Raw genomic sequence first — 55179 nt, forward strand, 5'->3', positions numbered from 1 at the left:
CGCCGACGGCAAGATCACCTCGTACGACGGGGTGCTCGGCATGCCGGTCGCCGAGGCGCTGGAGGGCAAGGAGCTGTGGGCCACCGCGCAGTGCCGCCCGCACCCCACCGAGCCGCTGGACGACGCCGGGCACGGTGACGCCTTCGTCTCGATCTCGTTCTGCGCGATGCGCGCGGTGGTGGACGTGGACATCGAGCTGGGCGCCGTGCGGGTGGTCGAGATGACCGTCGCCCAGGACGTCGGCCGGGCGCTGAACCCGCGGCAGATCGAGGACCGGATCGAGGCGGGCGTGGCCCAGGGCGTCGGCCTGGCGCTGCTGGAGGACCTGCGCACCGAGAACGGCGTGCTGCAGAACCCCTCGCTGACCGGCTACCGGCTGCCCACCGCGTTGGACACCCCGGAGGTGCGGATCGCCGCGCTGCTGGAGGAGCGCGACGTGGTCGCGCCGTTCGGTGCCAAGGCGGTCGGCGCCGCACCCGCGGTGGTCGCCCCGGCGGCGGTCGCCGCGGCCGTCCGCGCCGCCACGGGCCTGCCGGTCGGCCGGCTGCCGATCCGGGCGGAGGACGCCGTCACGGCCTGAGCGGGGAAATACCGAAAGGGAATTGCCGGTCGACTTCCGAGTCGACCGGCAATTCCCTTTTCGCCGAGGCCGTGGCGGGAATTGAACCCGCGTACACCGCTTTGCAGACGGTCCCCTCAGCCACTCGGGCACACGGCCAGTGAATTCATGGTGGCGGATCCCGGGGAGAGGGGTCAATGACGTTGTGTAAATTCTGTATGGCAATGTGTGCTACGGTCGAAGAGCGGTGGCGGCATTCTCGCCACCCCGGACGAGCGCGTCGTACCCGGTCACGACAAGACGGCGCAGTTCAGCGGCAATCCGGCCGCTGTGGACTGCGGAGGTACGTCGTCGTGGCCTGGCTCGTTCTGATCGTCTCGGGTCTCCTGGAGACCGTCTGGGCGGTCGCCCTGGAATCGTCCAAGGGCTTCTCCCGTCTCGTTCCCACCCTCGTCTTCGGCGTCGCGCTGCTGTTCAGCATGGGCGGACTGGCGTACGCGATGCGCACCATTCCGATCGGCACCGGGTACGCGGTCTGGGTCGGCATCGGCGCGGTCGGCACCGCGCTCTACGGCATGGCCGTCCTGGGCGACGCGGTGACCGTGGCGCGGATCGCCTGCCTGCTGCTGATCGTCTCCGGGGTGGTGGGCCTCAAGGTGCTGCACTGAGTCCTGGTCGACGCGTCCCCTCGTCGCCTGGTGGCCTGGCCCGTGGTCGCCTGGTCCCGTGGTCCTAGGTCCTCGGACCGGCGTGATCACCGCCTCCGGTCAGGGGCCATCGAAGCTGACGGCCCTTACGATGGCCGGTATGACCACTGCCTCCTCCACCCCGGTCGACTCCGTAGCGATACCCGGCGACGACGACCCCGGCGGTGGGGTGCTCGGCGGCCGCTACCGCGCGCTGACGCTGGGGATCGTCTCGGTGGTCCTGGTGATCGCCTTCGAGGCGACGGCCGTCAACACCGCGATGCCGACGGCGGCCCGCCAGCTGGACGGCCTCGGGCTGTACGCCTTCGCCTTCTCCGGCTACTTCACCACCACGCTGTTCGCGCTGGTCGTCGCCGGCCAGTGGTGCGATCGGCGCGGACCGCTCCAGCCGCTGTTCACCGGGATCGCGGTGTTCGGCGTCGGCCTGCTGGTGGCCGGGACGGCGCCCGGGATGTGGGTGTTCGTCGCCGGGCGGGCGGTCCAGGGCCTGGGCGGCGGGCTGGTGATCGTCGCGCTGTACGTGGTGGTCGGCCGGGTCTACCCGGAGCGGCTGCGGCCGGCGGTGTTCGCGGCGTTCTCCTCGGCCTGGGTGCTGCCCTCGATCGTCGGCCCGCTGGTCGCCGGGGCGGTCACCCAGCACCTCGGCTGGCGCTGGGTGTTCCTGTCCGTCCCGGTGCTGATCCTGCTGCCGCTGGCGGTGATGGGCCCGGCGCTGGCCCGGTCCGAGCGGGAGCACCCGGTGGCCAGGGGCGCGGACTTCGACCGCCGGCGCACCCGGCTGGCCGCGATGGCCGCGCTCGGTGCCGGACTGCTGCAGTACGCGGGCCAGCGCCGCGACCTGGTCGGGCTGCTCCCGGGGGCGGTCGGCGCGGCGCTGCTGGTGCCGGCCGTCCTCGGGCTGCTGCCGAAGGGGACCCTGCGGGCGGGGCGCGGGCTGCCGACGGTGATCCTGCTGCGCGGGCTGGCGGCGGGGGCGTTCTTCGCGGCCGAGGCCTTCATCCCGCTGATGATGACCACCCAGCGCGGCCTCTCGCCGACCCTGGCGGGGCTCACCCTGACCAGCGGCGGGCTCTCCTGGGCGCTGGGGTCCTGGCTGCAGGGCCGGCCGGGGGCCGAGCGCCACCGCGAGGCGATGATCCGGGGCGGCTTCCTGCTGACCGCCCTGGCGATCGCGGGCGCCGCGCTGGTGCTGGTCCCGGGGGTGCCGGCCTGGACGGCCTCGGTGGCCTGGGGGATCGGCGGCGTCGGAATGGGGCTGGCCATCGCGAGCGTCAGCGTGCTGATGATGAAGCTCTCCGCGCCGGAGGACGCCGGGGCGAACTCGGCCGCGCTGCAGATGAGCGACGCGCTGGGCAACGTGCTGCTCACGGGCCTGGCCGGGGTGCTGTTCGCGGCGCTGGGCGGCGGCGCCCTGGCGGCGGGGCACGGACAGGCCGAAGGCGCCGGGTCGCCCGGCGCCTTCGCGGTGATCCTCGTGGTGATGGCCGGGGTCGCGCTGCTGGGAGCGCTGGTGTCCGGACGGGTCCGCGGCCGGGCCTGACGGTCAGCCGGCGGTGGCCCCGGCGGGGGAGGGGGCGGGCGGCGCCGCCGGGGTGCCGAGGAAGGACTCCCAGCCGCCCGCCGGGGACTGGCCCGGGGCGAGGGTCTGCAGCTTGCGCAGCACCGCCGGGTCCTGGGCGTCCAGCCAGTCGACCAGCTGGCGGAAGGACACCAGCCGGACCTCCGGCTTGCCGGCGATGGCCTTGAGGACGTCCTCGACGGCGTTCATGTAGATGCCGCCGTTCCACTCCTCGAAGTGGTTGCCGATGATGTACGGCGCCCGGTTGCCGTGGTAGGTGCGGTCGAAGCCCATCAGGTACGCGTCGCGGGCCTGGGCCTGGAAGCCCGGGTAGAGCGCCGGGTCGGCCTTGGTGTTGGGGCCGCACTGGTTGTACATGATGTTGTAGTCCATCGAGAGCACCTGGAAGGTGTGCCCGGGGAAGGGGATGGACTGCAGCGGGAGGTCCCAGAGCGCGCCGCCCTGGATCTTCTGCGGCCACACCTGGGTGCCGTTGCCGCTGCTGTCGTAGCGCCAGCCGCGCTTGACCGCGGTGGGCAGCAGGTTGCGCTGGCCCTCCAGGCAGGGGGTGCGGCTGCCGATCAGCTCCTTGCGGTAGTCGAAGGGCAGCGAGGGCAGGTCGGTGAAGCCGGTGTTGGTGCGCCAGTTCGTCACGAAGTCGATCGCCTGCTGGATCTCGCTGTCCCACTCCTCCGGGGACCACCTGCCGACGCCGGTGGCGCCGCAGAAGTGGCCGTTGAAGTGGGTGCCGATCTCGTGACCCTCCAGCCAGGCCGCGTGCAGGTTGGACAGGGTGTCGCGGATGTGCTGGTCGTTCAGGTAGCCGATGTCGGAGGCGCCGACCTTGTGCTGCGGCGGGCGGTAGAGGTCCTTCTTGGACTCGGGCAGCAGGTAGAGGCCGCTGAGGAAGAAGGTCATCTTCGCGTCGTGCTCCTGGGCCAGCCGGCGGAACCGGGCGAACAGGCCGTTGTCGAGTTCGCCGGCGCCGTCCCAGGAGAAGACCACGAACTGCGGCGGGCGCTGGCCGGGCTGCAGCCGCTCGGGGACGGGCTGGTGCGGCTGGGCGCCGGTGTCCGAGGTGGAGCCGTCGCCGATCAGGACGGCCTGCGGCTTGGGGACCGGGGCGGGGGTGGGGGTGACGCTCTGCCCGGCGTCCGCGCCGCTGGTGGGTTCGGCGGAGCCGGTCGCGCGCTCCCCGCCGGTGGCGTGGTTGCTGCCGCAGCCGGCCGTGAGCGAGGCGGCGGCGGCGGCGCCGGCCGCCAGCAGGGTGCGGCGGGAGAGAGCGTCCATGGTCACTCCGTTCATCAGGCGTTCAACGGCGTCCGGCAGCGTGCGGGGGAGCGGGTCCGGTCGGACATCCGGATGGTCGAACCCGTGACCGCGTCAGCATGGCATGTGGGCGGAGACGGTCGAAGAGGCACAGCGAACGGTCGTAAGTGATCGCCCGAACGACGCAACCGAACCCGTCCGTCAAACCGTCGGTAGGTCGTGTCGGGCGTGGGTCCCGCGGTGACCGCCGACGGGGGGAGGCCGTCGCGTTCCGCGACCGGGCGCGCACCCGGTGCAGGGAAACCGCCGGTAGCCCTGCCGATCGGCGGGTGTCAGTACGACCATCGTATGGACGTGCCTTACAGTCCGATCCGGTTGAATTGTTCCCAGGAAACTCCCAGGAATCGGGATTCCGTCGGCAGAGGGGAGCGCCCGTGGGCGTCCAGCAGAGCAGGGGCCCCTGGCCGGGCACCCTGGCGGCCGGTGCCGCGCTGGTGCTCGGTGCCTGGCTGCTGCACGACGGGGGCTCGCCCGTGCTGCCGCCGGCGCCCGGCGCCGGCCAGGCCCAGGCCGGCATCGCGCCGGTCTCCGTCGTCCCCCCGCTGGGGCCGTCCGCGCCGACCCGGATCCGCATCCCGGCCGTCCGGCTGGACGCCCCGGTCGCCGCGCTGGGGCTGGACGGCGAGGGCCACCTGCAGGCCCCGCCCGAGGCGGACCGCAACCTGGCGGGCTGGTACCGCGGCGGCGCGAGCCCCGGCCAGCGCGGCACCGCGATCCTCGCGGGGCACGTCGACAACAAGGCCGGTCCGGCCGTCTTCTACCATCTGGGAGCGCTCCGTCGGGGGGACCGGATCGAGATCGCCCGGGTAGACGGCGCCACCGCCGTCTACCAGCTGTACGCCATCGAAGTGCACGACCGAAAGGACTTCCCGGACGATCGGGTCTACCGTCAGGCCACGGACGCGCAGCTGCGGGTGATCACCTGCGGCGGCGCCTACAGCGCGGAACACGGCTACGAGGGCAACGTCGTCGCCTACGGGTTCCTGGCCGACACCACCCTGCCGGGCAAAGCCGCATGACCACGCTCACCCTCGCCACCCGCTGGAACCCGATCGACTGGCCGCTCACCGAGGGCCCGATCCCGCACGCCGTCCTGCTGGCCGGATGGGCGGCACTGTTCGCGCTCGCCGTCGGCCGCGGCCGCAGCTGGTGGCGGTTCCGCCTGCCCGCCGCGCTGGTCACCGCCGCCGCGCTCAGCCTCCTCCTGGAGGTCGTCGTCGACGGCTGGTGGCACCCCTTCCCGGAGGGCACCCCCGAGTACGTCACCTGGTGGATAGCCATAGCCCTGCTCGGGTTCTGCCTGGTCGGCTGGCGGATCCGCCGGCTCACCTGGCGGCGGCGCGGCCTCGCGCTCGGCCTGAGCGGGCTGGTGCTGCTGATGGCCGCCTCCGAGGTCAACATCGGCTTCGGGCAGTTCCCGAGCGGGCGCGTGATGCTCGCGCCGTGGCTGACCAAGACCGACGGACTGGTCCCGATGGCCGACCGGACCGTGGCCGCCCCGCCGGACAAGGTGCTGGACGAGGTCTGGCAGCCGCCGGCGGACCTGCCCGCCAAGGGCACCGTCTCGGTGGTGCCGATCCCCGGCCTCCGCTCGGGCTTCAAGGCCCGGGACGCCTACGTCTACCTCCCGCCCGCATACCAGGCCAACCCGCGGCCGCTGCTCCCGGTCGTCGTGATGCTCCCCGGCCAGCCCGGGACGCCGGGGGACTGGGTGCTCGCCGGGCAGATCAACGAGGCGCTGGACGCGTTCGCCGCCGAGCACGGCGGCCTCGCGCCCATCGTGGTGATGCCCGACCAGCTCGGCTCCACCTGGAACAACACGCTCTGCCTGGACTCGAAGATCGCCAAGGTGCAGACCTACCTGGCGTCCGACGTCCCGTTCTGGATCCACCAGAACCTGCAGACCGCCTCCGGCCGCAAGGCCTGGGCGATCGGCGGCGCCTCGATGGGCGGCACCTGCGCGCTCCAGCTCGGCGTCAACGCGCCCGACGTGTACGGCACCGTCCTGGACATGTCCGGGCAGGAGGAGCCGACCCTCGGCACGCGGGACCAGACCGTCAAGGCCGCGTTCAACGGCGACGGCAAGAGGTTCGACGCCGTCGACCCGGTGCAGGTGATGGCCCGCAAGAAGTTCCCGGACACCAGCGTCGCGTTCGTCGTCGGCGAGACCGACGAGGAGTTCAAGCCGCAGATGGACAAGGTCTACCGGGCCGCACAGGGGGCTGGGATGAAGACGAAGTTCGAACTGATGCCGGGCGGTCACGGCTGGGTCGTGTTCCGCCCCGGCATCGTCCAGCAGATCCCCTGGCTCGCCCAGCAGACCGGGCTGACCCGGTGACCGGGGCGGGCACCGCCGTCGCCGTCGGCGAGAGCCGGCCGAAGTCGGAGCGGGTCGCCGCCCAGCGCGGCGCCCAGCGCGGCGCCGAGCCGGGCGCGGACCGCGCGCCCGTCACCCGGACACCGGAGCCGCGCCCGCAGCGGGCGCGGCGGGCGGCCCGGGCGCTCGGCACCCGGCTGCGCGCGGCGCCGCTGACGCTGGCCCTGCTGGCCGGGCTCTGGATCCTCGGCGCGGCCACCGGCAGCCTGCGCCACGGACCGTCCGAGCGCCTGCTGGGGCGGGTCGGGGTCGGCCTGCCCACGCTCGGCGAGGGCCACTGGTGGACGCCGTTCACCTCCTCGTTCTGGTGCTCCGGCATCGGCTCGTACGTGTTCACCACCCTGCTGCTGCTCCTGGTCGGCCCGGCCGCCGAGCACCGGCTCGGCCGGGTGCGCACCCTCGCGGTGCTGGTCGGCGGGCAGATCGCCGGCACCCTGCTGGGCGCCGGGCTGATCGCCTTCGGCTCCTCGGCCGGGGAGCCGTGGACCGCCTCGGTGGCCGACCAGATCTCGGTCGGCCCCGGCGTCGGCCTGTTCGCCCTGGCCGGGGTGCTCGGCTACCGGCTCACCGTGCTCTGGCGCCGGCGGCTGCACCTGCTGGTGCTGCTCGTCCCCCTGGTGATGACGCTGTACGTCGGCCACCTGCAGAGCGTCCAGCGCTGCGCCGCCGCGGTGGCCGGGCTCGGCGTGGGCGCGCTGCTCAGCCGCGGCCGGCCGTCCCTGCGCTCGCACCGCTCCTCGCACTCCGAGACCCGGGTGCTGGTCGCGCTCTGCCTCGTCGCCGCCGCCTTCGGACCGTTGATCGCCTCGCTGTACGACAACGCCAGCGGGCCGTTCAACACCTTCTCCGAGCTCTACTTCTCCCACCGGCTCGGCCCGGACGAGGTCGCCGACCTCTGCGCGCTCTCGGCGCACGACTGCGCCCGCGCGCACGCCGTGGTGCGGATCTTCGACACCCCCGGCCGGCTGATGGCCGCGCTGTTCCCGGCGCTGCTGCTGGTGCTCGCCGAGGGGCTGCGCCGGGGCCTGCGGTTCGCCTGGCTGGTCACCGTCGCCACCGAGCTGCTCTGGGTGGCCCTGCTGGGCTGGCTGTACCTGGACGCCGGGCCGGTCAGCCGGGACGTCGTGCAGTACTTCGTCGAGGCGATGCTGCTGCCGTTCCTGACCACCTGCCTGCTGCTGGCCACCCGCCAGCGGTTCCGGCTGCGGCTGTCCGGCCGGTCGGTGCGCCGGCTGGCCGTGGTGGTCGGCGGCGCCCTGCTGCTCACCTCGGCCGCGTACGTGGGGCTCGGCCGGCTGGTGGCCGGCCAGTTCGAGCCGGGGGCGACCGTCCGCCGGCTGCTGCACGGGCTGCCCGCCCAGTTCCTGCCCCCGGCGTACAACGACCTGACCCCGGACTACCCGATCGCGGTCGGGCCGCTGGCCCGCTTCCTGGAGACCTACTGCGGGCTGGCGTTCTGGCTGGTGGCGCTGGCCGCACTGCTGTCGGCCTTCCGCCGGCCGGTGCTGCACACCGACGCCGAGGCGGTGGCCAGGGCCCGGGCCCTGCTGACCGAGCACGGTGGCGGGACGCTGTCGTTCATCACCACCTGGGACGGCAACCACTACTGGTTCGACGAGCAGGGCCGGGCGGCCGTCGCCTACCGGGTGGTCGGCACGGTCGCGCTGACCACCGGCGACCCGTTCGGCGCGCCGGAGGACCGGGCCGGGGCGGTGGCCGGGTTCGCCCGGTACTGCGACGCGCGCGGCTGGACGCCGTGCTTCTACAGCGTCTGCGCGCAGACCAGGGAGGCCGCCGCGCAGCTCGGCTGGCGCTCGGTGCAGGTCGCCGAGGACACCGTGGTCGCGCTGCCCGAGCTGGCCTTCACCGGCCGCAAGTGGCAGGACATCCGCACCGCGCTCAACAAGGCCGCCAAGCAGGGCATCACCGCCGAGTGGTGGGCGTACCACGAGGCGCCGCTCACGCTGCGGGACCAGATCCGGGCGATCTCCGAGGAATGGGTCTCCGAGAAGGGCCTGCCCGAGATGGGCTTCACGCTCGGCGGCCTCGAGGAGCTGGACGACCCCGACGTCCGGGTGCTGGTCGCGGTCGACGAGCAGGGGGTCGTGCACGGCCTGACCAGCTGGATGCCGGTGTACGAGGACGGCGTGCCGGTCGGCTGGACGCTGGACTTCATGCGCCGGCGCTCCGACGGCTTCCGCGGCGTCAACGAGTTCCTGATCGCCTCGGCCGCGCTCGGCTTCAAGGAGGAGGGCGCGCGCTTCCTCTCCCTGTCGGGTGCCCCGCTGGCCCGCACCGGGCAGAACGAGGAGCCCACCGGGCTGCAGCGGATGCTGGACTGGATGGGCAAGGTGCTGGAGCCGGTGTACGGCTTCCGCTCGCTGCTCGCGTTCAAGGCGAAGTTCCAGCCGGAGTACCGGCCGATGTACATGGCCTACCCCGACCCGGCCGCGCTGCCCGGCATCACCCGGGCGATCGGCAAGGCGTACCTGCCGCACCTGACGGCGGCGCAGGGCGTCCGGCTGATGCGCAAGCTGTCGGGCTGAGGAGGCCGGGGGCTGCCGCGGCCCGCGCCCCGGGCCCCCTCGGGTCGGCGAGCGGGCGGGCCCCCGCCCCGGGCTCCGTCGGGTCGGCGAGCGGGCGGACAGCCGTCAGCCCAGGAGCTGGGCGAGGGCGCGGTCGGCGTCCAGGTGCAGGTGCTCCTCGCCCTCGGGGACGAGCAGTCGGCTGCGCCACAGGAAGCGACGGAGGTCTCCGGTCTCGAACCTGAGCAGCGCGGTGCCCTCCGGGGCCCGGAGCTCGACCATGGTGCTCCGGGCGGGCGAGGGCCGCACATGGACGTCGCCGACGCCGGTCGGCAGCTCGACGCCCTCGGAGAGCAGTCGGCGCGCGAAGACCCAGACGACGTCCTCGGCGTCCCGGCCCTCCTCCGTCCCGTCCAGGGAGAACTCGGCGGGGAAGGCCATCCGGACGGCCAGCGGGTCCTCCGGCAGGTAGGACAGCACCACCCGCAGACGGGCGGAACGGTGGGGGGAGAGGATCAGGCGGGCCTGGACGGTCTCTTCGACGGTGCGCACGGGAGTCCCTTCGGGTCGGTGCGGGGCCGCGCTCACGGTGGTGGGGTCGGCGCGGCCCCACCTGGTGGGAGTCCTGTCGACCGCCGTGATTACCGGGTTCCGGGAGCAGGGGGGCGTGATCCGCGTCACACCGATTTCCGGCCGTACGGTCCCGGCGCGGAGCGTCTCCTGGAGGCTCCAGCGGTGTCGGGCCGGTAGGCTGGGCGGGTTGTCCGATCGCCGCCCGACCGCGGGACAGGGCCGAAAAACCGCCTCTGACCTGCGATGATCCCCCTCGGAGACCGTGAGTACTGCCGCCGCCTCCTCGATGCCGCTGTTCTCCGACGCCCCGGAGCCGCAGGCGCCCGCCCGGCCCGTGGGCCATGCCGCCCCCGCCGGCTCGCACCACCTCTCCCCGGCCTTCCCCGGCCGTGCCCCCTGGGGCACCGCGGGCAAGCTCCGGGCCTGGCAGCAGGGTGCGCTGGACAAGTACATCGAGACGCAGCCGCGCGACTTCCTCGCGGTCGCCACCCCGGGCGCGGGAAAGACCACCTTCGCGCTCACCCTGGCCTCGTACCTGCTGCACAACCACCTGGTGCAGCAGGTGACCGTGGTCGCGCCGACCGAGCACCTGAAGAAGCAGTGGGCCGAGGCCGCCGCGCGGATAGGCATCAAGCTGGACCCGGCGTACTCCTCCGGGCCGCTGTCCCGGGAGTACCACGGCATCGCGATCACCTACGCGGGCGTCGGGGTCAACCCGATGCTGCACCGCAACCGGACCGAGGCCCGCAAGACCCTCGTGATCATGGACGAGATCCACCACGCCGGTGACTCCAAGTCCTGGGGCGAGGCCTGCTTCGAGGCCTTCGAGCCGGCCACCCGCCGCCTGGCGCTGACCGGGACGCCGTTCCGCTCGGACACCAACCCGATCCCGTTCGTCCAGTACGAGGCCGGCAGCGACGGCATCCGCAAGTCGGTGGCCGACTACACCTACGGCTACGGCAACGCGCTCGCCGACCACGTCGTCCGCCCGGTGATCTTCCTCAGCTACAGCGGCAACATGCGCTGGCGCACCAAGGCCGGCGACGAGCTGGAGGCCCGGCTCGGCGAGCCGATGACCAAGGACCTGATCGCCCAGGCCTGGCGCACCGCGCTGTCCCCGCAGGGCGAGTGGATCCCGGCCGTGCTGCAGGCCGCCGACCGGCGGCTGAGCGAGGTTCGCAAGGCCATCCCGGACGCCGGCGGGTTGGTGATCGCCACCGACCAGACCGTGGCCCGCGCGTACGCCAAGATGCTGCGCGAGATCTGCGGCGAGAAGGTCACCCTGGTGCTCTCGGACGAGGCCGAGGCGTCCAAGCGGATCTCCGACTACGCGGCCGGGACCTCGCGCTGGATGGTCGCGGTCCGCATGGTGTCCGAGGGCGTCGACGTCCCCCGGCTGGCCGTCGGGGTGTACGCGACCTCGATCTCCACCCCGCTGTTCTTCGCCCAGGCCGTCGGCCGCTTCGTGCGCGCCCGCAAGCGCGGCGAGACCGCCTCGGTGTTCCTGCCGACCATCCCGATGCTGCTCGGCTTCGCCAACGAGATGGAGGTCCAGCGCGACCACGTGCTGGACCGGCCGAAGAAGGAGGGCGACGGTCTCTTCGACGAGGAGGACCGGCTGCTCGCCGAGGCCGAGCGGGTCAACGACGGGCCGGACGGCGCGGGCGGCGAGGAGTTCTCGTACGAGGCGCTGGGCTCCGACGCGGTCTTCGACCGGGTGCTGTACAACGCCATGGAGTTCGGCATGCAGGCCCACCCGGGGAGCGAGGAGGAGGAGGACTACCTCGGCATCCCCGGCCTGCTGGAGCCGGACCAGGTGCAGATGCTGCTGCAGAAGCGCCAGCACCGGCAGATCCAGCGCTCCAAGGCCAAGCCCGCCGAGGAGGCCGACCTGCTGGAGCTCCCGGCCGAGGAGCGGCCGGTCGTCACCCACCAGGAGCTGCGGGAGCTGCGCAAGGAGCTGAACGCGCTGGTGGCCGCCTGGCACCACCGCACCAATCAGCCGCACGGCACCATCCACAACGAGCTGCGCCGCCAGTGCGGCGGGCCGCTCACGGCGCAGGCCACCGCCAACCAGCTGAAGGCGCGGATCGCCAAGATCCGGGAGTGGGCGAAGTAACGGTCCGGCAGGCGGCCCCGGGAGGGCCGTCTGCCCCGGTGTGTCCGGACTTCGGACCGAGGTCGAACTTGTGCGCTGATGTGCCGGTGAATTCGTGAGGGTTTGTCCGGTTTCTTCGGCGTCGTTGCCGTCGATCACGCCCGAATTTTGGACAACCACTTCCGCCGCGACATTTACTTCACTACCTTTCCCCCACGCTCTACCGCCGGGCCACCCCCGCGGGACGGCGCCGCAGGGCCGCACCGGCGTCAAGGAGGACGCCGCGCACGGCCCGAGCGCGGCCACCCCCACCTGCGCGCGACACCGACCTTGGACCGGCGCCGCCCGCCCCGCGAGCGCCGCGGAAAGGATTGCCCGTCGTGACAGCCGAGACCTCCCAGACCCTGGACCGCGGCGTCCGGGTCCTCAAGCTCCTCGCCGACTCCGAGCGTGGGCTCACCGTCACCGAACTGGCCGCCCGGCTGGCCGTCAACCGCACCGTCGTCTACCGGCTGCTGGCCACCCTGGAGCAGCACGGTCTGGTCCGCCGGGACATCGGCGGCCGCGCCCGGGTGGGCCTCGGCGTGCTGCGGCTCGCCCACCGCGTGCACCCGCTGCTGCGCGAGGCCGCGCTGCCCGCCCTGCGCAGCCTCGCCGAGGACCTCGGCGCCACCGCCCACCTGACCCTGGTGGACGGCAACGAGGCGCTGGCCGTCGCCGTGGTCGAGCCGAGCTGGACCGACTTCCACGTCGCCTACCGGACCGGGCTGCGCCACCCGCTCGGCGAGAGCGCGGCCGGCCGGGCGATCCTGGAGGCCCGCACCTTCCCCAGCCAGCGCCGGCCCGAGCAGGGCTTCGTCATCACCCGCGCGGAGGAGCAGTCCGGGGCGTGCGGGGCCGCCGCCGCGCTGCTCGGACTGAGCGGCATCGAGGGCAGCGTCGGGGTGGTGATGCTCAACGGGATGGTGCCCGAGCGGGTCGGCCCCCGGGTCGTGGAGGCGGCGACCGAGGTGGCCGACGCCCTGCGGTAGCGCCGGGGGCGGGTGACGGCGCGCCCCGGGGGCGAGCGGGCGGGTGACGGAGCGCCGCCGAGGCGAGCGGGTGGGTGACGGAGCGCCGCCGAGGCGAGCGGCCGGCCGGCAGGGTGTGTTTGGATTCCCCTTGTGTCCGACACCAAGCTCTCCAAGGCCCTCACCGCCCCGCGGACCCGCGCGCTCGCGCTGTGCGGGGTGCTGGTCGCCGCGCTCTTCGGCGTGGCCGCCTTCGTCCCGCTGCCGTACACCCTCACCTGGCCGGGCCTGACCGCGGACACCCTGGGCACGTACCAGGACAAGCCGGTGCTCACCATCACCGGGGCGCCGCTGCGCACCACCGAGGGCCAGCTGCGGATGGTCACCATCTCGGCGACCAACCCGGACCAGCGGAACACCTTCCTGCGCTCGATGCAGGCCTGGTTCGACCCCGAGGAGGCGGTGCGCCCGACCGACACCGTGTACCCGCAGGGCAACCCGGCGAAGGCGGAGGAGGTGACGGCCCAGCAGATGGCCGAGTCGCAGGACAGCGCCACCGCGGCCGCGCTGGACTACCTCCACCTGTCGCCGGACCAGGTCAAGGTCAAGGTCGACCTGGGTGACGTCGGCGGCCCGAGCGCCGGCCAGATGCTGGCGCTGGGCATCGTCGACAAGATCGCCGGAGACGGCAAGGGCGGCGACCTCACGGGTGGGCTGAACATCGCGGGCACCGGGACCATCGACAAGGACGGCACCGTCGGCCCGGTGGGCGGCGTCCCGCTGAAGACGCGGGCGGCCGCCCGGGACGGTGCGACGGTGTTCCTGCTGCCCAGGGACGAGTGCGCGGACGCGAAGGTCAACACGCCGACGTCGCTGCGGCTGGTGCCGGTCGGCACGCTCGCCGAGGCGGTGTCGGCGCTGCAGGCGCTGAAGAGCGGCGGCAGTGTCCCCGCCTGCTGACCGGCGGGTCCCCGTCGCCGCCCGCCCTACTCGGCGGCGGCCTGGTCGACCAGCGGCAGGATCCGGTACGGCACCGGGTTCTCCAGCACGATCGCGGTGGACGAGCGGACGATCCCGTCGAAGCCCACGACCCGGTCGATCACCCGCTGCAGATCGGCGTTGGAGCGGGCCACGATCCGCACCATCATGTCCCCGATCCCGGTGATGGTGTGCAGCTCCAGCACCTCCGGCACGGCCGCGAGGTGCGCCCGCACGTCGGTGCCCTGGCCCTGGGAGATCTCCAGGGTGGCGAAGGCCGTCACCGGGTAGCCGATCGCCGCCGGGTCCACCTCGGGGCCGAAGCCGCCGATCACCCCCTTGGCCTGCAGCCGGTCCAGCCGGGCCTGCACGGTGCCGCGGGCGACCTGCAGCCGGCGCGAGCACTCCAGCACCCCGATCCGCGGCTCCTCGGCGAGCAGCCGGATCAGCCGGCCGTCCAGCGCGTCGATGGTGTCGTTCGTGCTGCCCACGATCGAAGTGCCGTGCGGGGCAGCGGGGTTGGGCGAGCCGGGGGAGCTCGGGGAATGGGCGGGGGGCATCGCGGCACCGTCCTCCGGTGGGCATTCTGTACAGCGGTGCGGCCGATTCTCCCGCTCCGGGGCGCAGCTTGGCCAGGAGGAAACGGAACAGTTGCGCGGAGGTCGTCTCGGCGCCACCCTCCAGCCACGACCCCCGTGCCCGGGCCCCCACCCCGGCGCCGGGGCCCCAGCGTGGTCCGTACGCCTACCGGGAGGCCGTCATGACCGACACCGCCGCCGACACCGCCCCGCTCGGGGCAGGACTCCTTCCGGGCGCCGCTCCGGGCTCGGCTCCGGGCACCGCACTCGGCCCGGCCGGCCCGGGGGCGCCGACCGCGGGCCACGCGGACGCGGTGGTCTTCGCGGTCGGCGACGCCGAGCTGGCCGCCCGCCGCTACCGCGCTCTGCTCGGACTGCGCTGTACGGCGTACGCGGGGCCGGAGACCGGTGAGCCGGAGACCGTCTCGTACGTGCTCGCCGCGCCGGGGACGCGGATCGTGCTCACCTCGCCGGTGCGGGTGCCCGGCCCGCGCGGCCCGCGCGGGCGGGAACTGGCCGCCTACCTGGAGCGGTACGGCGACGGGGTGCTGGACGTCGCGGTGAGCGTGCCGGACGTCCACTACGCCTACGACTACGCGGTCGACCGCGGCGCGCTGTCGCTGGCCGAGCCGTACGAGACCCGGGACGCGTACGGCTCGGTGGTGCTGGCCGCCATCGGGGTGCCGGGCGGGACCAGGCACACGCTGGTCGACCGGGCCGGCTACGCGGGGCCGTACCTGCCGGGGTTCGTGCCGTACGACGGGTTCTGACCGGCGGGGACCGTCAGACACGCCTCAGCGGACGGCCGTCTCCACCACGGGCGGGTGCCCGTTCCAGTAGACGAAGACCGAGTTGGCCTGGGCGTCCTTGGTGAAGTCGATCCGCATCCACTGGACGCCGTTCCACACCTGCATCTGCCAGCCCGGGTCCGGGGTGGCGGACACCAGCGAGGCCCGGTCGGGCTCCAGGTCCAGCGCGACCTTGCCGCCCGGGATCGGGTAGCTCTTCACGGTGGACGTGGCGGTGGCCGTCGGCGTGGGCCGGCGGGTCGGCGACGGGGCGGGGGCGACGGGCGCCGGTCCGTGCGGGGTGGCGGCGGCCGGGGAGGCCGGCGGGGTCGGGGGCGGGGGCCCGGACTGGTCGGCCGGGCGCGGCTGCTCGGCGGCGGCGGTCGGCGGGGGCGGCGCGGCATCGGCCTTCGGGGAGGGCAGCGGCAGGGCCGTCGGCTGCTCGAAGGCGGCGCCGGTCAGCACCGCGTGCACGCCGAGCCAGGACAGCGCCACCGCCGCCCCGGTGGCCGCCGCCCAGGCACCGAGCTGTACCAGTCCGTTCCGCATCGTCCGCACATCCTGCCGCACTTCCGCCCCGTCCGAACCGGCACCCCCGGTATTCCTCACGGCAGTTGCCCGGTGCCGGACCGGCCCCCGAGGTACAGGCCACTGCCCGCCGATGGCGTACCGTGCAGGGCCATGGCAACAGTGCTCGTGGTCGAGGACGACCCCTTCGTACGTTCCGCCCTCATCCGCCACCTGACCGACACCGGTCACGCGGTCCGCAGCGTGGGCACCGCCCTGGAGGCACTGCGGGAGGTCGCCCAGGTCGGCTGCGACCTGGTGATCCTCGACCTGGGGCTGCCCGATCTGGACGGCAGCGAGGCGCTCAAGATGATCCGGGGCCTGACCAATGTGCCGGTGATCATCTCCACCGCCCGGGACGACGAGGCCGAGATCGTCCGACTGCTCAACGACGGCGCGGACGACTACTTGGTGAAACCTTTCTCCGGTGAGCACCTCAGCGCCCGGATGGCCGCCGTGCTCCGCCGGTTCGGCAGCGGCGCCGCGCCCGTCGCCCAGGTCCTGCGGGTCGGCGGACTCGCCATCGACCTGCAGCGGCGCGAAGCCGCCCTGGACGGGCGGCTGCTGGACCTGACCCGCCGCGAGTTCGACCTGCTGGCCTTCCTGGCCGCCCGGCCCGGCGTCGTGGTGCCGCGCAAGGAGATCCTCGCGGAGGTGTGGCAGCAGACCTACGGCGGTGACCAGACCATCGACGTCCACCTCTCCTGGCTGCGCCGCAAGCTCGGCGAGACCGCCTCCAACCCCCGCTACCTGCACACCGTCCGGGGCGTCGGGGTCCGGCTGGAAGCCACCGGAGGCCCGGCGGGGCACCGGACATGAGGAGGTTCGGGCGCTCACTGCGCTGGGCCCTGATCAAGGCCGCCGTGGCCGGGACCACCATGGTCGCGCTGGCCTTCCTCATCCCGCTCGGCCTGATGGTCCAGCAGACCGCGCGGGACCGGGCGTTCACCGCCGCCGAACGGCAGGCGGCGGCGCTCGGGCCGGCCCTGGCGATCACCACCGACCAGGACGCCGTCACCCGGGCCCTGGCCAGTACGGACGCGGGCGGACAGGGGCGGATGGCGGTCCACCTGCCCGCGGCCGGGCAGCCCGACGCCCCCGGGACCGGCGGACCCGTCGGGCCGACCCTGGGGGAGGGCCGGGCCGCCGCCGGCGACGTGGCCACGGCCGGCGGGCAGGGCCGCTCCTTCACCGTGCAGGTCCCCGGCGGCTACGCGCTGCTCCAGCCGGTCGCGGTGGACACCGCACGGACCGCCGTGGTCGAGGTGTACGTGGCCGAGAGCGACCTCACCCGGGGCGTCTCCACCGCCTGGCTGGTGCTCTCCGCCGTGGCGCTCGGCCTGGTCGCCATCTCGGTGCTGGTCGCCGACCGGATGGGGACCAGGATCGTCGCCTCCGCCCGTCGCCTCGCCGGCGCCGCCCGCTCGCTCGGCGCCGGCGACCTCGCCGTCCGGGTCCCGGTGACGGGGAAGCAGGTCGAGGGCAGTCCGGAGGAACTGCGCGAGGCCGGCCACGCGTTCAACACCATGGCCGACCGGGTGGTCCAACTCCTCGCCGCCGAAAGGGAACTGGCCGCCGACCTGTCCCACCGGCTGCGTACCCCGCTGACCGTGCTGCGGCTCAACGCCGCCTCGCTCGGCGACGGCGACGCGGCCGACGCCACCCGGCACGCCGTCGCCCAGCTCGAACGCGAGGTCGACCAGATCATCCGCTCGGCCCGGCGCGCCCCCGAGGACGCGCCCGCCGTCGCGGTCGGCTGCGACGCCGCGGAGGTGATCCGGGAGCGGGTCGGCTTCTGGTCCGCGCTGGCGGAGGACGAAGGGCGCCGCTGGCAGCTGGCCGGCGCCGAGCGCGCGGCACCCGTACCCGTCCAGCGCGGCGACCTGGCGGCCGCCGTCGACGCGCTGCTCGGCAATGTCTTCCGGCACACCGCCGTCGGCACCGCCTTCTCGGTGGACGTCCTGGCCACCGACAGCTCGGTGATCGTGCTGGTCGGCGACGCCGGACCGGGGTACGACGACCCCGCGGCCGCCCTCAAGCGGGGCGAGGGCCACGGCGGGGAGGGCTCGACTGGCCTCGGCCTGGACATCGTCCGCAAGCTCGCCGAATCCACCGGCGGGGACCTCGCGCTCGGCCGCTCCGCGGTCCTCGGCGGCGCCGAGGCCCGACTGCGGCTGCGCACCCGGCCGGAGGTGGCGGGGCCGCTGCGGTCCAGGCGGCGGCGCAACCGGGGGGCGCTGTTCTCGCGGTGACGGCGGGTCGGTGGGTGCGGCGGCGGCGCGGCGGCGGCGCGGCGGGGAGGCGGCGGGGTTCGTCGGGGGTGGCGGCGTGTCGGCGGTGCGGCGGCGGGGGACGGATGGTGACCGTGCGTCGACGGTGCGACGGCGGGGGACGGGTGGTGACTGCTCGTCGGTGGTGCGGCGGGGTTCGTCGGGGGTGGCGGCGTGTCGGCGGTGCGCCGGCCAAGGGACGGGTGGTGACGGCTCCTCGGTGGTGCGGCGGCGGTGGGGCGGGCGGTGACGGCGCCTCGGTGGCGGGTCGGGTGGTGACCGCGCGTCGGCGGTGCGGCGGGTTCGTGATGGTCCGAGGCTCTTCCTTAACGGCGGCCTAAGGGAGTTCTACCCCTCGCTCAGCCCGCCGTTCCGGCCCGCGGTCCGCCGCTAGCGTCGGTCGCGCCGGTCACCCGACCGAGCCGGGCCGGCCGCCCGGAGGTCCGCAGGCACCCGTGCCCGGACGGCGGCCGACCGAAGGCATCCGCGGAGGTAACGCGCCATGACCACCCAGCCCACCCGTCGCTCCGGCCGCCGCAGGCGCAGCCGCAAGGGCGCGATCGTCGGGGCCGCCGCGGTCGCCGCCGCCCTCGTCGCGGGCGGGACCGTCGTCCTCGCTTCCTCGGCCAGCGCCGCCTCGCTCGGTGCCGTCTACAGCCGGACCAGCACCTGGGACGCCGGCTACACCGGCCAGTACCTGGTCACCAACCCGGACCGCAGCCCGATCGAGGACTGGACGCTCAGCTTCGACCTGTCGGCCGGGGCGGCGATCGACTCGCTCTGGAACGCCACCTTCACCGCCCAGGGGCAGCACGTCACGGTCAAGCCGGAGTCCTGGAGCAAGCGGCTGGAGCCCGGCAAGAGCGTGGTGGTCGGCTTCGTCGCCCGGGGCGCGGGCGCGGCCCAGGCCGAGCCGGCCCACTGCCTGATCAACAACTCCTCCTGCAAGGCCGGCGACGGGACCCCGCCCACGCCTTCGGGGCGCCCGACCGCCACGGCCACCGCCTCTCCCACGGCCACCCCGACCGGCTCGCCGACGACCACCCCGACCGCCACCGCCAAGCCCAGCCCGACCGCCACGGCGAAGCCGACCACCCCGTCGCCGACCCCGACCGCCACCCCCACGGCGACCGGTGGGCCGGTGCCCCCGGCCGGCGCCGGGGCCGGCTTCGCCCCGTACGTGGACACCTCGCTCTACCCGCCGTACGACCTGGTGGCCACCGCCAAGGCGAGCGGCGTGAAGAACGTCAACCTCGCCTTCGTGGTGTCCGGCGGCGGCTGCGTGCCCAAGTGGGGCGGGGTCAGCGACCTGTCCGCCGACGCGGTGGCCGCGCAGATCGGCGCGCTGCGTGCGATCGGCGGCGACGTCCGGATCTCCTTCGGCGGCGCCAACGGCAGCGAACTCGCCCTGGTCTGCGGCTCCACCGCCGACCTCACGGCCGCGTACCAGAAGGTGGTGGACGCCTACGGTGCGACCAAGCTGGACTTCGACGTCGAAGGCGGCGCGATAGCGAACACCGCCGCCAACACCCGGCGCGCCCAGGCGATCGCCCAGCTGCAGAAGAACGCCGCCGCCAAGGGCAAGGCCCTCGACGTCTCCTACACCCTGCCCGCGCTGCCCTCCGGCCTGACCCAGGAGGGCGTCGACCTGGTCGCCGACGCCAAGGCCAACGGCGTCGCGATCGGTGCCGTCAACATCATGGCGATGGACTTCGGCGACGGCGTCGCCCCCAACCCGCAGGGCCGGATGGGCGCGTACGCGATCGCCGCGGCCACCGCCACCCAGGCCCAGGTGAAGAGCGTGCTGGGGCTGGACGACGCGGCCGCCTGGCGCAGGGTCGCGGTCACCCCGATGATCGGCGTCAACGACGTGGCAACCGAGGTCTTCACCGTGGCCGACGCCAAGCAGCTCGCCGACTTCGCCAGGACCAAGCACCTCGCGTGGCTCGCCATGTGGTCCGGCACCCGGGACAAGGCCTGCGAGGGCGGCGCCAAGGCCTCCGCGGACGCCACCTGCAGCAGCATCGTCCAGCAGCCGCTGGACTTCACCCGGGCCTTCGGGGCGTACACGGGCTGAGGCCCGCCGGGTTCCCGCGCGGCCCCGGCCGTCCGTGCTCAGTCCGCAGCCGAGCACGGGCGGCCGGGGCTCACTCCGTCGCTCCTCCCGTTCGCGGCCGGGCGGGGCGGCCAGCGGTCGTCCCCCGCTCCGGTCGCGGCCGGGTCCGGACCGCTCGGGACGCCGTGGTCACGTTCCGTAGTCGCCCGCGTCCGGCTCCGTTCGAGTGGCATCCGGTATCGTCGCTGGTTGGCCGAGCGGTGGACGGAGTGGACAGTGACAGCGGTGCAAGACGAGCGCAGCCCGGTGCGGATCGCACCCGACCCCGCGCCCGCCCCCCTGTCGGACCGGCTGCTCCGGGCACTCGGCGCCCCCGCCCGGGCCCTGCGCGAAGCGCCCCGCCGCCCGCTGCTGGCCGCCTCCGCGCTGGCGCTGCTGTCCCTGGTCACCTACGCCGTGGTGCGCCACTTCGTGCACACCTCGATGGTGGACATGATCGTCTACCGGGCCGAGGGCGCCGCCGTCGCCCACGGCACCGACCTCTACGGGCTGCGCGTCACCGAATGGAACCTGCCCGCGACCTACCCCCCGTTCGCGGCGATGCTGTTCGTCCCGACCACCTGGTTCCCGGTGCCCTTCCTCCGGGTGGCGATCACTCTCGGCAACGTCGGGCTGCTCGCCCTGCTGACCCACCTGTCCTTCACCCTGGCCGGCTGGCCGCGCCGGGAGCTGCGGCCGGTCGGCGTGATCCTGGTGACCGGCCTCGGGGTCTGGCTGGAGCCCGTCTTCACCACGCTCCGCTACGGCCAGATCAACCTCGCGCTCGCCTGCCTGATCCTCTGGGACCTCACCCGTTCGGACGAACGCCGCAGCAAGGGCGTGGCCATCGGCATCGCCGCCGGCATCAAGCTCACCCCCGGCCTGTTCGCCGTCTACCTCCTGATCACCGGCCGGATCCGCGCCGCCTTCGTGGCCGGCCTGACCTTCCTGGGCACCTTCCTGCTCGGCGCCCTCGTCCTGCCCGACGCGACCTGGGGCTTCTGGACCGAGTACCTCTACGACTCCTCCCGGGTGGGCAAGACCTGGATCGTCGACAACCAGTCGCTGCGCGGCGCCTTCGCCCGCCTGCTGCACTCCGCCGATCCCGGCACCGTCGCCACCCTCGGGGCTGGCCTGGTCGCGCTGGCCGGCCTCGCCGTCGCCGCCTGGGCCGCCCGCAGCAGCCGCTGGCTGCCCCGGGCCGAGGCCTGGGGCGTCTGCTGCGCCGCCGTCACCGCCGTGCTGATCTCCCCGATCAGCTGGACCCACCACTGGGTCTGGTGCGTACCGCTGCTCGTCCTGCTCGCCGCCGAGGCCTCCGTCGAGCACGCCCGCCCGGCCGACGTCCGCCGACTGCGCTGGCGGGCGGTCTTCTGGGCCACGCTGGTGGCCTTCCTCTCCTTCGCGATGTGGGCGGCGAAGCCGGTCGGCGCGGCCGTGCTGCACCAGTCACCGTGGCGCCAGCTGCCGACCTCGGTCTACCCGTGGGTCGGATTGTGCTTCCTGCTCGCCGCCGCGATCCGGATAAGGGCGCGCCGCCGCTCCGCCGGCGCTCCGCTGGTCCGGCTGCCCGGACAGCGCGACGGCGACGGCGACGGCGGGGCCGACGGCGGCGGCCGGGACGCCACCCGCGGTCGTCAGCAGGCCCCCGCGGCCCGCTGAGCCGACGGGGGCGCCGCTCCCGCTCCCTCGATTCCCGCTCGCTCGATTCCCGCTCCTTTGATCGCTCCGGCGGTCGACCCGCGGATCGCTCCGGCGGCCGCTCGGCCGATCGCCTCGTCGGCGGCCCTGGAGGTCGTTCCCCCGACCGCCGTGTCGGTCGGGTGCGTGCCGGTGCACGCTGCCGCGCACGCCTAGGCGAGCAGCTCGGCGAGCGAGCCGTCCAGGTCCAGCGCGGCCATCTCGCTGCCCGGCGGGACCAGCCGGTGCGCCCGCTCCAGCCAGGCCGCGACGGCCGGCAGCGGCGCCTCCAGCAGCGCGTCCCCGGCGGGCGAGCTCAGCGCCAGGCAGAGCACGCTGCGCCGGCCGGAGCGGGTCGGCCAGATCCGCACGTCGCCCTGGCCGCACGGGCGGAAGGTGCCCTCGACCAGCAGCTCGCGGGCGAACACCCAGGTCACCGGGGAGCCGGTGTCCAGGTGGAAGGTGACGTAGACGGCGTACGGGTCGTGGCTGCCGTAGGACAGCCGCGCCGGGACGGGCACGCTGTGCTCCGGCGAGAGCACCAGGTTGAGTTCCAACTCGTGCTCGACGACGCTGACGGGGCGCTCCATGATCGTCTTCCTCTCTGTCTTCGGGTCGTACCCGGTTCCGGGCCCTGCGACCTTTGAGAGGGCGGTCCGCACCGGCTCTTACACACGTTTCCGGGATTTCTTCGGGACGTTCGACGGGGTTGCGGCGGGGGTGGTGAACGGGCGGTCGCGCGGCGCGCGAGTGCCGGCCGCGCGCCTGGTTCCTTACCGTGAGCGGCCCTCCGCTGTCCGGGGATTCGCGAACTTCCCGTCGGGGGTTCCGCGAGGTACTACCCTTTGTGACTGCCCGACGACTGTCCGCCCATCGGTCGCGCCCCCACGCGCGCCGAGCGCCGGGTGGCGCGCGCGGGCGGATGTGTCGCAGTCGGTCGACCGGCTCCTTCCTTGCCCTCGTCAGGACCTGCCAGGAAAGAAGACCCCCATGACGGACCGCCCCTTCGCCGACGCCGGCGACCCGGCCGTCGCACCCGGGCCGGGGTACTACCCCGACCCCTCCATCCCCGGCTTCGTCCGGTACTGGGGCGGCTCCGCCTGGGTGCCCGGCACCAGCCGGCCCGCGCCCGCCGACGGCGAGGTGCTGGAGCCGCCCCGGTACGCGACCCGGCGGCCCGGCCCGGGCGGCCCCCCGGCGCGGGCGGTGCCGCCCCCGGCGGTTCCGGCGGCCGCGGCGCCCTCGCCCGAGCCGATGTCCGGACCGGCGCCGCTGCCCGAGCCCGTGCCGCTGTCTGTGCCCGGGCCGGAGGCGGAGCCGTCCGTCGGAGACGGCGACACCGGGCCGGTGTACTTCGACCAGACCTCGGGCGGGGCGTCGTTCGTGCTCGGGCCGAGGGTGGCGGAGGTGATCGGCGGGCCGGTGTTCCGGACGGTCGGGCCCACGGCGGGCGGCGGGGCTCCCGGGCTCTCGGAGGCGGCGCTGGGCTCGGACGTGCCGCTGGGAGCGGGCGCCCCGGCGGGCGGGGGCGCGCCGGCCGGGGCGGTGTCGATCGGGACTGCGCCCATCGGGACTCCGTCGACAGCTCCCGCGCCGACCGGGACTGCGCCGACCGGGGAGGGGCCGACCGGGGCCGTCGAGGGACCGGCGGTCGGCACGGTGGCCGCACCGGCTTCCGGAGCGGCGGAGGAGTCGCGATGGCACGCCGATCCCCGGGCGCAGCGCGGCCTGATGGAGACGGGCGGTGCGCCGCGCTGGGTCTCCTGGGGGGTGCTTCCGGGGGCGCCCGAGGCGGCGGAGGGGCGCGCGGAAGCGGGCCGTGCTTCTGTTGCCGTGGAGCCGGCCGCCGCCGCGCCGGCGATGGCGCTGGCGGTGCGGGATTCGCCGGCCCCGGCCCCGGCCGTCGAGGCCTCCGGCGCGGTGCCGGGGGTCGAGGAAGCCGCGGTGGCGGAGACGAGGGCGAAGCAGACGAGGGCGAAGCAGACGAGGGCCGAAGGCGCGGCGGTGGCGGTTTCGGAGGCGGGGCGCGGAGCGGCCGCCACCACCGTCCGCACCACGCCGATGCCCGCCGTGCGTCCGCCCCGGCAGACCGCCGTCGGTCGCCGATCCGCCGCCGCGCGCGCCACCGTTCCGGCGGGGCCGGGGCGCCGGCTCGCGGCCCGGGCGGTGGACACCGCCGTCCTGCTGGTGGTCGCCGTCGCCGCCGGGATCCCCCTCGCCGCCTCCGTCTCCGACCACATCCAGGAGAAGCTCGACCAGGCCCGGATGGCCAGCGCCCTCACCCGTCGTCAGGTCCAGGTCTGGCTGGTGGACGACGTGGTGGTGGGCAAGATCGCTGTACTGATCGGCATCCTGCTCTTCGTCAGCCTGCTCTACGAGGTGCTGCCGACCGCCCGCACCGGCCAGACCTTCGGCAAGCGACTGGCCCGGATCCGGGTGGTGGACGCGGCCGCCCCCGGCGCTCCCGCGGCCAGGGCCGGTCTGGGCCTCGGCCGGTCCCTGACCCGGTGGGCCGTCCGACAGGTGGGCACGGTGCTGCTGCTCGGTCTGGTCTGGCCGGTGTTCGACCGTCCGGCCCGGCGCGGCTGGCAGGACCGCGCCGCCCGGACCAGGGTGGTCCGGGCCTGAGGAAGGCCCCCGCGACCTCCACCTCTGCCGTCGGCGGCCCCTTCCGGTCAGCGGCGGCAAAACGGGCAAAATATCCCGAAGCTTGAGAATGTGTGATGTTCTACTCGGGGAATGAGCACCCACGACCCCTCAGGCCCCCAGCCGGAGGGGGGCGGCAAGCCCTCCTTCGACAAGCAGTCCCCGCACCAGGGCGGCGGCACGCCGGAAGGCGAGCCGTCGGGCCCGACCCCGTCCGCAGGCCCCGGCGACGGCCCGTCCGCCGGTGGCCCGTCCGGCAGTTCGCCCGAAGCCCCGGCCGACGGCCCCGGCGCGTACCAGGGCACCTACGGCGGGAGCGCCCACGGCGGCCAGACCCACGGTCAGAACCCCTACGGCCAGAACCCGTACGACCAGCCCCCGCCCGGCTACGGCACCGGCTACGGCCCCGGCGCGTACGGGACTCCCGGTGTCGGACCCGTGCCCGGCATGCCGCCGATCGGCACCTGGCCCAAGCGGATCGTCGCCCGGCTGATCGACTACCTCATCATGCAGATCATCGGCGTCGTCGTGGTGGCGCCCTTCGCCGACCTCAGCGAACGCAACGGCTCCACCGAGGCGTTCTGGCTCGGCTGCGCCCTCTACCTCGTCTACGACGCCCTGATGCTCAGCCGAGACGGCCAGACCCTCGGCAAGAAGGCGATGAAGATCCGCGTCGCCATGCTCATCGACGGGAACACCCCGACCCAGTCCGCCGCCTGGACCCGCGCGGCGGTCTTCATCCTCCCGGCCGTCCTCTGCTGCGCCGCGCTGTGGTGGATCATCGACGGGCTCTTCGGCGTCTTCGACAAGCCGTACCGGCAGTGCGTCCACGACAAGGCCGCGAAGACCGTGGTGGTCACCACGGAAGTCTGAGCGGCGGCACGGAACGCGCCGCGCCCGGCAGCGGATCAGCGCTGCCGGGCGTACGCGCGTTCGGCGGGTGCTCCGGCCCCGGCGGCGGACTCGGCGGACTCGGCGGTGGCTCCGGTGGCTCCGGTGGCGCCGGTGGCTCCGTCAGCGCCGGTGGTCGTCGGGGCGGCGAGCGGGGCGGCGGGTGAACCCGGGGCGGCGGCGGTGGAGGACGCGGACAGCGAGAGCACCGTCACCACGGTGCCGAGAGCCAGCGCGAACGCGACCAGCACTGCCACCGCCAGGACGCCATCGGCGCCCGAGACGGCCAGCAGTGCCACCGTGGAGGCGACGACGGTGAACGAGCCGAGGCAGACCTGGGCAGCGGAGGGACGCGGCATGGCGGAGATCCTTCGCACGTCGGGGGAAACGGGCGGGGGGTGTGGCCGGTTCCAGGAGTCCTACCCGGCACGGGAGTTCGGGAAGTCCAGGCTAGGCCACCCGTCCGGGGGCACAGGGGGCGCACGGGCTCACCCCGGGGTCGTCCGCCCCGGTCTGTACCGTGAACCGAAACCTGTCCGCACCACGCGCCGCACGCACGCACCACACACCGGGGGACCCACCGTGCCCATTCCCGCCGACTGGCCCGCCACCGAGGCCGAGGCACTCGCCGAACAGCAGCGGCTCCGCCCGCTCGTCCAGGCCCACGACGACGAGGTGCGCGAAGGAGAGGCCCGCGAAGGAGAGGCCGGGGACGGCGGCACCCGGGACGGAGGCGAGACCGTCGGCCGGCTGATCGCCGGCGTGGACGTCGCCTACGACGACGACCACGACCTCGTCGTCGCCGCCGCCGTCCTGCTCGACCGGGACACCCTGGACGTCGTGGAACAGGCCACCGCCACCGGCCGGATCCCCTTCCCCTACGTCCCTGGACTGCTCGCCTTCCGCGAACTCCCCGCCGTCCTCGACGCCCTGGCCGCCCTCACCCGCACCCCCGACACCGTCGTCTGCGACGGCTACGGCCTCGCCCACCCCCGACGCCTCGGCCTCGCCAGCCACCTCGGCGTCCTCACCGGACTGCGCACCCTCGGCGTCGCCAAAACCCCCTTCACCTTCGAGCACCACGCACCCGACGCCCCACGCGGCTCCTGGACCCCCCTCACCGACCCCGCCACCGGCGAAGAGGTCGGCCGCGCCGTCCGCACCCGGCCCGGCGTCAAACCCGTCTTCGTCTCCGTCGGCCACCGGATCGGCCTCGACACCGCCGTCCGCACCACCCTCGACCTCGCCCGCCGCTACCGCCTCCCCGAAACCACCCGGCACGCCGACGCCCTCTGCCGCCGCGCCCTCACCGAGGCCCTGCACGGCCGGACGACCGCGAACTGACCAAGCCCCGGGCGGGATTCGGGCCCCGTGTGTTAGACATGAGACACCGGGGCCCCGGCCCCGACCGACGGGACCGGACGCACGGGGGCGCCGACATGGGATCAGGCACGAGCACGGGCAAGGGTTCCGGTACGAGCGCGGGGACCGGATCCACCGGCGGCGCCGGACAGGGCTACCGCGTCGAGATCGAACAGCTCCGCACCTTCGCCGGCCAAGTACGGCTCCTGCTCGCCGACTTCCAGAAGCACGCCGACGGCACCGACACCCACGGCCGCAGCGGGATCGGCAAGAACGCCTTCGGCACCTTCGCCGAAGCCACCGAGATCCACGGCCGCTACAGCACCATGCGCGACGCGCTGCGCGACGTCCTCAACCAGCTCCAGGACGCCGTGGACGAAGCCCAGCAGAAGGCCGACCTCACCGCCACCAACTACGAGGAACACGACCAGCACACCGCGCAGAAGCTCAAGCTCAGCGGCGACGGCTGGTCCGTCGAGCACCCCTCCACGACCAGCCAGGCCGCCCGCGAGAAGAACCTCACCCCGTCCCACCGCGGCAACGCCACCCTCTGACCGCCGCCCGCCCCGGACCAGAACGGAGGCCGACCCCGCCCGTGGTCTACACCGACTTCGCCAAGTACAGCCACGCCCAACTCCGCGCCATGGCCCAGGCCCTCGACCCCGGCGCGGTCATGGCCGCCGGCGACCCCTGGCGCACCGCCGCCGACACCCTCAAGCAGATCCGCCTCACCCTCACCAAAGCCAGCACCGAAGCCGCGACCACCTGGGAAGGCACCACCAGCGACGCCTTCCACACCCGCATGCTCACCCTCGCCGCCAGCATCAACAACGCCGCCGCCTACGCCAACGACGCGGCCAACATCCTCCACAGCGTCTCCGAAGCCATGGCCAAGGCCAAACGCGAGATGCCCGAGGAACCCGGCACCTGGGACAAGGTCAAGGACAACGTCAGCGACGGCGTCTCCGCCCTCTTCGGCGACGGCGACGACGAACACATCCCCATCGCCGACCGCAAGAAGGCCGAAGCCGCCACCGTCATGCAGACCCTCGCCATGCACTACCGCATCGCGACCCCGGCCCTGAAGGCTCCGCCGCCCTACCACCCCAGCGGAAAGGAAGACACCCACGAGGTCACTACCCAAGGTGACCCGGGCGTCGCAGCAGCGATGACAGCTGCAGCGGTGATGTCCGGAACACCCCTCGGTGTCGGAGGAACCTCGTCAAGGACGACAGCTGCCCTGTCGCCGCAGAGATCGAAGCCCTCCCAACCGCCGATGACAGCCGGCTCCACGTCCAGGGCGGCGGTGCTCCCGACCGAATCCGGGATCAAGGGAGGTGCGGCGCAGGCCCCGCCAAAGCAGTCGAACACTGGGAGCCGCAGTTCCGATACCGGCATCTCCGGCACTCCGGTGTCTCGCCCAACAGGTAGCGTGCCAAGTCCGCCGACCTCCGGGACTCAGGCCTCAGGGTTGAACAGCGTACCGACCGTAGGCCCGGGCCCGGGTTCGGGCGGAGGCGGACAGACGATCGCCAGCCCAGGGGGACCGACCACGCAGAACCCCTCGATCATGCCTGCCCCCAGTCAGAGCACCACCGGCTTCGGGGGCAAGGGGTTCTCCACCGGCGACACGCCGTTGGAGGGTGCGCCTCCACGCGGGGGCAAGTCTGTCAGCACCGGTGGTCGTGGTGAGATCCCATCGGGTTTCGCCCCTGGGGGCCGTGCAACGTCCGGAGCCACGCTGGGCAGTGGGACGACAGGCCCCATCGGATCTAGTCGGCAACCGGCTCCGTCCGATGCCGGGACACGTGGCAAGCAGGCGTTCACGGAAGGCGGATCAGGGCTGGGGGCGCGAGGCCGGCTCAGGGGTGAGCCGGGAGGTACGGGCGCAGCCGGCACGTCGCCGTGTGTCCCACTGAGCGGGGCACCAGGGCCGAAGAAGGATCGGGAGAAGGGCGGCAAGCGACCGGACTATCTCGTCGAGGACGAGGAGACCTGGGCGTCGAACAAGCCGGCCAACCCGAACGTGGTGGAATGAGGTCGGCCCGTAGACGGGTAGGTGATCTGATCGCATCCCGCAGGTAGGTGATCTGCGGGATGCGTCCTTGAGTGAGGTGACCGGGTTTGGCGAGCCGTCGGGTGGCGCGCAGTGCGGCGGCCCTTGGTGCTGGGGTATTGGTCTGGAGCGTCGTCGCACCGGCGGCATCAGCGGATCAGATCAGAGACCAGCAGTGGGCCTTGAAGACCTTTGAGGCGGAGACGAAGGTCTGGCCGATCAGCCAGGGCGAGGGTGTCGTTGTTGCGGTGATCGACAGCGGCGTGAACTCGGAGCATCAGGACCTCACCGGTCAGGTTCTGCCCGGCGCCGACTTCTCCGGTACCCAATCGGACGGTCGTATCGACACCGACGGTCACGGCACTGCCATGGCGAGCCTTATCGCAGGGCACGGCCATGGCCCGCAGGCTGGGGTGATGGGTCTGGCACCAAAGGCGAAAATCCTTCCGGTGAAGGTGAAGACCACGGACGGGGGCCCGGAACCGCAAGTGAACGACCTTGCGGAGGCAATCCGTTTTGCTGTTGATCACGGCGCGACCGTCGTCAACATGTCCATCGGAGGACTTCTCCGGTTCGATACGCAGACGCGCAAGGCCGTGGCGTACGCGGTGTCGAAGGACGTTGTACTTGTTGCCAGCGCGGGCAATAGCGGCTCGGACCTAGGCGTCAACTATCCTGCGGCCTTCCCCGGGGTGGTGGCCGTGGGGGCTGTGGATTCCAAAGGGATCGTCTGGGACAGTTCCACACCAGGCCCTGAAACGACCCTCATTGCTCCCGGTGTGGACATCTATCACGCATCGGCCAAGACTCCGACCAGCTATGCGGCTGGGGACGGTACTTCGGATTCCACCGCCTACGTATCCGCCACTGCCGCGCTCATCCGTTCCAAGTACCCGAACCTGTCGGCCGGGCAGGTGATCAATCGGATGATCAAGTCGGCCACTCCTCCCGCCAACGGGACGGTGGTGCCCAACAACCACTACGGCTACGGGATCCTCGCGCCCGCGAAGGCCCTGGAGGCGAATCCTGCCGTGGACAGCGGGCCTCTGGAGAACCCGCTCGTGAAGCGGCCGGAGTCGCGGGGTGCTCCGCCGGCGGATGACGCGACGGATGAGCCCACCGTGGAGCCGCCGGTGCCGGAGGCCAGTGGGGGCGGGGGTGGTGACGACACCGGGCTCGTGATCGGGGCGGTGGCGGCGGGTGCGGTGGTGCTCGGGTTGTCGGCCGTCGCGGTGGTGCAGGCTCGGCGGCGGAGGGGGTAGGGGGTCGGCCGGGGCTGGTGGGGGTGGCAGCAATTCGGTGGGGGGTGGCGGTATTGCCGCTGGTGGGGCGGTCGGGGTGGCGGCCATGCTGGGCGCATGAGTGCTTCTGAGAACGCGACCGACGCGACCACTGCTGCCCGTACCGCCAGTACCACCAGGACCTCGCGCACCGCCGGTGCCGGGGAGATCGTCCCGGACACCAAGGACTGGACCTGGGTGCTCGGACGCCCCTGCGCCGACTGCGGGTTGGACACGGCGAAGGTGGTGCGCGAGGACGTCGCGGGGATGGTGCGGGCGAACGCGGGGGCCTGGGTGGCGTTGCTGGCGGGGGACGAGGAGGCGCTGCGTCGGCGGCCGGAGCCGGGCGTCTGGTCGGTCCTGGAGTACGCGTGTCACGTCCGGGACGTCTTCCGGCTGTTCGACGTGCGGCTGGGGCTCATGCTGGAACAGGAGGACCCGTTGTTCGCGAACTGGGACCAGGACGAGACGGCGGTCGCCGAGCGTTACGGGGAGCAGCTGCCGGGGGTGGTGGCCGGGGAGCTGGCGGAGGCCGCGGAGCGGCTGGCCGCGGCGTTCGAGCGGGTGGCGGGCGAGCAGTGGGGGCGGACCGGGACGCGTGGCGACGGGGCGCGGTTCACGGTCGAGTCGTTCTCCCGGTACCTGATCCACGACCCGGTGCACCATCTGTTCGACGTGACGGGCGAGCGGGTCTGAGGAGGGTCCGGGGCGGGGAGGCGCGCGAGGCGTTCGGGGGGCGCGTGCGGCGCGAGGTCACCAGCCGGAGGCCTCGCGCAGCATGGTGCGGCGCAGTCGGCCGGCGACGCTGGCGGCGTCGGTGCCGATGACGTCGGCGATCTCGGGGGCGGCGAGGCCGACGACGTAGTGCAGGATGGCCAGGTCGTCGTCGGCGGGGTGCCGGCCCGGGTCGGGCGTCTCGCGCCGGGTGTGCTCGGCCACGGTGCCGCGCAGGATCTCCCAGGCGTGCGCGGTGGGGTTGGAGCTGCCCATCAACTCGCGCCAGTGCACCGCGATTTCGGCAAAGGCCTGCTGGACGGCGCCGGCCGCGTCGCCGTGCTCGGTCAGCCACACCCGGGCGTAGCTGAGGTACCGGGGGCGGTGGAGTTCGCAGAACGCGGTGAACTCCAGGGGTACGTCCTCCGGCTCGCCGAGCCCCGGGGGTGGCTCGGCGGGCGTCGCGTGACGGTTGGTCATCTCGTCTTCTCGGCAAGGGAGATGGATTTCTGACGGTCGATCATCTGTGCTCACTCTACGGTAGGCCCTCGGTGCGCTGGGTGACCAATCCGATGGAATGCCCGGAACCCGCCGCCGTCCGTCCGGTTCCGGTGGCGACCGGGTGCGACGGGGCGGCCGAGCGGCCTGGCAGGAGTCGACGGGAGCCGGCGCGGGGCCGGCGGGGTGGTGCTGCGCAGTGGCGGGGAGGCGTAGTTGCGAGCGCGTCGCAGCTGGTCAGAGGGTGTAGGACGACTATGGCTGCAGGGCAGTTGATGTGCCACCGTAGGGCCTGGGGAGGCTGACGTCCACGCCCACGGCGCGAAGGCGCTCCCGCACAACCGCTCGCGCAACCGCGCTCACGGCCGGGGTGGCGGCGGTGTGGCCGCGAGCCCGGCTGTGGGTACGGGCGGCGGCGTGGGCGGGATCAGGACCACACGCATGGCGGTATCCGGGACGGCGGTCCTCGGTCGGCCGGGGATCCGGGATCCGGGTGGCTGGTGGGGCCCGGGGATCCGGGATCCGGGTGGCTGGTGGGGCCCGGGGATCCGGGATCCGGGTGGCTGGTGGGGCCCGGGGATCCGGTGGGCGTCCGGGCGGGTGGGCCGTGCCCCGGCGGCCTGAACGTGGCCTCGGCGGCCGGGGCGGAGGGGACGGGCCGTACGGTCGCCCGTCGGGGTCTGGTCAGGAGGTCGTCCGGGCCTCCGGCGGAGGGGCGTGGTCGGCCGCGGTGTCCCGGTCGAGCTGGGTGGGGAAGGATTCGACGGCCCGCCGCCGGGCCGCCTGCGCGGCCGCCGCAGCCGTGACCGTCGCAGCCGCGACCGCTCCGGCGGCGGCCTCCTCGTGCTCGCACCGGAGCGCCGGCCCGCCCGTATGCGGAGTCGCGGCGTGCGGGCCGCCCGCATGCGGAACCGCGGCGTGCGGCCCGCCGGTGTGGCCCGTGGCCCGGCCCGAGGCTGTCCGGCGGCGGCCGACCGCGGCCCGGGCGGCGTGTTCCTCGGCCGCCTGTCTGGCGGCGAGGTAGGCCTGCACCGCCGCCATGCCGTAGACCGGCTGGATCAGCTGGTGGCCCTTGAAGAACGGTCTGGCGGGGGCGAACCCGGCGGCGACCACGAGGTCGCGGATCTCTGCTATCTCGGCCTCACTGCGGGCGGTGAAGCGGACCTCCCAGCCCTTCTTGTACGTATGGCCCTTCTCGCCGCTGCGGCGGGCGGGGTCCGGGCGGCGGACGTATCCGGGCAGGCGGCCGAGGCGGAGCTGGGCCGCGCGGAGGCCGGCGGTCTCGTCACGTGACATGACGCAAGCCTAGGCAATCCCCGGGGCGGGATTGACGCCTGGAGGGTCCCTCGCCGTATGCCCTTGGTCACGCTGGGTCAGACGGCCAGGTCGGCGATCGGTTTCGATCAGATATGACAACCGTATGAGCGTCAATTACTCCAAATGAGTGAGGGTATGAGGACTTTAGTGCGGGCTGGTCCCGGTTTCGCGACGGTTGAGTAACAGTGCGTCAGGCTCCCGGTCGCGGGTCCGGGTCGTTGGGGATGGTGTCCGCATGAGCTACCGGATCCCCTCGCCTCCGCCGTCGCTGGAGGAGCTGGCGAAGCGTCAGCAGAACGTCGTCACCGCGAGCCAGCTGCGCGCCCGGGGCGTGCCGGCCCGGGTCATCACCGAGCACTGCCGCCGGGGCGGTCCCTGGCAGCGGATGCTCCCGCGGGTCTACCTGCTGCAGTCCGACGGTCCCACCCCGGAGCAGCGGATCTGGGCCGCGCTGCTCTACGCCGCGCAGAACGGCCGCGAGGAGGGCCGCCGTGAGGGCGCGGTGATCACCGGCGCGGCGGCGCTGGCGCTGTACGGCTTCGCGGCCGTGCCCCGGCTGCCCGCGGTGACCGGGGTGGACGTCCTGGTCCCCCGCCAGCGCCGGCTGAAGGACGTCGGCGAGGTGCGGATCCGGCGCACCGAAAGGGAGTTGGTGGCGCGCTCGGTGCACGGACTGGCCTGCGCGCCGGTGGCCCGGGCGGTCGCGGACGCGCTCGGCGAGTGGACGGCGGACCCGCAGGCTCCGGCGCCGGTGCGCGAGGTACTCCGGGAGGCCGTATCCCGCCCGGAGAACGGCTGCACCGTAAGGGAGTTGGCGGCCGAGCTGATCGAGTCCGGGCTGACCGGCGAGCCGCGGGTGCGTGCCGCGCTGGACGAACTCCTGGCCGCCGAGCGGGACTCGGTGCTGGAGCGGGTCGGCCAGCTGGTGGACGAATGGCTGCTGCCCGTCCCGCTGAACTCCCCCGAGCTGCGGATGCGCGGCGGCACGTACATCGCCGTCCCGGACCTCTACTGGCCGGAGCGCGGGGTCGCCGTGGAGGTGGACTCGGACCTGCGCTGCGTCAGCGAGGGCGAGGCCGCCTGGGTGCGCGGCGGGCAGCACCGGATGGAGTACCTGGGCATCCGCGTGGTGTACGTCTCCAGTGCCCGGCTGGCCGCCGAACCGGACGCGGTCGGCGGCGAGCTGCGCGAGGCGTACCGGTTCGGCGGCACGGACGTGGTGGAGCTGCTGGTGGTCTGATCCCCGCGGCGCCACCGGTGGGCTGCCGCGGGGGGACGGCGCCGCCGGGGTCGCGACGGCGCGGGGCGTCCGGCGCCGGGAGGCGTCAGGAACGGACCACCGGGGTGCCGACCAGCTCGACCCCGGCCGCCCGCAGCTCCTCCAGCGCGGCGGCGGTGGTCTCCGGCGCCACCCCGGCGGTGAGGTCCAGCAGGACGCGGGTGGTGAAGCCCGCCCGGGCGGCGTCCAGGGCGGTCGCCCGGACGCAGTGGTCGGTGGCGATGCCCACCACGTCGACCTCGTCGACCTGGCGCTCGCGCAGCCACTCCACCGGGCCGCGGGCGTTCTCGTCCAGTCCCTCGAAGCCGCTGTACGCCGCCGAGTGGGCGCCCTTGTCGAAGACCGCCTCGACCGCGCCGGAGATCACGGCGGGCGCGAAGTTGGGGTGGAAGCCCACCCCCTCGGTGCCGGCCACGCAGTGGACGGGCCAGCTGTGGACGTAGTCCGGATCGGCGGAGAAGTGCGCGCCCGGGTCGATGTGGTGGTCGCGGGTGGCGAGGATGTGCTGGTAGCCGGGGGAGGACTCGGCGATCAGGTCGGTGATGGCGGCGGCGACCTCGGCGCCGCCGGCGACGGCCAGGCTGCCGCCCTCGCAGAAGTCGTTCTGAACGTCGACGACGATCAGTGCCCGGTGCATGGCTCGCATCCTCGGATGTCGGGGGCCCGCCGGCGGCGGCGCCCCGGTGGGGGAGCCCTCGGGAGTACTCGGCCCGGCGGTGCGGGGCTCGGGGGGTTCTCGGGGAGCTCCGGGGGAACTCTACGGCTGACTCTAGGGAGTGCCGCGCGGGGGCGGAAGCCCCGGGGACCGCTCGGGTGGCCGGGCCGGGGGCTCCCGCCCGATCGCGGGTCCCGCCCGGTCGCGGGACCCGTTCGGGCCGGGACGCCGCGTCAGGGCGCGGTGCCGGGACGCCGCGTCAGGCCGTGGTCTCGGGGCGCGGTGTCGGGGCGCCGCGTCAGGGCTGGGCGTCGGGATGCCGCGTCAGCGCGGGCGTCAGAGCACCACGTCGGACGGCAGCAGCAGCTCGGTCGGCAGCACCGGGTCGCCCTTGGACAGCTGGGTGGCCGACAGCGGCAGCGCGGCGCGGGCGCGGACGTGGCGGTCGCGGGCGGCGGTGAGCGGCTCCCGCCCGACGGTCTCACCGGCCCGGACCAGCGGCACCTGCAGCAGGTGCGGCCGCAGCTCCGCCGGGACGGGCCCGGTGCCGACCACCTCGGCCTCGGCCACGCCCTCGGCGTCGGGCCGGCGCGCCGCCCACTTGCGGCCGCCGATGCTGGTCTTGCCGCCCGCCGCGCGCTTGGCCACCGGCACCAGCGGCCCCCCGTCGGCCCCGGCGCGGGCGACCAGCTTGTAGACCATCGCGCAGGTCGGGTGCCCGCTGCCGGTGACCAGGCTGGTGCCGACGCCGTAGCCGTCCACCGGGGCGGCGGCCAGGGCGGCGATCGCGTACTCGTCCAGGTCGGAGGTGACGATGATCCGGGTCTTCTCGGCGCCCAGCTCGTCCAGCTGGCGGCGGACCCGGTGGGCCAGCAGGGTGAGGTCGCCGGAGTCGATCCGGACGGCGCCCAGCTCGGGGCCGGCCACCTCGACCGCGGTGCGCACGGCCTCGCGCAGGTCGTAGGTGTCGACCAGCAGCGTGGTGCCCTTGCCCATCGAGGCGATCTGCGCGGTGAAGGCGTCCCGCTCGCTGTCGTGGACCAGGGTGAAGGCGTGCGCGGCGGTGCCGGTGGTCGGGATGCCGTGGGTGAAGCCGGCCTCCAGGTCGGAGGTGGCGGCGAACCCGGCCACGTACGCGGCCCGGGCGGCGGCCACGGCGGCCTGCTCGTGGGCCCGGCGGGCGCCCATCTCGATCACCGGGCGGCCGCCGGCGGCCGCCGTCATCCGGGAGGCGGCGGCCGCGATGGCCGAGTCGTGGTTGAGGATCGAGAGGATCACCGTCTCCAGGATCACGGCCTCGGCGAAGCTGCCCTCGACGGTGAGCAGCGGGGAGCCGGGGAAGTAGACCTCGCCCTCCGGATAGCCGTGGATGTCGCCGCGGAAGCGGTAGTCGGCGAGGAAGCGCAGGGTGTCCTCGTCGACCACGCCCTGGTCGGCCAGCCAGTCCAGCTGGGCGGTGGTGAAGCGGAAGTCCTCGACGGCGTCGAGCACCCGGCCGGTGCCTGCCATGACGCCGTAGCGGCGGCCGCTCGGCAGGCGGCGGGTGAACACCTCGAAGACGGAGCGGCGGTGCGCGGCCCCGCTGCGCAGGGCGGCCTGCAGCATGGTGAGCTCGTAGCGGTCGGTGAGCAGCGCGGTCGAGCCGGCCGCGCGCACTGAAGTGGCGTCCATGAGGATGATGCTACTACCACTTAGCGTCAGAGTGACGATTTCTCGTTCGGCGGGCCGGGCCGGAATCGCCCGGGGGTCCCCCGGATGGCAGCATGGGGCGTGAGGAGCAACGGACGAGCGTGCAGCGAGGAGGACCCGGCGTGAGTGTCGCGCCCGCGGAGATCGAGCGCCCCGAGGTCGAGGGGCTGCCGGCGGCAGAGCCGGACACCCCCTGGGTGACCATCGTGCACAACGACCCGGTCAACCTGATGAGCTACGTCCAGTACGTCTTCCAGGCCTACTTCGGCTACCCGAAGGACAAGGCCAGGCAGCTGATGATGGACGTCCACACCAAGGGGCGGGCGGTGGTCTCCAGCGGTTCCCGCGAGGAGATGGAGCGCGACGTCCAGGCGATGCACGGCTACGGCCTCTGGGCGACGCTGCAGCACGACTGACGCCGGAACCGCCGGCCGTACGACCGAAGACGACGAAGACGGGCTGACCGATACAGATGGCTGGGTTGTTCGAGAGCACCGGCGGTGGCGGCGCGGCGATCGCGCTGGACGAGTGGGAGGTCTCCATCCTCCGCTCGCTGGAGGTGCAGTTGCTGGAGCTGATCGGCCCCGGCCCGGGCGGGGAGGGCGGCGACCCGCTGGCCGCGCTGTTCGCCGAGGGGCCCACCGAGGCGCCCGCCGACCCGGTGCTGGCCCGGTTCTTCCCGGACGCCTACGGCGACCCGGGGAAGGCGGAGGACGAGGAGTCCAGGGCCGCGTCCGGGGAGTTCCGCCGCTTCACCGAGCCGGACCTGCGGGCCCGCAAGCGGGAGGACGCGCTGTTCGTGGTCCGGGCGCTGGACGGCCTCGGCGGCGACGGGGTGCTCAAGCTGGGCACCCCCGAGTGCCTGCGCTGGCTGGGCGCGCTGAACGACCTGCGGCTGGCGCTCGGCGTCCGGCTGGAGGTCACCGAGGAGGACGAGGAGGGCCTCTACGCGCTGCCGGACGGCGACGAGCGCAAGCCGCTGGTGATGGCGTACCTGTGGCTGGGGGCGATGCAGGAGTCGCTGCTGGAGGCGATGGGCGACTGAGCCGCGGCCGTGCGGGGGAGCGCGCGGCCCGTGCCGACGCGCGGCGGGGGCGGGGCGGCGGGTGCCGGGTGAACGGGCCGTGGATTCCGGCGGACCCCGGGGTGAACGCGGAGCGGCGGAGTCCGCTCCCGTTCGCGTTTCCGGGGCGATCGTGCCCGGTTTCGGGCAGGAGCCGGCGCTTTCGTCCAGCATGTGGACGATCAGGCCAAGGTTTTCCGGTCAAAATGGGGCAAATGCGAGCAGGTCATGCTCAGATAACGCTCAGATGACACCGCTATTCGGATGGTGCGTGGTACGACTTCTCCACCCCCGAGACCGACCAGGACGGTGCACCCATGGCCGAGAAGCCGTACGACCCCGTGGTCGACACCACACCGGACGAGGAGGGCTACGAGCGCGGGCTTGGCAGCCGCCAGATCCAGATGATCGCGATCGGCGGAGCCATCGGCACCGGCCTCTTCCTCGGCGCCGGCACCGCCATCTCCAAGTCCGGCCCGAGCCTGATCCTCTCCTACGCCGTCGCCGGCGTGGTGATCTTCGCGATCATGCGCGCCCTCGGCGAACTCCTCACCTACCGCCCGGTCTCCGGCAGCTTCGCCGAGTACGCGCGGGAGTTCCTCGGCCCCTTCGCCGGCTACGTGACCGGCTGGACGTACTGGCTGTTCTGGGTCGTCACCGGCATGGCGGAGACCACCGCCGCCGCCGTGTACGTGAAGTTCTGGGCGCCCGGCATCCCGCAGTGGCTCAGCGCGCTGACCTTCCTGGTCGTCCTCTACGCGGCCAACCTGATCTCGGTGAAGCTGTTCGGCGAGATCGAGTTCTGGTTCTCCATGGTCAAGGTCACCGCCATCATCGGCATGATCCTGATCGGCGTCGGCGTGCTCACCCTCGGCTTCAGCAAGGCCGGCGACACCGCCTCGATCACCCACCTGTGGGAGGGCGGCGGCTTCTTCCCCAAGGGCATAGGCGCCACCGTGATGACCCTTCAGATCGTCATGTTCGCCTATCTCGGCGTCGAACTCGTCGGCGTCACCGCGGGCGAGAGCGAGAACCCCGAGAAGACCCTGCCGCGCGCCATCAACACCCTGCCCTGGCGGATCGCGCTGTTCTACATCGGCGCCCTGGTCGTCATCCTCTCGCTCGTGCCGTGGACCGAGTTCCAGCCCGGCGTCAGCCCGTTCGTCGCCGCCTTCGGCAAGATCGGCATCCCGGCCGCGGCCGGCATCATCAACTTCGTGGTGCTCACCGCCGCGCTCTCCTCCTGCAACTCCGGGATGTACTCCACCGGCCGCATGCTGCGCGACCTCGCCCTGCGCGGCCAGGCCCCCGGGCAGCTCACCAAGCTCAACTCCCGGCGCACCCCGGCCTTCGCGATCACCGTGTCCAGCCTGCTGATGGGCGTCGGCGTGGTGCTCAACTACCTCGTCCCGGCGCGGGCGTTCGAGTACATCACCTCGGTCGCCACGGTCTGCGGCCTGTGGACCTGGGCGATGATCCTGATCTCCCAGATCCGCTACCGGAAGGCCTGGAAGCGCGGCGACCTGCCGGCCCCCTCCTTCAAGGCCCCCGGCGGCGCCTGGGTCAGCTGGGCCGCGCTCGCCTTCCTCGCCCTGGTCGTGGTGCTGATCGGCCTGGACGAGGACAGCCGGATCTCGCTGTACGTCTTCCCGGCCTGGGCCGTGCTGCTGGTGGTCGGCTACCGCCTCCTCAAGAGCCGCAACCCGCAGGCCGTCGACGGCCCCGTCGAGGACCGCCAGTACGCGCCCGAGGGCGGCTGACCCCGGCCCGCACGGACCCCGGGCCCGCCCGCGGACACCCGCCGACCGCGCCTCGGGACACCCGCCGACCGCGCCTCGGACGCCCCGGCAGACACCTGCCGGGGCGTGGCTATCCTGACCGCATGCTGACCATCACCCGAGAAATCCGCGACCGGATCGTGGCCCACGCCCGCGCCGACCACCCGGACGAGGCCTGCGGCGTGGTCGCCGGACCGGCCGGCAGCGGACGGCCCGAGCGGTTCATCCCCATGCTGAACGCCGCCCGCTCGCCCACCTTCTACGAGTTCGACTCGGGCGACCTGCTCAAGCTCTACCGCGAGATGGACGACCTCGACGAGGAGCCGGTGATCGTCTACCACTCGCACACCGCGACCGAGGCCTACCCCTCGCGCACCGACGTGAGCTACGCCTCCGAGCCGTTCGCCCACTACGTCCTGGTCTCGACCGCCGACGGCAACGGCGAGGACGACCCCTACCAGTTCCGCTCGTTCCGCATCGTGGACGGCGAGATCACAGAGGAAGACGTCCAGGTCGTCGAGGCCTACCAGCCCTGACCGGTGCCCGCCCGGACACGGCCCGCCGACCTCCGGGAACGGGTCGGCGGGCCGCCGTCGTCTCAGTCCTGGGAACGAGAACATCCGGATCCCGAGACGGGCATGTCGGAGCGGGCTCGGGAATCTATACGATGAGCCCATGCGTTCCGTCGATGTGAGCAACCAGGCCCCGGGCACCCGCCTCGTGGCGCGCCTGCACATCGACCTGTGCCGGCACGCCGGTGCGATCTGTCCCGGCACGCCCGCGCGCTCGCGCTGAGAGCCGCCCCACCCCACCCGGGCCCGCCACCCTCCGGCGGCGTCGAGCCCCGGGCACCCTCCGCCCTGCCGCGCCCCTCGCGGCCCACCCACTCCACGACTCGCACAGGAGCGCACCCATGGCCATCGAGGTCCGCATCCCGACCATCCTCCGCACCTACACCGACGGCGCCAAGGCCGTCGAGGGCAACGGCAGCAACCTCGGGGAACTCTTCACCGACCTCGACGCCCGCCACCCCGGCATCGCCGCCCGCCTGGTCGAGGGCGGCGAGCTGCGCCGCTTCGTCAACGTCTACCTGAACGACGAGGACGTCCGGTTCCTGGAGGGCATCTCCACCGCCGTCGCCGACGGCGACAGCGTCACCATCCTGCCCGCCGTGGCCGGCGGCGCCCGCTGACCGCCCGGTTCCCCCGTCACCGGCGGGGGAACCACCCCTCGTGACCCTCACCGAGGTGTGACCCTCACCGCCGTGGCCGGAGGCCTCCCTTGCGTTACGACAGTCCGCTCGAAGCCGTCGGCAACACCCCGCTGGTCCGCCTGCCGCGGCTGTCCGCCGCCGTCCCCGGAAACGCCGACGGCCTGGTCAGCCTCTGGGCCAAGCTGGAGGACCGCAATCCGACCGGCTCGATCAAGGACCGTCCGGCGCTGCACATGATCGAGCGCGCCGAGGCCGAGGGCCGGCTCACCCCGGGCTGCACGATCCTGGAGCCCACCAGCGGCAACACCGGCATCTCGCTCGCCATGGCCGCCAAGCTCAAGGGCTACCGGATGGTCTGCGTGATGCCCGAGAACACCAGCGAGGAGCGGCGCGAGCTGCTCCGCATGTGGGGCGCCGAGATCATCCCCTCCGCGGCGGCCGGCGGCTCCAACACCGCCGTCCGGATCGCCAAGGAGATCGCCGCGGAGCACCCCGACTGGGTGATGCTCTACCAGTACGGCAACCCCGACAACGCGGGCGCCCACTACACCGGCACCGGCCCCGAGATCCTCGCCGACCTGCCGACCGTCACCCACTTCGTGGCCGGCCTCGGCACCACCGGCACCCTCATGGGCGTCGGCCGCTACCTGCGCGAGAAGGTCCCCGGCGTGAAGATCGTCGCCGCCGAACCGCGCTACGACGACCTGGTCTACGGGCTGCGCAACCTGGACGAGGGCTTCGTCCCCGAGCTCTACGACGCCGAGGTGCTCACCACCCGCTTCTCGGTCGGCTCCGCCGACGCCGTCCGCCGCACCCGCGAACTCCTGCAGCAGGAGGGCGTCTTCGCGGGCGTCTCCACCGGCGCCATCCTGCACGCGGCGATCGGCGTCGGCCGCAAGGCCGCGGCCGCCGGGGAGCGCGCGGACATCGTCTTCGTGGTCGCCGACGGCGGCTGGAAGTACCTGTCCACCGGCATCTACACCGCCGAGACCACCGAGGCGGCGGTCGAGGCGCTGCAGGGCCAGCTCTGGGCCTGAGGTCCGGCACTCGGACCGGGCCCGGTCCGGCACCCGCTGCTAGTTCAGCACCTGCTGCGCCCGGGCCCAGACCTGCCGGTCCACCGTGCCGGCCCGGCGGCGGAAGGCCGACAGCGGCACCTCGCGCAGCTCGTCGGTCTCCAGCCAGCTGGCCCGGCCCTGCCGGTCGCCCACCGAGCCGGGCGGCAGCGGCAGCACGCCGGGGCGTTCGGCGTGGTGCTTGCTGGTGATCTTCGCGACGGTCGCGGTCCGGCCGCGCACCCGCAGCACCAGGCACGGGCGGTCCTTGGACCCGGGGCCGTCCTCGAACGGCACCTGTGCCCACCAGATCTCCTGCGGCTCCGGCCCCGCCTTGGTGCCCGGGCGCGGCCGCGGGCCGGTCGGCCCCGCCGGTCGCGGCGCCGGACGGGTGCGCCGCACCAGCACCGCCGTGACGGCCGCCACCACTGCGATGCCGGCCAGTGCCAGGACGACCCAGGTACCAGTCATGCCGTTCATGCGGCGAACCGTACCGGGCCCGGGGCGAACGCCACCAGCGTGACGGCTGTGACAGTTGAGTATTTGTCCGCGCGTTGCTCCCGGTTCGTCACGGAACCGCCACCGTGCCCGTGCTGCCACGGACACCCCGCCCGCGTCCGGACAGGCTGCGTCACGAACGTCCGCCCCCGTTCCGGAGGTGCCCCGTGGTTCGTAGCGCCGAGCTGTGGTCCTACGCCGAGATCGCCCGCCACATCAACGTCCAGCCCGAGACCGTCCGCAACTACCGGCGGCACGGCCTGCTGCCCGACCCGGACCTGACCGACGACACCGGCCACCCGCGCTGGTACCCCGACACCATCCGCGCCTGGGCCCGCAACCGCCCCCGGCACCGCTGATCCCCGCCCGCGCCCGCGCCCCCGCTCCCGTCCCCCGGCGTTCTGGTGATTCCAGCCACAGCCCGGCACGGGGACGGGGGCAAAGTGCCGCTCCACCCTTACCCTCGACACACCAACGCAGTGCTACCGGCCGGTCCACCGGCCCGGCCTGCCGTTTTCCATGCCGTTTTCCAGCAGCAGCCAGGACGTGTCGGGGCGGAGGGGCTCGGATGAAACTGACCGTGGTGGGGTGCTCGGGGAGCTTCCCATCCGCCGACTCGCCCTGCTCCAGCTACCTGGTCGAGGCCGAGGGCTACCGCGTCGTCCTCGACCTCGGCAACGGAGCCCTCGGAGCCCTGCAGAAGTACACCGGCCTGTACGACGTCGACGCCGTCCTGCTCAGCCACCTGCACGCCGACCACTGCGTCGACCTGTGCGCCTACTGGGTGGCCCGCAACTACCGCGCCGAGGGCTGCCCGGAACTGCTGCCCGTGTACGGCCCGGCCGGCACCGCCGAGCGACTCGCCCGCGCCTACGACATGCCCGAGAACCCGGGAATGAAGGAGGTCTTCGAGTTCCGCACCCTGCACCCCGGCCGCTTCGACCTCGGCCCCTTCCGGATCGAGGTCGCCCGGGTCAACCACCCCGTCGACGCCTTCGCGTTCCGCCTCGAACACGCCGGCCGCTCGCTCGTCTACAGCGGCGACACCGGCGAGAGCACCGAACTCGTCGAACTGGCCCGCGACACCGACCTCTTCCTCTGCGAGGCCGCGTACATCGACGGCCGTGACACCTACCAGGCCGTCCACCTCAACGGCCGCGAGGCCGGCGAGCACGCCACCGCCGCCGGCGCCCGCAGACTCGTCCTCACCCACATCCCGCCGTGGACGGACGCCGAGCACAACCGCCGCGACGCGGCCGCGGCCTACGCGGGCCCGGTCGAGGTCGCCCGCGCGGGCGCGGTCTACGAGCTCTGAGCTCTGAGCTCTGAGCTCTGAGCCCGGGGCCCGGGGTCCTGAGCCCCGAGCCCGGACCGGGCCGGCGGAGCGGTCCGGAGGAGCGGGAAATGACGGTCCGTCAACTCGTCGTGCCGGGGCTCTCGGAGGCCGGGTCCGGCTCGGTGGGGGTGGCGGCGGGAGCGGCTCAGCGCCGCCCGGGGACGGGCAGCCCGAGGTGGTCCCGCAGGGTCGGGCCGCTGTAGTCGGTGCGGAACACCCCGCGTTCCTGGAGCAGCGGGACGACCCGGTCGACGAACTCGTCCAGGCCGCCCGGGGTGAGGTGCGGGACGAGGATGAAGCCGTCGGCGGCGTCCTGCTGCACGAACTCGTCGATCCGCGCGGCGACGGTGGCGGGGGAGCCGACGAAGGACTGCCGGCCGGTCACCTCGATCACCAGTTCGCGGCTGGTCAGCCCCTTCTCCGCGGCGACCGCCCGCCACCGCGCGGCGACGGCCAGCGGGTCGCCGAGGCCGACCCGGCCCCGCGCCAGGGCGCCGTCCGGGTCGGGGTCGATGTCCGGCAGGGGACCGTCCGGGTCGTGGTCGGACAGGTCCACGCCCCAGACCTGCTCCAGGAAGGCGATCGCGGTCCGCGGTCCGACCTGGGCCCGGCGGATCTCGACGGCGCGCTCCTGCGCCTCGGCATCGGTGTCGCCGAGGACGAAGGTGGCACCGGGCATGATCTTCAGCTCGTCCGGCTTGCGCCCGTACGCGGCGAGCCGGCGCTTGACGTCCGCGTGGAAGGCCTGGCCGGCCGCGAGGGCGGAGTGCCTGCTGAAGACCACGTCGGCCGTGGCGGCGGCGAACTCCCGGCCCTCGTCGGAGTCCCCGGCCTGGATCACCACCGGGTGGCCCTGCGGCGGGCGCGGCAGCGAGAGCCGGCCCTCGACCTCGAACTGCGGGCCGCGGTGCCGGACGCCGTCCTCCCCGGCGTCCCAGAACTCCCGGGCCAGCTGGACGAATTCGGCGGCGCGGGTGTAGCGGTCGGCGCGGTCCAGGTAGCCGCCGCGGCGGAAGTTCTCCCCGGTGAAGGCGTCCGAGGAGGTGACCACGTTCCAGGCCGCGCGGCCCCCGGAGAGGTGGTCCAGGGAGGCGAAGCGACGGGCCAGTTCGTACGGTTCGTTGAAGGTCGCGTTGACGGTGGCGGCCAGCCCGAGCCGCTCGGTGACGGCGGCCAGTGCGTTCAGCAGGGTGATCGACTCGGGCCGGCCGACCACGTCCAGGTCGTGGACGCGGCCCTTGTGCTCGCGCAGCCGCAGGCCCTCGGCGAGGAAGAAGAAGTCGAACTTCCCGCGCTCGGCGGTCCGCGCGAGGTGGCGGAAGGAGTCGAACTCGATGTGGCTGCCGGAGGCCGGGTCGCTCCACACCGTCGTGTTGTTGACGCCGGGGAAGTGCGCGGCGAGGTGGATCTGCTTGAGCGGTCGGTCCGTCATCGGGTCACCTCGGCGAGCGCGGGGGAGGCGGTGGGGACGGCGGAGGCGGAGGCGTAGCGGCTGGTCGGCCGGGCCAGGCCGAGGTGGTCGCGCAGGGTGCGGCCGGGGTACCCGGCGCGCAGCAGGCCGGCGGCGCGCAGGGCCGGGGCGATCCGGTCGGCCAGGGCGGCCAGGTCGCGCGCCGGGTCGGCGGGGACGAGGTGGAAGCCGTCGACGCCGGTGCCGGCGGCGGTGAGTTCGGCGAGCAGGCGTTCCTCGGCGGCCCGGTCGGGAAGGGCGGACAGGGCGGCGCCGAGCCGGGCGAGGATCCGCAGGTGCTCGCCGGCGCGCAGCCGCAGTTCGGTGGCGGCGGTCAGCCGGGCGGCCCGGTCGGGGGCGTCGAGCAGGACGACGTCGGCGTGCCGGATCGCGGCGGCGACCCGGGCGCGCCCGTCGGCCGGGGCGTCCGGCGCGAGGTCGGCCGCCGCCACCGGCACCACGACGACCGGGCGGCCCTGGGGCGGACGCGGGGTGATGGACGGTCCCCGGACGGAGAAGTGCCGGCCCTCGAAGTCGACGTAGTGCAGCTTGCCGCGGTCGATGAACCGCCCGGTGGCGGCGTCGCGGATCTCCGCGTCGTCCTCCCAGCTGTCCCAGAGCCGGGCGGCGACCTCGACGGCGTCGGCCGCCTCGGCCCACAGCTCGTCGGCGGGGGCGACCGGGCGGCGGCCGAAGGCCCTCGCCTCGGCCTCGGTCGCGGAGACGCCGACCAGCCAGCCGGCCCGGCCGTGGCTCACCCAGTCCAGGGTGTTGACCGCGATCGAGGTGTGGAAGGGCTCGGTGTGGGTGGTGGTGACGGTCGGCACCAGCCCGACCCGGCCGGTGAGCGGGGCGATCCGGGCGAGGGCGGCGAGCGCGTCCGGGCGGCGCGGTTCGGCGGTGAAGGAGTCGTCGAGGGTGACGAAGTCCAGGGTGGCCCGTTCGGCGAGGCCGGCGAGGGCGGCGTAGTGCCCGGCGTCGAAGCGGCCGGGGCTGTCGAGGGCGGCGGACAGGTGGAGCTGGCGGGGCATGGCGAGCCTGACTTTCCTCGTGCGGACGCGTGCGCGGACGTGGGCGCGGACGGGTGCGCGCACCGGCCGGTACGGGAGCGGCGGTGGTGCGGGGCTGTTCGCGGAACACGCGGATGCGCGGTGACGGCCCGTGGGCGGGAGCCCGTCCGGGCGGGAGGAGCCGGCGCCGGCGGGACGTCAGCCGGACGGCGGCGGGGGAACGGTCAGCTCAGCCGCGACACGCCGCGGACCACACGCGACCGAAGTCGATGTGGCTGCGGGTGACCAGCGGGCACGAGGCGTTCACCGCCTCAGTTGACCAGGGCCCGCGTCGGTTCGTCAACCGTGCTTCCCGCGCCGCGGACCGTCCGGACACGCCGAGGGCCCCGTCCCGCCGCTGGGGGAGCAGCGGCGGGACGGGGCCCTCGTTGGGGACGTGGCGCGGGCGTCAGGCGCGGGTGACGTCCTCGATCTCGTCGTCGTCCTCGCGACCGGGGGTCTTGATGTCGAACTTGGCGATCGCGAAGCGGAACAGGAAGTAGTACAGCGCGCCGAAGACCAGGCCGATCGGGATGATCAGCCACGGCTTGGTGGCCAGGTTCCAGTTCAGCAGGTAGTCGATCAGGCCGGCCGAGAAGCCGAAGCCGTCGTGCACGCCCAGACCCCAGGTGACGGCCATCGAGAGGCCGGTGAGCACCGCGTGGATAAGGTAGAGCACCGGCGCGATGAACATGAACGAGAACTCGATCGGCTCGGTGACACCGGTCACGAAGCTGGTCAGCGCGACCGAGATCATCATGCCGAGCACGGCCTTGCGGCGCTCGGGGCGCGCGGCGTGGGCGATGGCCAGGGCGGCGGCCGGGAGGCCGAACATCATGATCGGGAAGAAGCCCGACATGAACTGGCCCGCGGTCGGGTCGTGGTGGAAGAAGCGCGGGATCTCGCCGGTCCAGGTGGCGCCCGACGGGTCGGTGAAGCTGCCGAGCTGCTGCTGGAAGAACGTGTTCAGGAACTGGTGCATGCCGACCGGGATCAGGCCGCGGTTGGCGACACCGTAGATGGCGGAGCCGCCGGCGCCCAGACCGGTCAGCCAGTCGCTGGCGTGGGTCAGGCCGGTGCCGATCGGGCCCCAGGCCAGGCCCATGACCACACCGAGCAGGGTGCCCACGAAGGCCATGATGATCGGGACGAGGCGGCGGCCGTTGAAGAAGCCGAGCCAGTCGACCAGCTTCTTGCGGTGGTACTTCTGCCAGATCACGGCGCTGAGCAGACCGACGACGATGCCGCCGAAGACACCCGGGTCCTGGGGCTTGCCCTTCGGCAGCGCCGCGGTGATGGTGCCGTCCATCGGGAAGACGGTGAGCACCTCCTTGAAGACCAGGTAGCCGACCAGGGCCGCCAGCGCGGTCGAGCCGTCGGCCTTCTTCGCGAAGCCGATCGCGACACCGACGCAGAACAGGAGCGCCAGATTGCTGAACACCGCGTCACCGGCGGTCGCGAAGACCTCGGCGACCTTCCCCCAGCCGAGCCCGTCCTTGCCGAAGACGTCGGGCTGGCCGAGCCGGAGCAGGATGCCGGCGGCGGGCAGGACGGCGACCGGCAGCTGGAGGCTGCGGCCGATCTTCTGCAGACCCTGGAGGAGGTTCTGGCCGAACTTCTTGGCGGGGCTTGGCGTGGCCGGAGCCGTGGCGGGCGCCGGTGCCTGCGCAGACTGACTCATGGGGGTGGGTTCCTAACGGCATGGCGGTCGGTCGGGGAGGGCACAGGGGGCCGAACCGCGAACTGGTCTACACCACGGGTGGTGTAGACCAGTTTTGTAGCACGGGCGGAGAAGGCGGGGAACCCTGGAAAGCGCCGTCACCGGAAAGCGCTATGAAATCGAAACCTGGGTGCGGAACGACGATCTTGATTACGTGTGCGATGGGGATTTTGGCTATTTGCGCAACAAAAAGGCCCCGGCCGCCGTACGGCGGGGCGGGCGGCGCTTGGGGACGGGCGGGCGGGCCCCGGTCGGGGCCGGGTGGATGCTCAGAGTGACCGCAGCGTCGCGGAACCGCCTGGTCGGGGCCGCGCCGGGCGCGCCCGGGTCGCCGTCGGACGGTGGTGCGAAGGCCGTCGTCGGCGGCCGGATCGCCGCCGAATTACCTTTCGAACGGCCGCCGGGCAGGGAATTGAGTCCTTTCCCGAAATGCCGAAGGCCCCCGGACCGGCAGGTCCGAAGGCCATGGCGCGAGCTGCCCGGCGCCGATCCGTTTCAGGCTTTGGTGACGTCCTCGACCTCGCTGTCGTCCTCCCGCCCCGGTGTTTTCAGATCGAATTTCACGATGATGAACCGGAAGAGCGCGTAGTACACCACCGCGAAGCAGAGGCCGATGACGATGATCAGCCACGGCTTGGTGGCCAGCCCCCAGTTGATCACGTAGTCGATCAGGCCGGCCGAGAAGCTGAACCCGTCGTGCACCCCGAGCCCCCAGGTGACCGCCATCGACGCGCCGGTCAGCAGGGCGTGCACGGCGTACAGGGCCGGGGCGATGTAGGCGAAGGAGTACTCGATCGGCTCGGTCACACCGGTGACGAAGGAGGTCAGGCCGAGCGAGAGCATCAGCCCGTAGATCTCCTTGCGGCGGTGCGGCTTGGCGGAGTGCGCGATCGCGAGTGCGGCGGCCGGCAGCGCGAACATCATGATCGGGAAGAATCCGGACTGGAACTGGCCGGCCGTCGGATCGCCCGCCAGGAAACGCGGAATGTCGCCGTGCACGATCGTGCCGTCGGCCTTGGTGAACTCCCCGAACTGGAACCAGACGAAGGTGTTCAGCAGCTGGTGCATGCCGATCAGCAGCAGCGCCCGGTTGACCAGGCCGAAGATGCCGGAGCCACCCGCCCCCAGATCCGCCAGGTGCTGCGAGAAGTCGTTGAGGCCGCGCCCGATCGGCGGCCAGACCCAGAGCGCGACGACGGCCGTCAGCATTCCGACCAGGGCGGTGATCATCGGCACCAGTCGGCGGCCGTTGAAGAAGCCCAGCCAGTCGACCAGCTTGGTGCGGTGGAACCGCACCCACAGCCAGGCCGACATCAGGCCGAGCAGGATGCCGCCCAGCACCCCCGGGTTCTGGTACGTCGCGGCGGCCGCCTTCGCCGAGCCGTAGTCCACGCACTGGTCGCTCACCAGGACCGTCGGCGGCTTGCAGCTCTCCGGGAAGGCGTGCAGCACCCGGTAGTAGACGAGGAAGCCGACCACGGCCGCCAGCGCCGTCGAACCGTCCGCCTTCTTGGCCATGCCGATCGCCACACCGATGCAGAACAGCATCGGCAATCCGAGCGCGGAGTCGAGCAGCGCGCCGCCGGCCGCGGCGAAGACCTTGGCGACGTTGTTCCAGCCCAGGCCGTCCTTGCCGAACACGTCCGGCTGGCCGAGCCGGTTGAGGATGCCCGCCGCCGGGAGCACCGCCACGGGCAGCTGCAGCGAACGGCCCATCTTCTGCAGGCCGCCGTAGAAGGAGTGCCACCACTGCGTCTGCGGGGCCGTGGCTCCTGCCGAACTCATCCTTAGCCCTCCGGGACCGGTTGCCGACCGGTGGCCCCCTGCGGGACCCTCGGGCGGGGCCCTGGAACCCCCGGGGTCGTTTCTGCGTTCATCGGAGTACACATATATTGGTGTAGACCACTTGGGGACGCAGGCCGCACTCCGGGACGTAGCCCCGCTGATCGTCATCCTCGGGCGGCGGTCGGGAGCCTGCCTGCGGGAATGGGCCATAAGTGGACTAACCTGGCAAACCGGTCCCGCACGGGTGATGCTGGTCGCGCTGCCCAGCAGCACGACCGCAGCTGAACCCGCGTCAGCCACCGGCACGGACCTCGCCGCTCCACGGCCGAGGGACGACCCCCACAGCACAGCGCAGGACGGCACCCGGCAGAGCGGCCGGCGAGCCGAGACAGAGGGAGAAATCAGATGGCCAGCAAGGCTGAGAAGATCGTCGCCGGTCTGGGCGGCATCGACAACATCGAAGAGGTCGAGGGCTGCATCACCCGCCTGCGCACCGAGGTCAAGGACGCCTCCCTGGTCGACGAGGCCGCCCTCAAGGCCGCCGGCGCCCACGGCGTCGTCAAGATGGGCACCGCGATCCAGGTCGTCATCGGCACCGACGCCGACCCGATCGCCGCCGACATCGAGGACATGATGTGAGCTGAGCCACCCGGCTCACCCGCCCGGCCCGCCACCACCCACCCGGGGGACGGCGGGCCGCGGCACACCCGCCCCGCCCACACCGCCCCGCCCCGACCGACGCGCCCACACCGCCCCGACCGACGCGCCCACCCGGACCGACCCGCCGCCCCGGACCGACTACGCTCGGTGCCTATGTCACGCATCGACGGCCGCACCCCCGAACAGCTCCGCCCCATCACCATCGAGCGGGGCTGGAGCAAGCACGCCGAAGGCTCCGTCCTCATCTCCTACGGCGACACCAAAGTGCTGTGCACCGCCAGCGTCACCGAGGGCGTCCCCCGCTGGCGCAAGGGCAGCGGCGAAGGCTGGGTCACCGCCGAGTACTCCATGCTCCCGCGCGCCACCAACACCCGCGGCGACCGCGAAGCCGTCAAGGGCCGCATCGGCGGCCGCACCCACGAGATCAGCCGACTCATCGGCCGCTCGCTGCGCGCCGTCGTCGACCACCGCGCCCTCGCCGAGAACACCATCGTCCTCGACTGCGACGTCCTCCAGGCCGACGGCGGCACCCGCACCGCCGCCATCACCGGCGCCTACGTCGCCCTCGTCGACGCCGTCTCCTGGGCCCGCGACAAGAAGCTCCTGCGCGCCAAGGGCCAGCCCATCACCGGCGGCGTCAGCGCCGTCAGCGTCGGCATCATCGACGGCACCCCGATGCTCGACCTCCGCTACGAGGAGGACGTGCGCGCCGAAACCGACATGAACATCGTCTGCACCTCCGACGGCCGCTTCGTCGAGGTCCAGGGCACCGCCGAGGGCGCCCCCTTCGACCGCGACCTGCTCAACCGGCTGCTCGACCTCGGCAGCCTGGGCTGCGCCGAACTCGACGAGATCCAGCGCAAGGCCCTCGAAGGCTGAACCGGCGCGGGCCCCGCAGCCGTGGCCCAGGACGGACGCCCCGCCGCCGGGCCTGCTGTACAGGCCGGGCCCGGAGACCGTACGGTTCCCGCAGCACCCCCGCTGCGGGAACCGCGCACCTCCGGGCGCGCGTCCCCCACCACGGAACCCGCGCCGCACAGGAGGACCGGATGCCGTCCAGCATCGCCCGCCCCACCGCCCTCGCCGTGGCCGGACTGATCGCCATCCTCCCGCTGAGCATGGTGAGTTGCTCCGCCGCGCAGAAGGCCATCGACTGCGGCAACACCGCCGTGAAGATCACCGGCGACATCGCCGACGTCACCCAGGCCTACGACAACGCGAGCAACGACTCCGCCGCCGCGGGGAAGGCCCTGCAGAAGCTCAAGAACGACCTCGATCAGGTCGGCAAGAACTCCAAGGACACCGACGTCGCCAAGGCCGTGACGGACCTGCAGAAGCAGGCCGACAACGTGCAACGGGCCGCCGACAAGAACGAGGTCCCCGACCTCAAGCCCCTCGGCGACGCGGCCGGCGCCCTCACCAAGGTGTGCACCGGCTGACCCCCGCCGGCCGCTGGATAGGGTGGGCGATATGTCCACCCGTCTGATCCTCGCCACCCGCAACCGGCACAAGGTCGCCGAACTGCGCGCCATCCTCACCGACGCCGGCCTGGACGTCGAACTCGTCGGCGCCGACGCCTACCCCGAGATCCCGGACGTCCCCGAGACCGGCGTCACCTTCGCCGAGAACGCCCTGCTCAAGGCCCACGCCCTGGCCCGCGCCACCGGCCTGCCCGCCGTCGCCGACGACTCCGGGCTCTGCGTCGACGTGCTCAACGGCGCGCCCGGCATCTTCTCCGCCCGCTGGGCCGGCAAGCACGGCGACGACCGCGCCAACCTCGACCTGCTGCTCGCCCAGCTCTCCGACATCGCCGAGCCGCACCGCGGCGCCCACTTCTTCTGCGCCGCCGCCCTCGCCCTGCCGGACGGCACCGAGCGCGTCGTCGAGGGCCGCCTCCTCGGCACCCTGCGCACCACCCCGGCCGGCACCGGCGGCTTCGGCTACGACCCGATCCTCCAGCCCCTCGGCGAGACCCGCACCTGCGCGGAGCTCACCGCCGACGAGAAGAACGCCATCAGCCACCGCGGCCAGGCCTTCCGCGGCCTGGTGCCGGTCGTCAAGGAGCTGCTGGGCTGACAGGACGTCCGCTGAACGTCGAAGGCCCGCCCCGAGATCGCTCTCGGGGCGGGCCTTCGATTCCAAGGTTTGTGCGGCCTGAGGGACTCGAACCCTCACGGGATTTCTCCCACGGGTACCTAAAACCCGCGCGGCTGCCTGTTACGCCAAGGCCGCATGGCCTTCAGTCTAGGGCTTCACTACCGGTGGGGACACTGTGATTCAGCGCGGCGACGTTCGCCGGTTCTTGTTCCGGCCGCAATAGGTGTCGGTGACGGAGTGGCAGTCCGGGCAGAGGAGCCGGAGTTTGTCCGGGCGGCTGTCCAGTCAGTCGCCGTTGACGTGGTCGACCGGGCGAGCAGTTCGCGGGTGTACGTGACCGGCATGGGTCCCCCTGTGGGCTGGTGGACCCCCTTCCCCGATGGGTGAACGATCGGGCTGCGGAGGGGTTACGGCCTCCGGTGTGTTTGGCTGTTGATTACCAATTGGTACAGACCTATTGACCTATGTGGTTCAGACCACATAGCTTCTGCGCCAATTGCAATCCCCCACGTGCGTGCTCCCCCACAGGCACGTGCCGACACTCTCTCCTGGAGGACCGAGTGTTGATCCGAAGCGCGGCGCAGCGGCGTCCCACCGCCGCCAGCCGCCGTAAGGGCGCCCGGGCGGGTGCGGCCTCGATGGCCGCCGCGTCGTTGGCCGGGCTGCTGATGGCGACGCTGGGTGCGGCGCCCTCGCAGGCGTCGGCGGCGGTCGACAACGCGAGCTGTCGTCCCGACGGGCTGTACCAGACCCCCGGGGTGGACGTCCCGTACTGCTCCGTCTACGACACCGGCGGGCGCGAGAAGATGGGCGCGGACCACCAGCGCCGCATCATCGGGTACTTCACCGGCTGGCGCACCGGCAAGAACGGCGACCAGCCGTACCTGGTGAGCGACATCCCCTGGGACAAGGTCACCCACCTCAACTACGCGTTCGGGCACGTCGGCGGCGACAACAAGCTGTCCGTCGGCACGGACGGCCCGACCAACGAGGCCACCGGGATCTCCTTCCCCGGCGTGCCCGGCGCCGAGCTGGACCCGACGCTGCCGTACAAGGGCCACTTCAACCTGCTGACGAAGTTCAAGAAGCAGTACCCGAACGTCAAGACCCTGATCTCGGTCGGCGGTTGGACCGAGACGGGCGGCTACTTCGGGGACGACGGCAAGCGGGTGAACTCCGGCGGCTTCTACGCGATGACCGTCAATCCGGACGGCAGCGTCAACCAGGCCGGGATCGACACCTTCGCGGCCTCGTCGGTCGACTTCCTCCGCAAGTACGGCTTCAACGGCGTCGACATCGACTACGAGTACCCGACCTCGATGAAGGACGCCGGCAACCCGCTGGACTGGCAGCTCGCCAACTCCAAGCGCGGCTCGCTGGCCAAGGGCTACGCGGCGCTGATGAAGACGCTGCGGGAGAGCCTGGACAAGGCCGGTGCCGCCGACGGCAAGCACTACCTGCTGTCGGTCGCGGCGCCGTCCTCCGGCTACCTGCTGCGCGGCATGGAGACCTTCCAGGTGGCGCAGTACCTGGACTACGTCAACGTCATGTCGTACGACCTGCACGGCGCCTGGAACAAGTACGTCGGCCCGAACGCCTCGTTGTACGACGACGGCAAGGACGGCGAGCTGGCGGCGGCCAACGTCTACGGCACCGCGCAGTACGGCGGCATCGGCTACCTCAACGCCGACTGGTCGTACCACTACTTCCGCGGTGCGATGCCGGGCGGGCGGATCAACGTCGGCCTGCCGTACTACACCCGTGGTTTCAAGAACGTCCAGGGCGGCGCCAACGGCCTCTGGGGCACCGCGTCCGCGACCACCTGCCCGGCCGGCTCCGGTCTGACCTCCTGCGGTGACGGCGCGGTCGGCATCGACAACATCTGGAACGACAAGGACGACGCGGGCAAGGAGTCGCCGGCCGGGTCGAACCCGATGTGGCACGCGAAGAACCTGGAGAAGGGCATCCTGCCCGACTACCTCGCCAAGTACGGCGTGACGGACACGGCGCTGCAGGGCACCTACGCCCGCAACTACAGCTCCTCCCTGGTGGCGCCGTGGCTGTGGAACGACACGAAGAAGGTGTTCCTCTCCACCGAGGACGAGCAGTCGGTGGGCGCCAAGGCCGACTACATCGTCAACCAGGGTGCCGGCGGCGCGATGGTCTGGGAGCTCGCGGGCGACTACAAGTGGGACGCCGCCGCGAACGGCGGCAAGGGGGAGTACGTCCCCGGCTCGACGCTGACCTCGCTGATGTACGACAAGTTCAAGTCGGCGAGCCCGTACGGCGCGACGCGTTCGACGGTCGCGCTCCCGCAGCAGACCCTGGCGGTCGACGTGTCGTTCACCAACTTCGCGCTGGGCGACTCGAACTACCCGATCAACCCGAAGCTGCACATCGTCAACAACTCGGCGCTGACCCTGCCGGGTGGCACCGAGTTCCAGTTCGACTACGGCAACTCGGCGCCGGGCAACGCCAAGGACCAGTCCGGCTTCGGCCTGCAGGTGATCCGGCAGGACAACCCGGGACCGGGCAACGTGGGCGGTCTGAAGGGCACCTACAACCGGGTGTCGGTCAAGCTGCCGGGCTGGCAGTCGCTGGCGCCGGGCGCCTCGGTCGACATCGACTTCGTCTACTACCTGCCGGTGTCCACGCCGTCGAACTGGACGGTCAACGTGGGCGGCACGCTGTACGGGATCAAGGGCGACCTGACCCGCGGCGCGACGGACGGCGGTACGACGCCGCCGACCACGCCTCCGACGACCCCTCCCACGACGCCGCCCACCACTCCGCCGACGACCCCGCCGACCACGCCTCCGACGACCCCGCCCACCACTCCGCCGACCACGCCCCCCACGACCCCGCCGACCACGCCGGCCGGCTGTGCGGGAGCGCCGAGCTGGGACGCGGGCACCACCTACGCGACCACCACCAAGGTCTCGTGGAAGGGCCACTACTACCAGAACAAGTGGTGGACCAAGGGCGACGACCCCACGGCCAGTGGCGCATGGGGCGTCTGGAGCGACCTCGGGGCCTGCTGATCCGGCAGCCGGGGTGAGGAACGGCGGTGGCGGCGCACCCGGTCGGGGGGTGTGCCGCCACCGCTCCGTCGTGCCAGGTGAGGGGGGTCAGGCCTCGATCTTGAGGTCGCGCAGCAGCTTGGCGACGTGGCCGGTGGCCTTGACGTTGTAGAGGGCGCGCTCGACCTTGCCCTGCTCGTCGACGATGATCGTGGAGCGGATCACGCCCTGGTAGGTACGGCCGTAGTTCTGCTTCTCGCCGTAGGCGCCGTAGGCCTCCAGGACCTTGTTGTCCGGGTCGGAGAGCAGGGTGACCTTGAGGTTCTCGGTCTCGCGGAACGTGCCGAGCTTCTCCGGCCGGTCCGGCGAGATGCCG

At 73.1% G+C, this 55179-nt stretch carries 52 protein-coding genes, 2 tRNA genes and 1 riboswitch (2 of these 55 running past the window's edge); of the genes, 36 read left to right on the forward strand and 18 right to left on the reverse strand.

Features of this window, described 5'->3' with window-relative positions; translation table 11 throughout:
- A protein-coding gene (locus ACZ6Y7_RS24945) for a xanthine dehydrogenase family protein molybdopterin-binding subunit (protein ID WP_465760149.1) crosses the window boundary here: on the forward strand, positions 1 to 580 show its final stretch. Its footprint begins 1748 nt before the window's first position; the window shows 580 of its 2328 coding nt (coding positions 1749-2328); its start codon lies off the left edge, out of view; its stop codon occupies positions 578 to 580.
- Positions 581 to 646: 66 nt separating this feature from the next.
- On the opposite strand, the gene ACZ6Y7_RS24950 is transcribed toward ACZ6Y7_RS24945, so the two are convergent.
- Positions 647 to 718 (reverse strand) — tRNA-Cys (locus ACZ6Y7_RS24950).
- Positions 719 to 803: 85 nt separating this feature from the next.
- Positions 804 to 869: riboswitch (guanidine-III (ykkC-III) riboswitch) on the forward strand.
- A gap of 43 nt (positions 870 to 912) precedes the next feature.
- Here ACZ6Y7_RS24950 and ACZ6Y7_RS24955 point away from each other — a divergent pair.
- Positions 913 to 1227 (forward strand): DMT family transporter, encoded by a 315-nt coding sequence (locus ACZ6Y7_RS24955; protein ID WP_402219533.1) that lies wholly within the window; start codon positions 913 to 915, stop codon positions 1225 to 1227.
- Positions 1228 to 1366: 139 nt separating this feature from the next.
- On the forward strand, positions 1367 to 2806 hold the full coding sequence (locus ACZ6Y7_RS24960; RefSeq protein WP_465760150.1) for an MFS transporter: 1440 nt from the start codon (positions 1367 to 1369) through the stop codon (positions 2804 to 2806).
- A gap of 3 nt (positions 2807 to 2809) precedes the next feature.
- Here the strand turns inward: ACZ6Y7_RS24960 and ACZ6Y7_RS24965 are convergent, their stop codons facing one another.
- Complete coding sequence (locus tag ACZ6Y7_RS24965) at positions 2810 to 4114, reverse strand: hypothetical protein (RefSeq protein WP_465760151.1); 1305 nt, start codon at positions 4112 to 4114, stop codon at positions 2810 to 2812.
- A 413-nt stretch (positions 4115 to 4527) separates the two neighbouring features.
- On the opposite strand from ACZ6Y7_RS24965, the gene ACZ6Y7_RS24970 reads away from it, so the two are divergent.
- The 3 genes from ACZ6Y7_RS24970 to ACZ6Y7_RS24980 are packed head-to-tail and all read left to right on the forward strand — an operon-like array spanning position 4528 to position 9076.
- Entirely contained in the window at positions 4528 to 5172 is a 645-nt protein-coding gene (locus tag ACZ6Y7_RS24970) for a class F sortase (RefSeq protein WP_465760152.1), read from the forward strand.
- Positions 5169 to 6491, forward strand: coding sequence for an alpha/beta hydrolase (locus ACZ6Y7_RS24975; RefSeq protein ID WP_465760153.1), 1323 nt, complete (start codon positions 5169 to 5171; stop codon positions 6489 to 6491). The genes ACZ6Y7_RS24970 and ACZ6Y7_RS24975 overlap by 4 nt, the downstream gene beginning before the upstream one ends.
- Positions 6488 to 9076 (forward strand): bifunctional lysylphosphatidylglycerol flippase/synthetase MprF, encoded by a 2589-nt coding sequence (locus tag ACZ6Y7_RS24980; protein WP_465760154.1) that lies wholly within the window; start codon positions 6488 to 6490, stop codon positions 9074 to 9076. The genes ACZ6Y7_RS24975 and ACZ6Y7_RS24980 overlap by 4 nt, the downstream gene beginning before the upstream one ends.
- Positions 9077 to 9181: 105 nt before the next feature.
- Here ACZ6Y7_RS24980 and ACZ6Y7_RS24985 read toward each other — a convergent pair whose 3' ends face one another.
- Positions 9182 to 9607: an SsgA family sporulation/cell division regulator gene (locus ACZ6Y7_RS24985; protein ID WP_465760155.1), complete on the reverse strand. Its 426-nt coding sequence runs from the start codon at positions 9605 to 9607 to the stop codon at positions 9182 to 9184.
- A gap of 307 nt (positions 9608 to 9914) precedes the next feature.
- On the opposite strand from ACZ6Y7_RS24985, the gene ACZ6Y7_RS24990 reads away from it, so the two are divergent.
- From ACZ6Y7_RS24990 to ACZ6Y7_RS25000, 3 genes are all read left to right on the forward strand, one after another.
- Positions 9915 to 11747 (forward strand): DEAD/DEAH box helicase, encoded by a 1833-nt coding sequence (locus tag ACZ6Y7_RS24990; RefSeq protein WP_465760295.1) that lies wholly within the window; start codon positions 9915 to 9917, stop codon positions 11745 to 11747.
- 359 nt (positions 11748 to 12106) lie between these two features.
- Positions 12107 to 12757, forward strand: a complete 651-nt coding sequence (locus ACZ6Y7_RS24995; protein ID WP_402219552.1) for an IclR family transcriptional regulator — start codon at positions 12107 to 12109, stop codon at positions 12755 to 12757.
- Between the two features lie 132 nt (positions 12758 to 12889).
- Positions 12890 to 13696, forward strand: coding sequence for a S16 family serine protease (locus ACZ6Y7_RS25000; protein WP_465760156.1), 807 nt, complete (start codon positions 12890 to 12892; stop codon positions 13694 to 13696).
- A gap of 26 nt (positions 13697 to 13722) precedes the next feature.
- Here ACZ6Y7_RS25000 and ACZ6Y7_RS25005 read toward each other — a convergent pair whose 3' ends face one another.
- Positions 13723 to 14205: an Lrp/AsnC family transcriptional regulator gene (locus ACZ6Y7_RS25005; RefSeq protein WP_402219558.1), complete on the reverse strand. Its 483-nt coding sequence runs from the start codon at positions 14203 to 14205 to the stop codon at positions 13723 to 13725.
- 269 nt (positions 14206 to 14474) lie between these two features.
- Between ACZ6Y7_RS25005 and ACZ6Y7_RS25010 the strand changes: the two genes are divergently transcribed.
- Positions 14475 to 15062, forward strand: coding sequence for a VOC family protein (locus ACZ6Y7_RS25010; protein ID WP_465760157.1), 588 nt, complete (start codon positions 14475 to 14477; stop codon positions 15060 to 15062).
- Between the two features lie 24 nt (positions 15063 to 15086).
- Here ACZ6Y7_RS25010 and ACZ6Y7_RS25015 read toward each other — a convergent pair whose 3' ends face one another.
- Positions 15087 to 15629 carry a hypothetical protein gene (locus ACZ6Y7_RS25015; RefSeq protein ID WP_465760158.1) on the reverse strand — a complete coding sequence of 181 codons (543 nt, stop codon included), beginning with the start codon at positions 15627 to 15629 and terminating at the stop codon, positions 15087 to 15089.
- 132 nt (positions 15630 to 15761) lie between these two features.
- On the opposite strand from ACZ6Y7_RS25015, the gene ACZ6Y7_RS25020 reads away from it, so the two are divergent.
- The 4 genes from ACZ6Y7_RS25020 to ACZ6Y7_RS25035 all read left to right on the forward strand — a co-directional run bounded on the left by ACZ6Y7_RS25020 (position 15762) and on the right by ACZ6Y7_RS25035 (position 21674).
- Positions 15762 to 16466, forward strand: coding sequence for a response regulator transcription factor (locus tag ACZ6Y7_RS25020; protein WP_465760159.1), 705 nt, complete (start codon positions 15762 to 15764; stop codon positions 16464 to 16466).
- Positions 16467 to 16483: 17 nt separating this feature from the next.
- Entirely contained in the window at positions 16484 to 17899 is a 1416-nt protein-coding gene (locus ACZ6Y7_RS25025; protein ID WP_465760296.1) for a sensor histidine kinase, read from the forward strand.
- Positions 17900 to 18419: 520 nt separating this feature from the next.
- The gene (locus tag ACZ6Y7_RS25030) at positions 18420 to 19994 is read left to right on the forward strand and encodes a cellulose binding domain-containing protein (RefSeq protein ID WP_465760160.1); all 1575 of its coding nucleotides are present in this window, start codon (positions 18420 to 18422) and stop codon (positions 19992 to 19994) included.
- Positions 19995 to 20249: 255 nt separating this feature from the next.
- Complete coding sequence (locus ACZ6Y7_RS25035) at positions 20250 to 21674, forward strand: glycosyltransferase 87 family protein (protein ID WP_465760161.1); 1425 nt, start codon at positions 20250 to 20252, stop codon at positions 21672 to 21674.
- Between the two features lie 191 nt (positions 21675 to 21865).
- Here the strand turns inward: ACZ6Y7_RS25035 and ACZ6Y7_RS25040 are convergent, their stop codons facing one another.
- On the reverse strand, positions 21866 to 22282 hold the full coding sequence (locus ACZ6Y7_RS25040; RefSeq protein ID WP_465760162.1) for an SsgA family sporulation/cell division regulator: 417 nt from the start codon (positions 22280 to 22282) through the stop codon (positions 21866 to 21868).
- Between the two features lie 400 nt (positions 22283 to 22682).
- Here ACZ6Y7_RS25040 and ACZ6Y7_RS25045 point away from each other — a divergent pair, with 400 nt between their 5' ends.
- On the forward strand, positions 22683 to 24320 hold the full coding sequence (locus ACZ6Y7_RS25045) for an RDD family protein (protein WP_465760163.1): 1638 nt from the start codon (positions 22683 to 22685) through the stop codon (positions 24318 to 24320).
- A 111-nt stretch (positions 24321 to 24431) separates the two neighbouring features.
- Entirely contained in the window at positions 24432 to 25211 is a 780-nt protein-coding gene (locus tag ACZ6Y7_RS25050; protein WP_465760164.1) for an RDD family protein, read from the forward strand.
- Positions 25212 to 25246: 35 nt separating this feature from the next.
- Here ACZ6Y7_RS25050 and ACZ6Y7_RS25055 read toward each other — a convergent pair whose 3' ends face one another.
- Complete coding sequence (locus ACZ6Y7_RS25055) at positions 25247 to 25588, reverse strand: hypothetical protein (protein WP_465760165.1); 342 nt, start codon at positions 25586 to 25588, stop codon at positions 25247 to 25249.
- 223 nt (positions 25589 to 25811) lie between these two features.
- Between ACZ6Y7_RS25055 and ACZ6Y7_RS25060 the strand changes: the two genes are divergently transcribed.
- The 5 genes from ACZ6Y7_RS25060 to ACZ6Y7_RS25080 all read left to right on the forward strand — a co-directional run bounded on the left by ACZ6Y7_RS25060 (position 25812) and on the right by ACZ6Y7_RS25080 (position 30623).
- Positions 25812 to 26573, forward strand: a complete 762-nt coding sequence (locus ACZ6Y7_RS25060) for an endonuclease V (protein WP_465760166.1) — start codon at positions 25812 to 25814, stop codon at positions 26571 to 26573.
- A gap of 95 nt (positions 26574 to 26668) precedes the next feature.
- Entirely contained in the window at positions 26669 to 27145 is a 477-nt protein-coding gene (locus ACZ6Y7_RS25065; RefSeq protein WP_465760167.1) for a hypothetical protein, read from the forward strand.
- Between the two features lie 41 nt (positions 27146 to 27186).
- On the forward strand, positions 27187 to 28629 hold the full coding sequence (locus tag ACZ6Y7_RS25070) for a WXG100 family type VII secretion target (protein WP_465760168.1): 1443 nt from the start codon (positions 27187 to 27189) through the stop codon (positions 28627 to 28629).
- Between the two features lie 200 nt (positions 28630 to 28829).
- Entirely contained in the window at positions 28830 to 29909 is a 1080-nt protein-coding gene (gene mycP, locus ACZ6Y7_RS25075; protein WP_465760169.1) for a type VII secretion-associated serine protease mycosin, read from the forward strand.
- A gap of 96 nt (positions 29910 to 30005) precedes the next feature.
- The gene (locus ACZ6Y7_RS25080) at positions 30006 to 30623 is read left to right on the forward strand and encodes a DinB family protein (protein WP_465760170.1); all 618 of its coding nucleotides are present in this window, start codon (positions 30006 to 30008) and stop codon (positions 30621 to 30623) included.
- Between the two features lie 57 nt (positions 30624 to 30680).
- Here the strand turns inward: ACZ6Y7_RS25080 and ACZ6Y7_RS25085 are convergent, their stop codons facing one another.
- Together ACZ6Y7_RS25085 and ACZ6Y7_RS25090 are read right to left on the reverse strand one after the other, a co-directional pair.
- Positions 30681 to 31121, reverse strand: a complete 441-nt coding sequence (locus tag ACZ6Y7_RS25085) for an RNA polymerase sigma factor (RefSeq protein ID WP_465760171.1) — start codon at positions 31119 to 31121, stop codon at positions 30681 to 30683.
- 702 nt (positions 31122 to 31823) lie between these two features.
- Positions 31824 to 32435, reverse strand: a complete 612-nt coding sequence (locus tag ACZ6Y7_RS25090) for a hypothetical protein (protein ID WP_465760172.1) — start codon at positions 32433 to 32435, stop codon at positions 31824 to 31826.
- 256 nt (positions 32436 to 32691) lie between these two features.
- On the opposite strand from ACZ6Y7_RS25090, the gene ACZ6Y7_RS25095 reads away from it, so the two are divergent.
- Complete coding sequence (locus ACZ6Y7_RS25095; protein WP_465760173.1) at positions 32692 to 33696, forward strand: hypothetical protein; 1005 nt, start codon at positions 32692 to 32694, stop codon at positions 33694 to 33696.
- Positions 33697 to 33781: 85 nt separating this feature from the next.
- Here the strand turns inward: ACZ6Y7_RS25095 and ACZ6Y7_RS25100 are convergent, their stop codons facing one another.
- Positions 33782 to 34372: an isochorismatase family protein gene (locus ACZ6Y7_RS25100; protein WP_465760174.1), complete on the reverse strand. Its 591-nt coding sequence runs from the start codon at positions 34370 to 34372 to the stop codon at positions 33782 to 33784.
- A 354-nt stretch (positions 34373 to 34726) separates the two neighbouring features.
- Positions 34727 to 36061, reverse strand: a complete 1335-nt coding sequence (locus ACZ6Y7_RS25105; RefSeq protein ID WP_465760175.1) for a nicotinate phosphoribosyltransferase — start codon at positions 36059 to 36061, stop codon at positions 34727 to 34729.
- Positions 36062 to 36201: 140 nt separating this feature from the next.
- Here ACZ6Y7_RS25105 and clpS point away from each other — a divergent pair, with 140 nt between their 5' ends.
- The 7 genes from clpS (at position 36202) to ACZ6Y7_RS25140 (ending at position 41170) form a co-directional block, all read left to right on the forward strand.
- Positions 36202 to 36495, forward strand: coding sequence for an ATP-dependent Clp protease adapter ClpS (gene clpS, locus ACZ6Y7_RS25110; protein ID WP_465760176.1), 294 nt, complete (start codon positions 36202 to 36204; stop codon positions 36493 to 36495).
- 56 nt (positions 36496 to 36551) lie between these two features.
- Complete coding sequence (locus tag ACZ6Y7_RS25115) at positions 36552 to 37124, forward strand: DUF2017 domain-containing protein (RefSeq protein WP_465760177.1); 573 nt, start codon at positions 36552 to 36554, stop codon at positions 37122 to 37124.
- A gap of 335 nt (positions 37125 to 37459) precedes the next feature.
- Positions 37460 to 38902 carry an amino acid permease gene (locus tag ACZ6Y7_RS25120; protein ID WP_465760178.1) on the forward strand — a complete coding sequence of 481 codons (1443 nt, stop codon included), beginning with the start codon at positions 37460 to 37462 and terminating at the stop codon, positions 38900 to 38902.
- A gap of 122 nt (positions 38903 to 39024) precedes the next feature.
- Positions 39025 to 39456, forward strand: coding sequence for a M67 family metallopeptidase (locus tag ACZ6Y7_RS25125; protein WP_465760179.1), 432 nt, complete (start codon positions 39025 to 39027; stop codon positions 39454 to 39456).
- Positions 39457 to 39595: 139 nt separating this feature from the next.
- The gene (locus tag ACZ6Y7_RS25130) at positions 39596 to 39715 is read left to right on the forward strand and encodes a putative leader peptide (protein WP_317621128.1); all 120 of its coding nucleotides are present in this window, start codon (positions 39596 to 39598) and stop codon (positions 39713 to 39715) included.
- A gap of 118 nt (positions 39716 to 39833) precedes the next feature.
- Entirely contained in the window at positions 39834 to 40112 is a 279-nt protein-coding gene (locus ACZ6Y7_RS25135) for a MoaD/ThiS family protein (protein ID WP_224282816.1), read from the forward strand.
- An 89-nt stretch (positions 40113 to 40201) separates the two neighbouring features.
- A complete protein-coding gene (locus tag ACZ6Y7_RS25140; protein WP_465760180.1) occupies positions 40202 to 41170 on the forward strand; it encodes a PLP-dependent cysteine synthase family protein in 969 nt (322 codons plus the stop codon).
- Positions 41171 to 41209: 39 nt separating this feature from the next.
- On the opposite strand, the gene ACZ6Y7_RS25145 is transcribed toward ACZ6Y7_RS25140, so the two are convergent.
- Entirely contained in the window at positions 41210 to 41668 is a 459-nt protein-coding gene (locus ACZ6Y7_RS25145; protein ID WP_465760181.1) for a type II toxin-antitoxin system PemK/MazF family toxin, read from the reverse strand.
- A 185-nt stretch (positions 41669 to 41853) separates the two neighbouring features.
- On the opposite strand from ACZ6Y7_RS25145, the gene ACZ6Y7_RS25150 reads away from it, so the two are divergent.
- Positions 41854 to 42045, forward strand: a complete 192-nt coding sequence (locus ACZ6Y7_RS25150) for a MerR family transcriptional regulator (RefSeq protein ID WP_465760182.1) — start codon at positions 41854 to 41856, stop codon at positions 42043 to 42045.
- A gap of 209 nt (positions 42046 to 42254) precedes the next feature.
- Positions 42255 to 43001 (forward strand): MBL fold metallo-hydrolase, encoded by a 747-nt coding sequence (locus ACZ6Y7_RS25155; RefSeq protein WP_465760183.1) that lies wholly within the window; start codon positions 42255 to 42257, stop codon positions 42999 to 43001.
- A gap of 166 nt (positions 43002 to 43167) precedes the next feature.
- Here the strand turns inward: ACZ6Y7_RS25155 and ACZ6Y7_RS25160 are convergent, their stop codons facing one another.
- From ACZ6Y7_RS25160 to ACZ6Y7_RS25175, 4 genes are all read right to left on the reverse strand, one after another.
- A complete protein-coding gene (locus ACZ6Y7_RS25160; RefSeq protein ID WP_465760184.1) occupies positions 43168 to 44454 on the reverse strand; it encodes an LLM class flavin-dependent oxidoreductase in 1287 nt (428 codons plus the stop codon).
- On the reverse strand, positions 44451 to 45503 hold the full coding sequence (locus tag ACZ6Y7_RS25165) for an LLM class flavin-dependent oxidoreductase (protein WP_465760185.1): 1053 nt from the start codon (positions 45501 to 45503) through the stop codon (positions 44451 to 44453). The genes ACZ6Y7_RS25160 and ACZ6Y7_RS25165 overlap by 4 nt, the downstream gene beginning before the upstream one ends.
- 427 nt (positions 45504 to 45930) lie before the next feature.
- Complete coding sequence (locus ACZ6Y7_RS25170) at positions 45931 to 47202, reverse strand: PTS transporter subunit EIIC (protein ID WP_465760186.1); 1272 nt, start codon at positions 47200 to 47202, stop codon at positions 45931 to 45933.
- Between the two features lie 534 nt (positions 47203 to 47736).
- Positions 47737 to 49026 carry a PTS transporter subunit EIIC gene (locus ACZ6Y7_RS25175; protein WP_465760187.1) on the reverse strand — a complete coding sequence of 430 codons (1290 nt, stop codon included), beginning with the start codon at positions 49024 to 49026 and terminating at the stop codon, positions 47737 to 47739.
- 405 nt (positions 49027 to 49431) lie between these two features.
- On the opposite strand from ACZ6Y7_RS25175, the gene ACZ6Y7_RS25180 reads away from it, so the two are divergent.
- The 4 genes from ACZ6Y7_RS25180 (at position 49432) to rdgB (ending at position 51762) form a co-directional block, all read left to right on the forward strand.
- Positions 49432 to 49665: a PTS sugar transporter subunit IIB gene (locus tag ACZ6Y7_RS25180; RefSeq protein WP_030060521.1), complete on the forward strand. Its 234-nt coding sequence runs from the start codon at positions 49432 to 49434 to the stop codon at positions 49663 to 49665.
- Between the two features lie 174 nt (positions 49666 to 49839).
- Complete coding sequence (gene rph, locus ACZ6Y7_RS25185; RefSeq protein WP_465760188.1) at positions 49840 to 50565, forward strand: ribonuclease PH; 726 nt, start codon at positions 49840 to 49842, stop codon at positions 50563 to 50565.
- 170 nt (positions 50566 to 50735) lie between these two features.
- Complete coding sequence (locus ACZ6Y7_RS25190) at positions 50736 to 51125, forward strand: hypothetical protein (protein WP_465760189.1); 390 nt, start codon at positions 50736 to 50738, stop codon at positions 51123 to 51125.
- Between the two features lie 31 nt (positions 51126 to 51156).
- Complete coding sequence (rdgB, locus tag ACZ6Y7_RS25195; RefSeq protein WP_465760190.1) at positions 51157 to 51762, forward strand: RdgB/HAM1 family non-canonical purine NTP pyrophosphatase; 606 nt, start codon at positions 51157 to 51159, stop codon at positions 51760 to 51762.
- Between the two features lie 72 nt (positions 51763 to 51834).
- Here the strand turns inward: rdgB and ACZ6Y7_RS25200 are convergent.
- Positions 51835 to 51918 (reverse strand) — tRNA-Leu (locus tag ACZ6Y7_RS25200).
- A gap of 503 nt (positions 51919 to 52421) precedes the next feature.
- Here ACZ6Y7_RS25200 and ACZ6Y7_RS25205 point away from each other — a divergent pair.
- Positions 52422 to 54824 carry a chitinase C-terminal domain-containing protein gene (locus tag ACZ6Y7_RS25205; RefSeq protein WP_465760297.1) on the forward strand — a complete coding sequence of 801 codons (2403 nt, stop codon included), beginning with the start codon at positions 52422 to 52424 and terminating at the stop codon, positions 54822 to 54824.
- A gap of 87 nt (positions 54825 to 54911) precedes the next feature.
- Here the strand turns inward: ACZ6Y7_RS25205 and bcp are convergent, their stop codons facing one another.
- On the reverse strand, positions 54912 to 55179 hold the 3' portion of the coding sequence (gene bcp / locus ACZ6Y7_RS25210) for a thioredoxin-dependent thiol peroxidase (RefSeq protein ID WP_465760191.1). Its footprint extends 206 nt past the window's final position; the window shows 268 of its 474 coding nt (coding positions 207-474); its start codon lies beyond the right edge, outside the window — the gene reads right to left on this strand; its stop codon occupies positions 54912 to 54914.

The sequence above is a fragment of the Kitasatospora sp. NPDC053308 genome (assembly GCF_055585785.1).

What these genes read in the sequence shown, in the direction of transcription:
- ACZ6Y7_RS25155 (WP_465760183.1), top strand. Translation starts at nt 42,255, where the DNA reads ATGAAACTGACCGTGGTGGGGTGCTCGGGGAGCTTCCCATCCGCCGAC.
- ACZ6Y7_RS25135 (WP_224282816.1), top strand. Translation starts at nt 39,834, where the DNA reads ATGGCCATCGAGGTCCGCATCCCGACCATCCTCCGCACCTACACCGAC.
- ACZ6Y7_RS25045 (WP_465760163.1), top strand. Translation starts at nt 22,683, where the DNA reads ATGACGGACCGCCCCTTCGCCGACGCCGGCGACCCGGCCGTCGCACCC.
- ACZ6Y7_RS25055 (WP_465760165.1), bottom strand. Translation starts at nt 25,588, where the DNA reads ATGCCGCGTCCCTCCGCTGCCCAGGTCTGCCTCGGCTCGTTCACCGTC.
- ACZ6Y7_RS25095 (WP_465760173.1), top strand. Translation starts at nt 32,692, where the DNA reads ATGAGCTACCGGATCCCCTCGCCTCCGCCGTCGCTGGAGGAGCTGGCG.
- ACZ6Y7_RS25145 (WP_465760181.1), bottom strand. Translation starts at nt 41,668, where the DNA reads ATGAACGGCATGACTGGTACCTGGGTCGTCCTGGCACTGGCCGGCATC.
- ACZ6Y7_RS25205 (WP_465760297.1), top strand. Translation starts at nt 52,422, where the DNA reads ATGGCCGCCGCGTCGTTGGCCGGGCTGCTGATGGCGACGCTGGGTGCG.
- ACZ6Y7_RS25130 (WP_317621128.1), top strand. Translation starts at nt 39,596, where the DNA reads ATGCGTTCCGTCGATGTGAGCAACCAGGCCCCGGGCACCCGCCTCGTG.
- ACZ6Y7_RS24960 (WP_465760150.1), top strand. Translation starts at nt 1,367, where the DNA reads ATGACCACTGCCTCCTCCACCCCGGTCGACTCCGTAGCGATACCCGGC.
- ACZ6Y7_RS24965 (WP_465760151.1), bottom strand. Translation starts at nt 4,114, where the DNA reads ATGGACGCTCTCTCCCGCCGCACCCTGCTGGCGGCCGGCGCCGCCGCC.
- ACZ6Y7_RS25090 (WP_465760172.1), bottom strand. Translation starts at nt 32,435, where the DNA reads ATGTCACGTGACGAGACCGCCGGCCTCCGCGCGGCCCAGCTCCGCCTC.
- ACZ6Y7_RS25065 (WP_465760167.1), top strand. Translation starts at nt 26,669, where the DNA reads ATGGGATCAGGCACGAGCACGGGCAAGGGTTCCGGTACGAGCGCGGGG.
- ACZ6Y7_RS25015 (WP_465760158.1), bottom strand. Translation starts at nt 15,629, where the DNA reads ATGCGGAACGGACTGGTACAGCTCGGTGCCTGGGCGGCGGCCACCGGG.
- ACZ6Y7_RS25105 (WP_465760175.1), bottom strand. Translation starts at nt 36,061, where the DNA reads ATGGACGCCACTTCAGTGCGCGCGGCCGGCTCGACCGCGCTGCTCACC.
- ACZ6Y7_RS24975 (WP_465760153.1), top strand. Translation starts at nt 5,169, where the DNA reads ATGACCACGCTCACCCTCGCCACCCGCTGGAACCCGATCGACTGGCCG.
- ACZ6Y7_RS25115 (WP_465760177.1), top strand. Translation starts at nt 36,552, where the DNA reads ATGGCTGGGTTGTTCGAGAGCACCGGCGGTGGCGGCGCGGCGATCGCG.
- ACZ6Y7_RS24990 (WP_465760295.1), top strand. Translation starts at nt 9,915, where the DNA reads ATGCCGCTGTTCTCCGACGCCCCGGAGCCGCAGGCGCCCGCCCGGCCC.
- ACZ6Y7_RS25125 (WP_465760179.1), top strand. Translation starts at nt 39,025, where the DNA reads ATGCTGACCATCACCCGAGAAATCCGCGACCGGATCGTGGCCCACGCC.
- ACZ6Y7_RS25020 (WP_465760159.1), top strand. Translation starts at nt 15,762, where the DNA reads ATGGCAACAGTGCTCGTGGTCGAGGACGACCCCTTCGTACGTTCCGCC.
- ACZ6Y7_RS25120 (WP_465760178.1), top strand. Translation starts at nt 37,460, where the DNA reads ATGGCCGAGAAGCCGTACGACCCCGTGGTCGACACCACACCGGACGAG.
- rph (WP_465760188.1), top strand. Translation starts at nt 49,840, where the DNA reads ATGTCACGCATCGACGGCCGCACCCCCGAACAGCTCCGCCCCATCACC.
- ACZ6Y7_RS25190 (WP_465760189.1), top strand. Translation starts at nt 50,736, where the DNA reads ATGCCGTCCAGCATCGCCCGCCCCACCGCCCTCGCCGTGGCCGGACTG.
- rdgB (WP_465760190.1), top strand. Translation starts at nt 51,157, where the DNA reads ATGTCCACCCGTCTGATCCTCGCCACCCGCAACCGGCACAAGGTCGCC.
- ACZ6Y7_RS25175 (WP_465760187.1), bottom strand. Translation starts at nt 49,026, where the DNA reads ATGAGTTCGGCAGGAGCCACGGCCCCGCAGACGCAGTGGTGGCACTCC.
- ACZ6Y7_RS25010 (WP_465760157.1), top strand. Translation starts at nt 14,475, where the DNA reads ATGACCGACACCGCCGCCGACACCGCCCCGCTCGGGGCAGGACTCCTT.
- ACZ6Y7_RS25030 (WP_465760160.1), top strand. Translation starts at nt 18,420, where the DNA reads ATGACCACCCAGCCCACCCGTCGCTCCGGCCGCCGCAGGCGCAGCCGC.
- ACZ6Y7_RS25040 (WP_465760162.1), bottom strand. Translation starts at nt 22,282, where the DNA reads ATGGAGCGCCCCGTCAGCGTCGTCGAGCACGAGTTGGAACTCAACCTG.
- ACZ6Y7_RS25180 (WP_030060521.1), top strand. Translation starts at nt 49,432, where the DNA reads ATGGCCAGCAAGGCTGAGAAGATCGTCGCCGGTCTGGGCGGCATCGAC.
- ACZ6Y7_RS25085 (WP_465760171.1), bottom strand. Translation starts at nt 31,121, where the DNA reads ATGACCAACCGTCACGCGACGCCCGCCGAGCCACCCCCGGGGCTCGGC.
- ACZ6Y7_RS25050 (WP_465760164.1), top strand. Translation starts at nt 24,432, where the DNA reads ATGAGCACCCACGACCCCTCAGGCCCCCAGCCGGAGGGGGGCGGCAAG.
- ACZ6Y7_RS25080 (WP_465760170.1), top strand. Translation starts at nt 30,006, where the DNA reads ATGAGTGCTTCTGAGAACGCGACCGACGCGACCACTGCTGCCCGTACC.
- ACZ6Y7_RS25160 (WP_465760184.1), bottom strand. Translation starts at nt 44,454, where the DNA reads ATGACGGACCGACCGCTCAAGCAGATCCACCTCGCCGCGCACTTCCCC.
- ACZ6Y7_RS25165 (WP_465760185.1), bottom strand. Translation starts at nt 45,503, where the DNA reads ATGCCCCGCCAGCTCCACCTGTCCGCCGCCCTCGACAGCCCCGGCCGC.
- ACZ6Y7_RS25170 (WP_465760186.1), bottom strand. Translation starts at nt 47,202, where the DNA reads ATGAGTCAGTCTGCGCAGGCACCGGCGCCCGCCACGGCTCCGGCCACG.
- ACZ6Y7_RS25100 (WP_465760174.1), bottom strand. Translation starts at nt 34,372, where the DNA reads ATGCACCGGGCACTGATCGTCGTCGACGTTCAGAACGACTTCTGCGAG.